Source organism: Bradyrhizobium barranii subsp. apii, assembly GCF_011516635.5.
Taxonomy (GTDB): Bacteria; Pseudomonadota; Alphaproteobacteria; order Rhizobiales; family Xanthobacteraceae; genus Bradyrhizobium; species Bradyrhizobium barranii.
On the sequence record NZ_CP096255.1, the window covers coordinates 1,897,540 to 1,953,735 of the forward strand.

The following is a 56,196-nucleotide window of genomic DNA, read 5'->3' on the forward strand; positions in this document are numbered from 1 at the left end:
TCCGCGCGCATCGCGCGGCTCGCCTCCGGCGGCCGCTATGGTTTCGCGCAATCGGTGTTCCAGCTCGGCGGCAGCTTCGGCACGTCGATGGGGCCGTTGCTGGCGGCGCTGATCGTGGTGCCGTTCGGGCAGGGCAGCATCGCATGGTTCTCCTCGATCGCGTTCCTCGCGATCCTCATCCTCTGGCGCATCGGCCGCTGGTACGAGCCGCAGATCAAGGCGAAGAAGACGGCGACGGTTCAGGCCCATCCCGACGCGCCGAGCTCGCGCCGCGTCGCGGTCGCGCTTGCCGTGCTGGTGGCGCTCTTGTTCTCGAAGCAGCTCGACGTCTCGAGCCTGTCGAGCTACTACATCTTCTATCTGATCGATCGCTTCGGCGTGTCGACGCAGGCGGCGCAGATCTATCTCTTCATCTTCCTCGCCGCGAATGCGGTCGGCGCGTTCTTCGGCGGTCCGCTGGGCGATCGCTTCGGCCGCAAGATCGTGATCTGGATCTCGATCCTCGGCGCGCTGCCGTTCACGCTGGCGCTGCCTTATGCCGGGCTCTATGCGAGCGCGGTGCTGTCGGTGATCATCGGCCTGATCATCTCCTCGACGACGTCGTCGATCATCGTGTTCGCGCAGGAACTGGTGCCGCACCGCTTCGGCATGATCTCGGGCGTGTTCTTCGGCGTTGCCTTCGGCATCGGCGGTCTGGGTGCCGCCGTGCTCGGCAAGCTCGCCGATCACACCTCGATCGAGTTCGTCTACCAGGTCTGTGCCTGGCTGCCGGCGATCGGCCTGCTTGCGGTGTTCCTGCCCAAGCTGCCGCGGCACCTGCGTTAATAAATCCTTTTCGCTGCATTGCGGCTTCATCAATCGTTAGCAATTGGCGCGTCGGGGCGCCGCTTTTTTGCAACGCTTCTGCCGCATGCGCGCGAGTGGTGAGAAAAAATCAACCTTAAAAATTAGGGTTAAGTGGCGCTTAAACATTTGGTGCCATCGTCCTCCCGTGAGTTTCCAGAACGTGGGGCGTCAGCATTTTGCCTCACCGGCCATAAGGACGAAGCCAAATGCGTAGCGTTAAGTCTCTCCTTGCCGCAGGTGCGGCGACCCTCATCTCGTCGATGGCGTTCGCCGCCGATATGCCGATCGCCGCTCCGCCTCCCATGTACGCGCCGCCGGCTCCGCCCGCCGACTTCGGCGGCTGGTATCTCCGCGGTGACATCGGCATGACCAACCAGAGCGCCAAGCGGATCGACAGCGCGACCGCGCAGACGTTCCCGACCCAGACCGTGGGCCTCGGCTTCGATAGCTCGCCGCTGTTCGACCTCGGCGTCGGTTATCGCTTCAACAACTGGTTCCGCACCGACGTGATCGGCCAGTATCGCGGCAAGGCCAATCTGCACGGTTCGGACAACGTCACGCTCAGCGCGACCGACTTCGAAGCCAACAACTACTCCGGCAGCAAGTCCGAGTGGGTCGTCATGGCCAACGCCTATGTCGATCTCGGCTCCTGGTGGTGCATCACCCCGTTCATCGGCGCCGGTGTCGGCGGTTCCTACAACAAGCTCAGCGGCTTCCGTGACGACGGCACCCGGATCAATCCCGGCGGGCTCTCCAACAGCGTGACCTACTTCGCCGACAACGGTAAGTGGAATTTCGCCTGGGCCGCCCATGCCGGTCTCGCCTACAAGGTCAGCCCCGGCCTCACCGTCGAACTCGCCTACAGCTACATGGATCTCGGCGACGCCAATCCCGGCAACTTCCGCGCCTACGACAACAGCATCTCGGGTCCGTCGACGATCAAGGTCAAGGACATCACCTCGCATGACGTGAAGCTCGGCGTGCGTTGGGATCTGAGCAGCCCGCCGGCCTACATGCCGCCGCCGCTCGTCACCAAGGGCTGATTGTCAGCTCCATCGCTTAACGTCTCTTAACGGCGCGGGATCATCCCGCGCCGTTTTGCTTTGCGTATTTTTCATGGCGAGCGGCGACGAAAGCATCCGACGCAACCATTGGTTAAGGTTAACAGGCGATGATCATCGCAACAGTTCGAGTTCGATGGAGCGTTGTGATGCGTGGGCTGATGTTGTTGGCGGCGGTGATGTTGGGGACGGTGTCTGCTGCGCACGCGGCCGATCTCTCCGATCTTCCCATCTTGCGCGGCAGCTTCACCGACGGCCTGTCGAAGTCATCCCATAATTGGGACGGCTTCTATGTCGGCGGCCAGTTCGGCTTTGCCACGACCGACATCGACTTCAGTCACGCCCCGAAGTCGATGACCGATTTCATGCTTCGCAACAGCATCCTGCAGGCGCCGGTCGGCGGTTGGTCGCTGCTGCCGAAAAACCACGTGCAGTCGACGGGGTTCGGCGCCTATGTGGGCAAGAACTGGCAGCTCTACGACGCCGTGATGGGCGTCGAAGCCAATTACAGCTACATGAGCAGCATATCGAGCACGGCCAGCGACTCCATGGGCCGAATACTTCCCGGCGAAACGGGTCCCGCGGGCCATACCTACACTTACGACACCTCGCTCGGTGGCGGTGCTTCATTGAAGCTCAAGGATTATGCGACTTTCCGGGGTCGGGTCGGCTGGGACGGCGGCGACTTCATGCCGTATGGTTTCGCCGGGCTGGCGGTCGGGCGCGCTGAAGTCTCGCGATTTGCGACCGTGAATTGGCAGAAATACGACGACTTCGACGAGGCTGTGGTCAGCGGCGGCGTGACTACGACGGTTCATCGCCATCTTCCCGCCGGTTCAGCCACACTGTCCAGCACCGAGCAGCGCACCAACAGCTTTATGTACGGATGGACGGCCGGCATCGGCGTCGAATACGCGATCTGCGGCAACTTCCTCATTCGCGGTGAATGGGAGCATGTCGGCTTCTCAAACGTGAAGGACATTACTGTCGGCCTGAACAACTTCCGCGTCGGCGCCGGCTACCAGTTCTAGACGCGCCGATGCAGCCGGTTGACAGGGCGGCGGCGTCCTGATGCTCTGTCGCTAGACGCGGAGCGGCAGCGATGAAGATCTACGGCGATACCAACTCCGGAAATTGTCTGAAGGTGAAGTGGGTCTGCGACAAGCTCGCGCTGCCCTACCACTGGATCGAGATCGACACCCGCAAGGGCGAGACGCGCACGCCGCAATTCCTGAAAATGAACGGCGCGGGCCAGGTGCCGACCGTCGCCTTCGACGACGGCCGCACGCTGGCGCAGTCCAATGCCATCATCCGCTATCTCGCCCGCGACAGCGCGCTCGTTCCGCGCGATGCCTTCACTGCGGCCAAGATGGACGAATGGCTGTTCTGGGAACAGTACAGCCACGAGCCCTATATCGCGGTGTGCCGCTTCCAGCTGGTCTATCTCGGCAAGGATGCGTCCGAGCTCGATCCTGACAAGGTCAAGCGCGGCTATGCGGCGCTCGACCGCATGGAGCAGCATCTTGCGGCAAGCCGCTTCTTCGCCGGCGAAGAGGTTTCGCTCGCCGACGTCTCGCTGCTCGCCTATACCCGCCTCGCGCATGAAGGTGGCTTCGATCTCGGCCGCCATGCCGCCATCCGCCGCTGGATCGGCGAGGCCGAAGCCTGGCTCGGCCTTCCACCGGCGCGCTGAGAGTCGCGCTGATTCTTGGAGTTTCCCGACATGAACGAGAAGTCCGTCTCCATCCGTCCCGCGCGCCGCGAGGACGTTGCGGCGATCGTCGCCATGCTTGCCGACGATTATCTCGGGCGCGCCCGCGAGCGCGTGGAGGATCCCTTGCCTGAGTCCTATTACGAGGCGTTCGAGCGGGTCGCGCGCGATCAAAATCTCACGCTCGTGGTGGCAGAGAGCGAGGGCAGGGTGGTCGGCTGCCTGCAACTTGCGATCTTGCCGGGCATCAGCACGCAAGGCGGCATCCGCGGCTTGCTCGAAGATGTCCGCGTTGCTTCCGATTGTCGCAGCCGCGGCATCGGCGAGCAGCTGGTGTAATGGGCGGTCGCGGAAGCGAAAGCGCGCGGCTGCAATCTGGTCGAACTGCTGACGCATCAGACGCGAACAGACGCGCAGCGCTTCTACAAGCGGCTCGGCTTCGCTGCGAGTCACGTCGGCATGACTGTCCGCTTTTGACGCAGCTCGTCGCGAGCCTTGCGCGATCAGCAAATTCGGATCGCGCATTCGTTCATATTAAGAGCCGGTAAACTACCCAGCCGTCGTTCACGTTGAGCCGGGAACGAACGGTGCTACGGCAGCGTCAGACACCGGGCTCGGTCGGTTCGGGGATTTCGATGACAAGCTATTCCATGATCAAGGTCGGCAACGATTACGTCGTGCAGGCCAATGACAAATGCATTTTGAAAGTCGGCAGCCGCCGTCGTGCCGCGCAATTGATCAGCGATGCCACGGACTTGCTGAACGCGCTTGCCGTGGTCGAATCCCCCAAGATTGCGCCGGAAGCGCCTTCACTCCAGCGTGAGACGCCGGAACTTCCTTGACGACTCTTCCCGTTTCCCGTATCAGCCGCGGCGGGACACCTCCCCCCAACGGGAGGCTTACTATCTGGAAGGGTAGATTATGACTGTAGCGAAGCCCGCTTCGCGGCCGAACGTGCCGCATTTCTCCTCCGGCCCCTGCGCCAAGCGCCCCGGCTGGAACGCCCAAAATCTCAAGGACGCAGCGCTCGGCCGTTCGCATCGCGCGAAGGTCGGCAAGACCAAGCTCAAGCTCGCGATCGATCTGACGCGCGAAGTGCTTGAGGTGCCCGCCGATTATCGCATCGGCATCGTGCCGGCGTCCGACACCGGCGCGGTCGAGATGGCGCTGTGGTCGCTGCTCGGTGCACGGCCCGTCACCACGCTCGCCTGGGAATCGTTCGGCGAGGGCTGGGTCAGCGACATCGTCAAGGAATTGAAGCTCAAGGACGTCACCAAGCTCAACGCTGCCTACGGTGAGATCCCCGATCTCTCGAAGGTCGATCCCAACAGCGACGTCGTCTTCACCTGGAACGGCACCACGTCAGGTGTGCGCGTGCCGAACGCCGACTGGATCAGCGCGACCCGCGAAGGCCTGACCATTTGCGACGCGACGTCTGCCGCGTTCGCGCAACCGCTCGACTGGGCCAAGCTCGACGTCGTCACCTTCTCCTGGCAGAAGGCGCTCGGCGGTGAAGCCGCGCACGGCATGCTGATCCTGTCGCCCCGCGCGGTGGAGCGGCTCGAGACCTACAAGCCGGCCTGGCCGCTGCCGAAGATCTTCCGCATGACCAAGGGCGGCAAGATCAACGAAGGCATCTTCGTCGGCGAGACGATCAACACGCCGTCGATGCTGTGCGTCGAGGATTATCTCGATGCGCTGAACTGGGCCAAGTCGATCGGCGGCCTCAAGGCGCTGATCGCGCGTGCCGACGCCAACACCAAGGTGCTCGCCGACTGGAAGGCGAAGACGCCCTGGATCGACTTCCTGGCCAAGGACGCCGCGATCCGCTCCAACACCTCGGTGTGCCTGAAGTTCACCGATCCCGCGATCACCTCGCTCTCCGAGGACGCGCAGGCCGACTTCTCCAAGAAGCTGGTCGCGCTGGTCGAGAAGGAAGGCGCGGGCTACGACTTCGCCTACTACCGCGATGCACCGGCCGGCCTGCGCATCTGGTGCGGTGCCACGGTCGAAGCCAGGGACGTCGAGCTCTTGACCCAGTGGATCGACTGGGCGTTTGCCGAGACCAAGGCGCAGCTCGCCAAGGCGGCTTAGTTTTTTCACCTCTCCCCGTTCTTACGGGGAGAGGTCGGATCGCGCCTGGCGATGCGAAGCATCGTCCAGCAGCAATCCGGGTGAGGGGCTCTCTCCGCTTGCACCTTCGCCTGTGGCTGCCGCTCACCCCAACCCTCGCCCCGTAAGAACGGGGAGAGCGGGAAGACAAAGCTTCTTCACTCAATTCCGGCCGTCGCAGGCCGATCCTCCCGTTAGGGAAGGCGAAGGATCATCCCCATGACCAAACCCAAAGTTCTCATTTCCGACGCGCTCTCTCCCGCTGCCGTGCAGATCTTCAAGGATCGCGGCATCGAGGTCGACTTCCAGCCCAACCTCGGCAAGGACAAGGACAAGCTTGCCGAGATCATCGGCAATTACGACGGTCTCGCCATCCGCTCCGCGACCAAGGCGACCGCAAAAATCCTCGAGAAGGCGACCAACCTCAAGGTGATCGGCCGCGCCGGCATCGGCGTCGACAATGTCGAGATTCCCGCCGCCACGGCCAAGGGCATCATCGTGATGAACACGCCGTTCGGCAATTCGATCACGACCGCCGAGCACGCCATCACGCTGATGCTGGCGCTCGCCCGCGAGATCCCGCAGGCCGACGCTTCGACCCAGGCCGGCAAGTGGGAGAAGAACCGCTTCATGGGCGTGGAGATCACCGGCAAGGTGCTCGGCGTCGTCGGTTGCGGCAACATCGGCTCGATCGTCGCCGACCGCGCGCTCGGCCTGCGCATGAAGGTCGTCGCCTTCGATCCGTTCCTGTCGCCGGAGCGCGCCAAGGACATCGGTGTCGAGAAGGTCGAGCTCGACGACCTCTTGAAGCGCGCCGATTTCATCACGCTGCACACCCCGCTCACAGAGAAGACGAAGAACATCATCGACGCATCCGCGATCGCCAAGATGAAGAAGGGCGTGCGCCTGATCAACTGCGCCCGCGGTGGCCTGGTCGACGAGCAGGCGGTGGTCGATGCGCTGAATTCGAAGCACATTGCGGGCGCCGCGTTCGACGTCTTCGTCGAGGAGCCGGCGAACGCGAACGTGCTGTTCGGCCATCCCAACGTGATCTGCACGCCGCATCTCGGCGCCTCCACCACGGAAGCGCAGGAGAATGTCGCGCTCCAGGTCGCCGAGCAGATGTCGGATTACCTGCTCACCGGCGCGATCTCGAACGCCGTCAACTTCCCGTCGATCACGGCGGAAGAAGCGCCGAAGCTGAAGCCGTTCATCTCGCTCGCCGAGAAGCTCGGCTCGTTCGCCGGCCAGCTCACCGAATCCGGTATCCTCAAGGTGCAGATCACCTATGAGGGCCACGTCGCCGAGATGAAGATCAAGGCGATCACCTCGGCCGTGCTGTCGGGCCTGCTGCGGCCGATGCTGGGCGAGGTCAACGTGGTGTCCGCTCCCGTCGTCGCCAAGGAGCGCGGCATGGTGGTGGACGAGATCGTGCGCGCCGCCCAGAGCGACTATGAGAGCCTGATTACCGTCACGGTGGCGACGGAGCGCCAGGAGCGCTCGGTCTCCGGCACCGTGTATCATGACGGCAAGCCGCGCCTCGTCGACGTCAAGGGCATCCGCGTCGACGCCGAGTTCGGCAAGTCGATGATCTACGTGACCAACGAGGACAAGCCGGGCTTCATCGGCAAGTTCGCGAGCCTGCTGGGTGACGCCAAGATCAACATCGCGACCTTCCATCTCGGCCGCGTCGCGCCGGGCTCCGATGCCATCGCGCTGATCGAGGTCGACGGCGTCGTGCCACCCGATCTGCTCGCCAAGGTGCAGGCCCTGCCGCAGGTCAAGCAGGTCAAGGCACTGACGTTTTAATCGCGCTCTCACCACTTGCCGTCATGGCCGGGCTTGACCCGGCCATCCACGCCTTGCCTTGCGCGCGGAAAGACGTGGATGCCCGGGACAAGCCCGGGCATGACGAGTGGATAGAGCGGTGCGCGCGCCACGGAATGACGACCGTCATATATTCCGACCTGCGGAACAACCACGCCGCCCTCCCGAGAGGGCGGCGTTTTTGTTGATATTGCGGCCCGCTTTATTTCTCCCAAGCCAGTCGAACTTTGTGTACCAATGGCGTCCAAGAACGCCTCGTACCAACGCCTCCGTACCAATGTTCGAAAGGGAGAAAACAATGCGTGAAGCCGTCATCGTTTCCTATGCGCGCACGGGCCTGGCCAAATCCGGCCGTGGCGGGTTCAACATCACGCCGCCGATGTCGCTCGCGGCCCACGCCATCCAGCACGCGGTCGACCGCGCCGGCGTCGAGAAGGACTATGTCGAGGATTGCTATCTCGGCAATTGCGCCCATGGCGCGCCGAACATCGGCCGTCAGGCCGCGCTGCTCGCCGGCCTGCCGACCACCACGGCCGGCGTTTCCGTGAACCGCTTCTGCTCGTCGGGCCTGCAGACCATCGCGATGGCCGCCAACTCGATCCGCTCCGACGGCGCCGACTGCATCGTTGCCGGCGGCGTCGAGAGCATCTCGATCCCGGGCGGCGGCTCGCCGAAGGAATCGATCGATCCGGAGCTGCTCAAGGTCGCGCCCGATATCTTCATGGCGATGATCGACACCGCCGACATCGTCGCCGAGCGCTACAAACTCAGCCGCGAATATCAGGACGAGTTCTCGCTGGAATCGCAGCGCCGCATGGCCGCGGCCCAGCAGGCGAACAAGTTCAAGGACGAGATCGTCCCGATGAAGACCAAAATGAAGGTCGTCGACAAGGCGACCAAGGCCGAGAGCATCGTCGATTACGTCGTCGATCGCGATGAATGCAATCGCCCTGAAACCACGCTGGAAGGATTGGCAAAACTCGAGCCGGTGAAGGGTCCCGGCAAGTTCGTCACCGCCGGCAATGCCAGCCAGCTCTCCGACGGCGCCGCCGCGGTGGTGCTGATGGAAGCCAAGGATGCCGAGAAGCGCGGCCTCAAGCCGCTCGGCCGGTTCGTCGCCTGGGCAACGGCCGGCTGCGAGCCCGACGAGATGGGCATCGGCCCGGTGTTCGCGATCCCGAAGCTGCTGAAGCGCACCGGCCTGAAGATCGACGACATCGATCTGTGGGAGCTCAACGAGGCCTTCGCCAGCCAGTGCCTCTACTCGCGCGACAAGCTCGGCATCGATCCCGCCAAGTACAACGTCAATGGCGGCTCGATCGCGATCGGTCATCCCTTCGGCATGACCGGCGCGCGTCTCACCGGCCACATCCTCCAGGAAGGTGCGCGCCGCAAGGCCAAGTGGGGCGTCGTGACCATGTGCATCGGCGGCGGCCAGGGCGGCGCCGGCCTGTTCGAGATCTACAGCTGATCCAGGCCACGTGAATGAAAAAGGCACGGCGCCGCAAGCGCCGTGCCTTTTTCGTTGCAGCAATCGCCTCAAGCTCGAGGTCAGCAGGTTCCTGGACACGGTGCGCGGCATGATCGCGCGCCGCTCGCGACAGCAAGACGCATCTTGGACTAGGCAGCCGACATATTCTTCACGGTCGTCTCGGCTTGCTCGGCGAGCCAGTTCACGAACAATTCGACGCTGCGATCGCCGATCAGATCGGCTGGCCACTGGGCAACCTGAATTTTTGTGCACTCGACTGTGGGGTAATTGGCGAGTGCGGACACGAGGCGTCCAGACGAAACCGCATCTGCGATCAGAAGCGAGCGCCCCAGTGTCACGCCGGCCCCCTCGGCCGCAGCCGACATGCACATTCCCATGTCGTCCAGCGTCAGGCTGCCGGCGGCAGCGCCCGATTTCGGCAATCCCAGGCGTCTGAACCAGGAGGGCCAGCCCCAGTCGCCGGTCGCGTTGTCGCCTTTGTGGATGAGCGGCAGGGCCAGCAGGCCGTCGGGGTCGGTCAAGGGACGCCGCCGGGGCAACAGGTGCGGCGCGCAGACGGGAAAGATCCGCTCCCAAAACAGCGGCAATTGCGTCGACGTCCGCCGTGCGTCTTCGCTCGCGTTCCAGACAATTCGCACGTCGAGCGGCCGCCTTGAGCTGTCCCCTGTCTCCAGTGGTTTGAGATCAACGTTGATCGACGGATGTCGCGCCGTAAAGTCCGGCAGACGGCGGACGAGCCACCATGTTGCCAACGCCGAGCTCGCGCCCACGCGCAACGTCGTTCGGTTCGAGCGCCGCCGCACCTGAGCATCCAGCGCACCAAGCGCGTCGAGTGCTGCCGCAAGCTCCTGCCTGAGCTGCGCGCCGGCGGGTGTTATCCCGATCCCCGGGTTCTGCCGTTGCAACAATGCGACCCCGAAATGGTCCTCCAGCTTTCGGATCTGATGGCTGACCGCACTCTGTGTGACGCCCAGCTCCGCCGCGGCGCGTGTGAATGAACCATGGCGGGTGACGGCGTCGAACGCGACGAGGGGTGCGAAGGGTGGCAAGCGGCGTGGCATCTCGGTCTCCTCAAGCCATGATACAGATTCATGAGCTTTTGAGGAACCATCATTCGACCAGAGCCTGTTGCCCGGCCATCCATGCTCGATGGAGGCCGCAACGATCATGCTCGACAAACCCCAGCAGAATGATGATGAAACGCGGAGCGCCAGTTGGCGTGCCGACGACGGCCATCGCGGCAATCGCATGTCCCTGGAAACGGCGACGCTGCTTGCAGCGTGCTTGAGCGGCTTTCTGTTTCAAGTCGACCTGACCGCTCTGGCAGCTGCCTTGCCCGACATTGGCCGCGACCTCGGCGCCGCTTCCGCGCGAGCGGCCTGGGCCATCGACGTCTATAGCCTTGCCTTGATCTTCTGTCTGCCGATTGCAGGTAGCCTTGCCGACAGATACGGACGCGTTCAAATGTTCACTTGGGGTGCAGGGCTGTTTGGCCTGGCTTCTCTGCTGTGTGCGTGCGCGACCACGTTCGACGTTCTGCTGACATTCCGCACATTGCAAGGTATCGCCGGTGCTTGCATCACCAGCACCTCGTCCGCCCTCCTTGCCGGTGCCTACGAGGGGCCTCGCCGTGCGCGGGCGTTTGGACTTTGGGGCACGATCGTCGGTGCCTCGATGGTCGCTGGCCCGCCGCTCGGATCGTTGCTGGCCGATACGATCGGGTGGCGTTGGATTTTTTGGGTCAACTTGCCGCTTTGCGCACTCTTGGTTGTTCTGGTGCTGTGCAGAATTGGCAATGGGCTCGACCAGCAGCGTTCGAGCGCCAAGGTGGATTGGCTCGGTGCCGGCCTTCTTGCGATCACGTCGGCGACGCTCGCGTTTATGTTGCTGGAAGCGCCCGCGCTCGGCGGCATCGCGTCGGCGACGTTCCTGGCGGGCCTCGCCGCTTCGGGGATTGCGCTGCTTTTGTTCGTTTGGGTGGAACGCCGGCACCCCAACCCGGCGTTCGATCTCAAGCTGTTCGGATCCCGGCAGTTCATCGCGATGTGCCTCGTCCCGATCGCGGGATCGACCGGATTCTGGTCGCTGCTCGTCTACGTGCCGCAATTGGCGCGCGGACCATTGGGTCTCAGCCCGCTCGGGGCGGGTTGGCTCCTGGTCGCGCTCACATTGCCGATGATGGTGTTGCCGCGCTATGGCGCGGCCTTGACGACCCGCATCCCGTCACGGTCGTTCTTCTGTGGTGGTCTCGCGCTTATCGGGATGGCTGACCTGGCGCTTGGTGCGATCTCCGGCGCACATGCGGGGCCGGGCACGTTAGCAATGACCGTCATCGCGTTGCTGCTCAGCGGATCGGGCTGTGCCGTGATCAACGCTCAGATCACCGCCGCCGCCGTGTCGGCGGTTCCAGGCGATCGTGCGGCGACCGCATCGGCAATTTGCGTCACGATGCGCCAAATCGGTTTCAGCTTCGGGATCGCGCTTCTGGGCGCGGCCCTGCAGCTCAGCCCGAACGGCGACTATCTCGCCGCCTTCATCGTTGCAGGCGCATCGACCCTTGTCCTGACCGCCATCGTCTATTGGCTCATGGACGGGAAACAGGCTGCATAGCGGCGCGCCCCGTGCCCTTTTTGCTTGGGCTTTTCCAGAGAGCGAGATGAGTTTGGGTTGAACAGTAAGGGACGCGCCGCTCTCTCGCTCCCTCACGCCGCTCTTACGGGGAGAGGGTGGGGTGAGGGGCTGTCTCCACAGGCTTGATTTGAGTTGAGGGTATGAAGGGTTCGGCGGCATCAGAGATGTCGGGTGGACCGCCCATCGTGGCTGCACGTTACCCTGCCCCTCACCCGGATCGCGCCGGACGATGCTGCGCATCGCCGGGGGCGATCCGACCTCTCCCCGCAGAAGGGCGGGGAGAGGTTGAAGGCAACTTAAGCCCCCACCGCCACCGGTGCGAACACCACCTCGATCAGCGTGCCGGAATTGCCCGCGCTCTTGATGTTGAACCTAGCACGGTTGGCTTCGACAAGAGCCTTGGTCAGTGACAGGCTCAGCGCCGAACTGTCCGCGGCATCGCCGGGCGGTGGCGTGCGGAACGGCTCCATCGCGGCGGCGACCTCGCGCTCGCTCAGGCCGTGGCCGGTGTCGCGGATGCGCAACGCGATTTCGCCGCGGTCGGTGAGCGCGGTCGAGACGATGACCTGGCCGCCGGCGCTGGCGAGCCGGATCGAGTTCGAGATCAGGTTCATGGTGATCTGCCGCATCGCGCGCGCGTCCACGCTCACCTGCGGCAACGCATGCCCGAGCGAGGTACGGATGATGATGCGCTCGCGGTTGGCCTGCGGCTGCATCACCGTGACGCAGGCTTCGACGAGATCGTTGAGGTTGAGGTTGGCGAAATTGAGATCGAGCTTGCCGGTCTCGATCCGCGACAGCTCCAGGAGATCGTCGATGATGGTGATGACGCGCTCGCCGGAGGCGCGGATGTCCTTCATGTATTCGCCGTAGCGCTCGTTGCCGAGCGTGCCGAAGCGTTCGGAGATCATCACCTCGGCGAAGCCGATGATGGCGTTGAGCGGCGTGCGGATCTCGTGGCTGATCCGCGCCAGCATGTCGGCCTTGGCATTCGCCGCGCCGTCGGCGAGACGGCGGGCGTTCTTGAGCTCGCTCTCGCCCTTCTTGTTCTGCGAGAGGTCGCGGAACACGGCGAAGAAGTTCGGGCCGTCGGGCCTGGTGCGGCCCATGATCATGGCGAGCGGAATGACGCCGCCCTTCTTCTCGCGCCCCAGCACCTCGCGGCCGAGGTCGAGCAGGCTCGCGATGTCCTGACTCTTGAGGCTTTCGAGATAGTCGACCACGATTTGCTGGCTCTCCGGCGCGAACAGCGTCACCAGGTTCCGCTGCATCAGCGTTTCGCCGTCATAGCCGAACAGCGCTTCCGCGCTGCGATTGCAGGCGTGGATGTTGCCTTCGGCATCGAACATGACGATGCCCTCGGCGGTGGTGTCGAGGATCGCGGCGAGATCCTGGGCGTCGGCATCGCCGGCCTCGGGCTCGAGCTCGGGCGCGTAGGGGAAGGATTCTGCGACGACGGGTTCGACGACGACAGGCGGCGCGACGGCAGGCGCGGCAACGACTGTTGCGGCTTGCGGCAGCGCACAGATCAGCGCATGCGCGCTCGCGCCGTCCCAGTCGATCGTGTGCAGATGCGCCTCGGTGGTCGGAAGCGGCTCCTGGCCGTTCGCCACCGTCGCGCTGATCGTCACCGGCGTGCCAGCTTGCGACGTGCTGCTCGCCGCCGACACGCCCGGTTCGACATAGAGCGCATCGAGCCCGCCGGCATCCTCCAGCGCGCCCAGGCTGGAATAGCCCATGCGCGCGAGGAAGGCGGGGTTGGCGTAGAGCAGCCGGTCGAGCCGGTAGATCAAAATGCCCGTCGGCAGCAAATCGAGCAGTGCGCGGTCGCGCACGCTGTGGCCCTGCGCGGGCGGCGCGGGTTCGGTCAGCCATTCGGCCGGCGCGTGCGGCGCCTCGGGCTCCGGCATCGGCGGTTCGGGCGTGGTTTCCGCCGTCGACGGCTCGGCCGTGACGGCAGCGATGGTCTCGCGTTCGCGTTCGAGGCGCTCGGACAATTGCCGGGCGAGCTCGTTGAACGCGCTGTTCTCGACCGGCGTCAGCGTCGGCGATCGCGCATCGCCGGGCGGGCGGAACGGCACGACATTGGGAGGCGTTTCCACTGGTGTTTCCAGATCGGTTGGGTGTGAATTCGCGTCGGCTACGGGTTCGGGCAGTTCGGGTTCAGGTGTCGGCTCAGGCTCGGGCTCGGGTGCGGGCGGCTCGCTCGGCGGAGGCGACGCTTCCGCCACGGGCTCCGGCTCGGGATCGACGACGTCGGCGGAGAGGCCGTGCTGTGCGGGGGGCGCGGCGAACAGCTCAAAGCGCCTGAGCGCATCGAGCCGGTTCAGTCCGTCGAGATCGCGACAGACGCCAAAGCCCCTGAAGCCCGCGAAATTGCGTTCGCGGTCGTAGACCGGCAGGCCCGCGAGTTCGACCGGCAGATGCTCGCCGCCATCGGCCGGCCAGTTCACGGTGATCCCGGCCCAGGTGTCGTGGCTTGCAAGCGCCTGCGCCACGCGGCCATCAGGATCGAGCGAAAACTCGTCGGCGATCTCGCGCCAGGGGCGGCCGAAGCCGGCGGCGGTGTGCGCACCGATCAGGTGGATGAACTCGTCTGAGCCGAGCACAAAGCGCCCCTCCGCATCCACCTGCCACAGGAAGCGCAGCGGATGCTGACGCGGTGCGGACGGCTCCGCTGGCGGCGGTTCGACCATGTGTGAGGTGATCGGCGCGGCCTGCGGCGACACAATGGCCTCTCGCGGGTTTTCAACCGGAGTTTTGGGCGCGGCGTCGATCGCTTCGCTGACAGTTTCCTGGACAGGCGCTTCGGCCGCCTCCGGGATCGTGACGACCTCCGGCATCGCGTCGCTCGCGGCGTGCGCGATCGTCTCTGATGGCGGGGCGGTCTCGGTCGGAGCCGGCGTTTCGACCGGCTCGGCGAAGGCATCGAACAGCGCGATTCCGGATGCAGCCTGGTTCGACAGCGCAGGCTGCGCATGGTCCGGCACTGCGGCCGGAGGGACCGGCGGAGCGTCGGGCGCGGGCTCAGCGGCTTGTTCGCGCGCACTATTCTCTTCGAGGTCGGGCGCCGCCGGCCGGGCGGCCGGCTCGATCAGCGCGACCAGGCCGACATCGGCGCCGACGCCGACCCGTTGCAGCACCATCTGGCCGATGCCGATCGGCGTCTCGGCACGGCCCTTCGCCAGCGCATCGCTGCGGGCCTGGTCGAGGCCGGCATCGCCGAGATCGCGGAAGCCGAGCAGGGAGCGGGCGGCTTCGCTGGCGCCGACGAACAGGCCGTCGGGCGCGAACGCCGCCATCGGCACCTTGGCGCCCTCGACGAGACGATGCAGGCGTTCGACCAGCGGCATGGAGCGCAGCATCGGATCCATCGCGGTGACGAGCACGCCGGAGCTTCCGTCGGCGAAGTCGAGACGGGCGCAGGCGCAGGTCATCAGCATGCCCAAGCGGGCGCCGAAGCCGTGCAGCCGTTCCAGCCTGATCGCGCCGTTCGGCGCCAGCCGGCGCGCGAGCCGGGCGACCTGGCGGCGATGGCTGTCGGCCGGGCCGAAGGTCCTGTCCGCAAGCGCTGTGGCATTAGCCGCGCCGAACAGCTTTGCACCGACCGGATTGGCCCAGAGCACGCGCGTGCCGTCGATCGACCAGAGCCAGGCGGGCAGCGGGGAGGTCGCGTGCACGGCCAGCCGGGGATCGCCCACGCCTCGCAACTGGAAATCCGAACTCGTCATCCGACCGGCTTCAGGTCTCGCTTGGTAGCATCAGGGTGCAAGGCTGCCGGAATGACAGCCTTAAGAAAGGGTTAGTATCGCGCGCAGGCGCAGGCAGGTCCACGGCTCCGGTCTACACGGCCAAGCCTAAAGCCGCGATAACCTTAATGTAGCCGCCCCAGCAAGCCGCAGCCCGGCGGCATCCGCAGGATTCGCGGGCGGGGCAGCCCAGCGAAATGCGCCAGATCGTCAGCGGCATCACAGGTGCCCATCCTCCCCTGGAGGGGGAGGATGGGTTCGCATGCAGCGAAGCGCAATGCGAACCGAGGTGGGGGTGACAGTCTCTCAATGGAGGCGGTGCCCGAGTGGAGAGATCACCCCACCCCGCTCGCGCTGCGCGCGATCGACCCCCGAGCGAGCTCCGCTCGTCTCGACCCCTCCGGGGGAGGGCAAAGGCGCCGCCGTCACCAAATTTCCGGCACCAGACTACCTCAACCCAGGGTTCCATCAGGCGGAACCATCACCCTGACCGCGATTAAATTTTCGCAACGCAGCCCGGATCACGTTTGCGTTGCACAATGTTGACATCTTAGGCAGCGATAGTGATGGGCGCTGGGCGAGCCATCCTTTTGTATCGCGTTCCAGTGTTCGTTCCCGCTGAATTTGAGGCCTAGGTCGGGGCCGGCGGGCGCGCCAGAAGGCTCACTCCATTTTTTCTTTATCGTGAGGGACATCATGACAGGTGCGACTGATCCGTTTTCTGCCTCGATCATTCCGTTCGAGGTTCCCGAGCAGATGCGTGCGTTCGCCGAAAAGGGCGTGTCGCAGGCCCGCGAGAGCTACGCCAAGTTCAAGGACGCGGCCGAGACCCACAACGGCACCGTTGAGGCCGTGTTCACCTCCGCCAACAAGGGCGCGAGCGAGTACACCGCCAAGCTGGTGGAGTTCATGAAGGCCAACACCAGCGCCCAGCTGGACTTCGCCCAGCAGCTGTTCGGCCTCAAGTCGCCGGCGGAAGCGCTGGAGCTGTGGACCGGCCACACCCGCACCCAGCTCGAGACCTTCCAGTCCCAGGCCAAGGAGCTGGCCGAGCTGACCCAGCGCGTCGCCGCCGAGACCGTCGAGCCGATCAAGGCCTCTGCCTCGAAGTTCTACAAGCCCGCCGCCTGATTAGGCCGGCTGGTTTAAATTAAGAAACCCGGGCCTAGAGCCCGGGTTTTGCTTTGGAAATAACCTCGTCGGAAGCGCGATTCTCGGGTTTTGCGGCCTTGCCAAAAACGCCCGTTGCACCTAGTTTCCGCCCCGTCCAGCCCCCCTTAGGTCGACGGCCCGTCCAGGCGCCCAAGGCGGCTCGCAAGGATGCAGTTGTAGCTCAGTTGGTTAGAGCGCCTGTCTGTGGAACAGGAGGTCGGTGGTTCGAGCCCACCCAACTGTACCACCGTTGCGGATAAGTCCGCTTTCCCAGCAACTTACTGATAAGCCTGATGTATTTGCGCCGCCTAAAATACAAAAGGCGCTACAAATGGCATTGCGGATGGTTGAGTTAGTTCGAGCGAAGGGTGGCGGCTTTATCGCTCGAAAAGGTATCCCGGCCGATGTGCGCGACGACTATGAGCGCTTGTATGGGGTGCGCTGGGAAGCTCAGCTTCGGATACCGAGCGGGACGCCAATCCCCTTTGCGAAGTCACAGCACGGCGAGTGGTTAGCTGAGATTGAGACCCGTATCGCTGCATTACGGGCGCATAGGAATGGCGAAGGCCAGCCTCTCGGCTTAACGCTATAGCACTCGCTGGGCGCTGGTACGTTCGGTTCGTGAAGCAGCACGAGGCCAATCCCGATCCAGCAAAATACTGGCGGGAGTTCGGTGACCATCTCGTGTGGAATGTCATCTACCCCGAGGCGCCCGACAGCTACCACGAAGACCCTTATATGGACAGCTTTGCAACCTGGTTGTAACTTTCCAAAGGTTGACGTTCGGAGGAACGGTGGACGGTGGCAGACACGCCCCTAAACGACGCTCCGAAGTTGAACGATAGCAAATCCGCATCGTTCTCCACTCGCCTGCGTCTTCGCCTTGGGAAACTCGGCGCGATCATTGCGTCCGTTGCTGCGGTTGGTGCTGTGGTCGGCGGGCTCGCGGGCTACTGGCACGCATGGGACATTTTGCACAGCCACGTCGGCAGAGATACGACCACGACCACGACTGCCGCGTCCACCGGTCTGATCGTCTCGAAGGGGCCTTCAGTAGCTGTATTGCCTGTTTCGAGCCCCATTGCCGCGCCGGGGCTTGGTTCGTTTGCCGACAGGGTAACCCAACAACTTGCATCCTCCCTCGGCAGGTTCAGCACTTTGCGAGTGATACCGCGCGCAACCGCTGCAAACTTTCTAAAGGAAGGTGATGATGCCATCAAAGCGGCCCGGAAGGCGCAAGTCGACTATCTTGTGAGCGGTGAGGTTCACCCATTGGGCGGCGGTGCTCGCGCGAATATCCACGTTTCGGACCTGCGCACTGGTACAGAGATTTGGTCGAAGTCCTTCGATGCGAATGCCGAAGGCGTGCAAACGGAAACGTCCGCGTACGAAATTGGCGACGCCGCCGCCGTGCAGATTGGTGGCTACCCCGGCGCAATTATGAACGCAGATTACTCGCAATCCCAGAACAAGCCGGTCTTCGAACTCAGTCCATATGAATGTATTGTTCATGCGGTAGTCGGGTCTGTACGTGGATTGTCATCCGCAATTCTGAAAGCGTTAGAGTGCTCCAAGCGACTTACCGAGCGACAGCCGAATAACGCATTCGCGTGGTCAGCACGCGCCACTGTTCTTTTTAACCAAAGAAGCATGGGGATCGGTCTACCGTCCGACCAAATTCAACACACCGATAAGCGTCTGTATTTGAACGAGGAAATCTTACGGGGCGCGACACGGGCCGTTGAGCTTGCACCCGACGATGCGTTCGCTCAAAGAACCTACGCTCTGGCGATGAGTACCAAATGTCAAATCCACCTGTACCGACAAGAATTGGAAAAGGCCCTCGCGCTCAATTCCAACGATGCGCGAACCCTCTCAGGAGGTATGTGGCTCGCCTTCATGGGGGATTGGGATGACGGGACCGCAATGGCCGAAAGGGCCATTCGCTTGGCGGGTCCCAATGCCTCGTTTGCTTGGTGGTTAGCGCCCGCAAAGCGACACTGGTGGAAAGGCGAATACCAACAGGCGCTTGAGGATTTCCGGCACGCCTACCTTGAGGGTTTTTGGCTCAGTCATCTCGATCAGGCGTACGCGCTGCCGTTTCTCGGTCGGTTCGACGAGGCCAAGGCGGAGGTCGGAAAGCTGCTGAAATTGCGCCCAGATTTCACCATTCGCGAGGCCGACAGTTATTATCGAATGTTCTGCTTTCAGCCCGAATACATCGAGAAGATGAACAGCGCGCTACGGCAGGCAGGGCTGCCAGAATAGAGAAGAAGCTCTGGGAGCCGGCGCACAGCAGGCAAGTGCCTTCCCTATTAGATGGTCGTGAAGCTTCAGTGCCAGTCGTGCTCCGGCTACGTCGAGCTTCTCAAGAATACAAAAAACACGCTACAAAAGCCGATCTTTGGCAAGCAAAAAAGCTAGGTTTATCAAAGACAAAGTTGAACGGCGGCAGTACCCACCCAACTGCACCAGCGGTGATAATGACTTAGCCCCTAAAGCCGCGAAGCCCCTGATCATCATATTTTTGGCTGGTCTCATTTCCCAAGAATGGGAGTGGTGAGTATTGCTCACCTCTGCGCCAATGGCCGCGAAAGCCCGTCCACCGCTCAATCGACCATTTGTAAGCGCGAATTTCTCCGCACCTTTTGCTTTTGAGAGTCCTGATGCATGAGGTGTCCACCAAAATAGGTGGACACCTTGTGATGAGCGACGATGATCAGAAACTGCGGGTCAGGCTTGTCGGCCGGAACGGTCGCCGGCGCTACGAGGCGGCATCGAAAGAGCGTCTTGTCGCGGCCTGCCTTGAGCCTGGGGTTTCGGTATCGAGGCTTGCACTCGAACATGGGGTCAACGCGAACCTCCTTCGGAAGTGGATCAAGAAGCACAGCGCGACCAGGTCGCTGCCGCCGTCCTCACGCCCGGCGTTCATCCCGGTTCAGCTTGAGGGGAAGTCCGAGCGGGACCTGTCGCGAAAAGACAGCGTGGCGACGGTTGATTTGCCGGCTTACGATGAAGTGCGTGGTTCGGAACCCAAAGGGACTCCAGCTTTTTGTTCTCCGGCCAAAGTGAGCGTGTCGCTGCCGAATGGCGTGAAGCTCGCGCTGGAATGCGGCGATGTGGATGCATTGACGGCGATCATCGGAGCGCTGGGCGATGTTTAGACTGGGCGATGACCTGCAGGTCTATCTGCACCGTGAGCCGATCGACTTCCGGGCTGGCATCAACAGCCTTGCGGTCCTGGTCCAGGAGACGATGGCGCTCGATCCATTCACTCCGGCGGTTTTTGCGTTCTGCAATCGCCGTTGCGACCGGATGAAGCTTCTGTTCTTCGATCGGTCCGGCTTTGTACTGGTCCTGAAGCGGCTGACCGAAGACAGGTTCCGATGGCCGCGCCGCCAGGAGGCGATCGTCACGCTGACGACGGAGCAATTGCACTGGATCCTTGACGGCATCGATATCGATGCGATGGTCCGCCATCCGGTGCGGCAATATCAGGTTGCCGGCTGAGCTCTCGAGTTGAGCGGTTGACGCGTCGGTACGGTTCAGATTCAAGAATTCGATGAATCGAACCGGCGATCCGAGTGTTGAAGTGCTGTTGGCACGCATTGCTGCGCTGCAGGCGGAGAACCATCAACTCGCCGACCGCGTCGCCAAGCTCGAGGAAGAACTGGCGCTGGCACGCCTGCATCGTTTTGCGCCGCGCAGCGAAAAGCATGTTGATCGTCTCTTCAATGAAGCCGAGCAGGCCTCCGATGAGGAGGACGCCGGCAGTGAAACGAACAATATCGCCGAACTTCCGGACACGGGCTTGCCACCCGTCGAAAACACAATGGGAAAGAAGCGCGGCCGCAAGCCGCTGCCGGGGAACCTACCTCGTGAGCGCGTCGAGTATGACCTGTCCGACGATCAGAAGGCGTGTCCTTGCTGCCGTGGCCAGATGCATCGCATGGGCGAGGCTGTCACCGAGCAACTTCATATCGAGGTGAAGGCGAAGGTTTTACAGAATGTGCGCTTCAAATATGCGTGCCGCCATTGCGATCGCACCGGGATCCACGCCCCTGTCGTGACCGCGCCGATGCCGCCGCAACCATTGCCGGGCAGCGTTGCCACGCCCTCGACGCTGGCGTTCGCGCTGGTTCACAAATATGTCGATGGCACGCCGCTCTACCGCCTGGCGCAGGCCTTCGAACGTGCAGGTGTTCCTGTCAGCCGCGGCGCTTTGGGCCACTGGGTGATTGGCTCGAGCGAGAAGCATCTGCATCGCATCTACGACGCCCTGAAGCTGCGGCTCAGATCACAACCTCTCATCCATGGCGACGAGACAACGGTTCAGGTCCTCAAGGAGAAGGACAAACGGGCCACCAGCACATCGTACATGTGGGCTTATCGCAGCGGCAAGGGCAGCCACGAGCCGATCGTTCTTCTGGATTATCAGCCGGGCCGCGGCCAAATCCACCCGCAAGCCTTCCTCGGCGATTACCGTGGCATTGTAATGAGTGACGGCTATACCGCATGGCGCACGCTGGAAGGGGCCACCCACATTGGATGCATGGCCCACTCCCGGCGGCGCTTTGTCGATGCCCTCAAAGCCAGGAAGAAGGGCGGCGGTCCGCCCGAGCAAGCGCTGCGGTTCTTTGAACAGCTCTACCGGGTTGAAAGGCGGGCGTGGGACGGAATACCGAAGAAGGGTGAAACACAGGCCTACTGCATTCGCCGCTTCCGCCAGCAACATAGTGTCCCCATCCTCAATGCTCTCAAAGTATGGCTCGATGACATGGCCCCGAAGGTCTTGCCTGACAGCAAGCTCGGCGACGCCGTATCCTACACCCGAAACCAATGGGAATATCTGACGCGCTACACCGGGGACGGCAGCATGCCGATTGACAACAATCTTCTGGAGCGCGACATCAGGGTTTTTGCAACTGGCAGGAAGAGTTGGTTGTTCAGCGATACCGTGGACGGAGCCAAGGCCAGTGCCGTCGTCTATAGCCTGATGCTGACCTGCCGCGCCTCACGTGTCGAGCCGTTAGCGTGGTTGCGCCACGTCCTCACCGAATTGCCTCAGCGCGCCGGCGACGCCGATATTACAGACCTGCTGCCCTTCAACTTCCACAAAGCCGCCACTGCCTGAACGGCTCGGTATCGCCCGATACCAGGGCAATCCATCAAAACCGCCGGCGTGCGAAGAAAATCGCGCTTACGACCATTTAGGATTTTTACAAGCCGCGACTACCAAGACACTTGTGTGTAGTCGGCCACTCCGCTTGCGTTCTTTTCTGATGGCATGCGACCATGGGTAGATAGGGGGACCCGCATGCCTCGCGCGAAGACAACGAAAAAGAATGCCGCGAAGACAACGAAGACCGCACCCAAGCGATCCTACCTTAAGCAAACGGACGTTCCGAATGCGTCTCTTGCTGACGCGCTCCGCATTCCGAAAGCAATTGACGAGAACTTCGGTGGAAGGGCCACGGCCCCACTACAGGTCGCGCTAGCCCTCAAGGTCGATCCAGGCGGTTCGCAATTGCGAGTACTATCGGGAGCTAGCATGGCTTTCGGGCTTATTGAGGGTGGTGCTCAGGCCCAAACCATTTCCTTGACGCCTCTCGCGAGAAGCATCCTGCGTCCGACATCCGAAGAGCAAGACGCCGCAGCTCGGCGCGAGGCGGTCCTTCGCCCACGCGTCTTCAAGGAATTCCTTGAGAGGTATGATAAGCACGCGTTCCCGCGCGCAGACATTGCCGTTAACGTGCTGGAAGAGCTTGGTGTCCCTCGAGAGAAGTGCACCGAAGTGCTCGACCGCCTGCAGGAAAGTGCAAACGCAGCTGGTTTCCTACAGGTTGGCAAGGACAAGACCTATGTTTTTCTTGGCGACGTAGCAATAGCTACACCAGCGAACCAGGAACAGCCGGGCGCGCTTGATGATGCTGGGCCCCAACAACAAGATGAGCCAGCAGAGCCAGCTGCGCCGGCGCCACCAACGGCGGTGTTGCCACCTTCGCTTTCCACCCTTGCGCCTCTCACGACGCCCAACAGCGACGTTTCGCACAACGCAACTATGGTTGCGGCGGTGGCCGACGATGCACGAAGGCGGAAGGTGTTCGTCACCCACGGCAAGGACAAGACTTTTGTCGATCCCATCAAGCGCATGTTGGAGTATGGCGAGCTTGAGCCTATCGTGTCGGTAGAACGCACCTCCGTCTCCAAACCAGTGCCGGATAAGGTGATGGACGATATGCGCATGTCCGGTGCCGCGATCATCCACGTCGATGCAGAGCGGATACTTAAAGACGATGACAGCAACGAGCACGTCATCATCAACCCGAACGTCCTCATCGAGATCGGCGCTGCCATGGCCTTCTATGGTCGCCGCTTCGTCCTGTTGGTGCGCGACGGCGTGAAGCTACCTTCGAACCTGCAGGGTCTCTTCGAGGTCCGATATAAGGGTGACACCCTCGACGCGGATGCCACGATGCAGCTCCTTGAAGCCATGCGCGAGATGAAGACGCTACCACTGCCTACTAAAGTGGGGCTTTAGATGATCGGGGCGCACAAGCGTGCCTAGCGATGACCCTAACGACAACGCCGGAGCATTCATTGCTGCGTTCGATAGCATCCGGACCACAGACGTCTCCGCTAGCCGCACCAACACATTCACATCTGAGGACGACTTTAATGGTCTTTCAGTTGAACTCCTCATTGAAGTCGGTTCGTTCATCTGCGTGGCAGCTAACCTATTGCCACATGGAGGACGTTGGAGCCGAAATGAAGCTGTTCTCGGTGGCCACGTCGTGCGCCTCTACAAGCTTATTTCGGCGCTCTTGGATCAGATCTGCCAACGTCGGCGAGAGATAACATTCATTATTGGTCGTCTCACGTTTGAATGCATCGTCAATTTGCGGTTCCTGCTAAAACATGCGGATGACCCAACCGTCTTCCATTCCTACGTTGCTTATTCGATGCGGAACGAGCGAAGGCTTCAGGATAAGATCGAAGAGCGCATTGCAGCTCGCGAAGGCAAAATTCTTCCTGTCGAAACCAGAATGCTCAATTCGATTGCAAAGGTAGCGAACGCTTCTGGTGTGTGTATTGAGGACGCTTCGGCATCTCGCCCCAAGGAGTGGGCTGATAAGAATATATTTGAACGAGCCGAAGCTGTTGGGCTGGGAGAGAGCTATCTTGGCGCGTTCCGCGGCCCATCCGCGTCGGTTCATGGCAATTGGATGGACCTCCTCGAATTTCAGTTAGACACGCATCACGACGAAGGAACCTTCGCTCCAAGCTTTGAATGGCGCAATCCAAGGCCTCAAATCGCGCAGACTATCGCTCATCTCGCTACAGAAGCCGTGCGGGACTACTTCAGACATTTGGGGGAGGGGCCACTTGAGTTTATCGACGAGAGATTCGATGAACTATCAAGTCGTATCTTGGAGGCGATGAAGGCGCATGAGGCATATCTTGTGAGGTCAGGTGCTCTCTAGAGTTGCGGTGACAGTGCACATACTGGCGCAATAACAAAAAGCCGCTTGGCGACCGGCGCTTCGTCACGCGTCTGGGATTGCTGCTCCCTTCCAAGCAGCAGCGCATCGTGCGCTCCCTCGCAAAGGCGGTCGACTAACTCAACGGTGGACAAAATGACCAAACCAGTACTCAAGCTAATGCAGATTGCAAGCCCGATACGTCGCCATCGTAGCCAACGCGCAATCTTGATCGGCCTCGGCCTCAACCGTATTGGACGCGTTTCTGAGCTTCCAGACACGCGCGAGACGCGCGGCATGATAGAAAAGGTCAGGCACCTCGTCCGAATTATCGAACCTACGCCTGGCGAAGCGCGTCCGATTTCAAAGCTTCGTTTCGAGGCGCTAGCGGCCTATATCCGCGACCCGCATACCGTGGTGATTTTCGAGGAGCTCGAATGGTACGCGACAGCCGACGAACGGGTGATCGGTATGGTCGTGCGTGATCGCATAGACGACGATTTTGGGTGCATGGTGCTTGGGCGCGACGAACGTCTGCGCTACCGCGCAATCGATGTCGATGCTTCCCATCCGACGCGGGACGCCGCCCGCGTTGAACTATTCGCAAGAATGCAGCACCAGCATTCGCTCGATGACGCGGAATTCCATCAAGGCGATGCGTCTGAGCCTGCCATGGATTTCTTGACGCCAATGGCCGGGGAGAGCCAGCTCAATCCGACATTCAAAGTTCTAATGTGGGAGCGCCGCTGGTCACCTGCGCGCGAGCTGATCGAGGCGATGATGCGCTACTATGAGGACGCGGATGGCAACTTCGTGCAGCAGTTTCAGACAGCCGCATTCGACGCCCGCATTTGGGAGCTTATCTCTATGCCGTCTTCACGGAGCTCGGCTACGCGCCGGCCTCCGACGAAGCCGTTCCGGATTTCATATTCTCAAGCCCGAGGGGAGCCTTTGGCGTAGAGGCGACTTCCGCAAACCCGACGCAAGGCGGGGAACCGAGAGCGCTTCCCGATAATAAGGAAGAATTGCGGGCTTATATTGAGAACTATATTCCGATTAAGCTAGCCCGACGTCTCAAAGACAAGCTCACACGCAATCCACCCTACTGGCAAGAGCCAGGTATGCAGGGCCTGCCGTTTCTCATCGCCGTTCAGGATTTTCATTCGCCGGGATCAATGCGGCTGATCAACTCAGCCATGACGGAGTATGTCTTCGGCGTGCGCCATACGCTGCGCGAAGGCGGAGTTCATGTGGAATGGATCGGGGAGCATGTGTGGGGCAATGTTCGTGAGCCGTCGGGCTTCTTTCATTTCGAGAACGCGGAGAATGTCAGCGCTGTCATCGTCAATTCGCAGGGGACGCTTCCGAAGTTCAATCGCATCGGCTATCTCGCAGGATTCGGCGACCGAGGTGTTCGCATGATCCGGACCGGGCTTCGCCGGGGCGAACTCGATGGTGGAAACCCGATGCCGCGTCCCTTTCGCCAGGTCGTGCACGCGACGGGCTATTCCGAAGCTTGGGTCGAAGGCATGGTAGTGCTCCACAATCCCCGTGCGCTCCGCCCGCTGAACCCCAGTCTGATCCCGGGCGCGGCGCACGAATTTCTGCAGGAGGATGGGCGAATCATATCGCTACTGCCCCCCTTCCACCCCCATTTCTCGATGACATCGATCACGGTGCCCAAATAGGCACGTCCATAGGTTACGCTTGGTGAGCGCTAGGCTCGCGTCTGAGTATGCAGTTGCGGGATTGACGGGGTGCTGTTGAATTAGATCAACGGCGCGGTGTCGCCAAAGCTACCTCACCACGGCCACGATCACCACCGACACCGGCAACGTCACCGCCGCCAGCAGCGTCCCCAGCGCCACCGCGCCCGACACCGGATTCACCAATCGCTGATACTGGGCCGCGAAGATGTACGCGTTCGCGCCGGTCGGCATCGCCGCGAACGCTCGATCGCGCCGGCTGCGGTCGGCGGTGGGTTTAACAGTTTGACCAGCACGAACGCGACCATCGGGCGTCGCCAGAAGCTTGAGCGCGCCCATCACTGCGATGCTGCTCGCCTTTGAACTCGAAGCGGAAGAAATGCGCAGAATGATCGGCTGCGTCAAGATTTCTGGCTTGGTTTGCTCATCCTCGGCGATGTAGCCTGATTGCGCATTGCGATCTGCGTCGATGGCCGTACTCATCCCAATGACCTCGGCCGCATCATGTCTAGCCTTCCCGAGGAAATTCGAGCGCAACAATCGTTGGAGATCTCATGTCGAACTCCGATCTCGCGTTGTCGATTGCGCTCGGTGTCGGTCTTGCGGCCGCGACGGGCTTCCGGGTGTTCCTGCCGATGCTGGTTGCCAGCGTGGCCGCTTATTCGGGTTCGCTTCCTTTGGGCGACGGTTTCGCGTGGCTTGGAACACCTGCTGCAATGCTCATGCTTGGCGTGGCCGCGCTCCTGGAGGTTGGTGCGTATTTCATTCCCGGCGTGGATAATGTGCTCGATGTCATCGCCGCGCCTGTCGCGGTGATCGCCGGAGCCATCCTGTCAGCGGCGACCATGGCAGACCTTCCGCCGATGATGAAATGGACGGCCGCCATCGTCGCGGGCGGCGGCGCGGCCGGCATCGTGCATGGCGTCACCGCGGCCGTGCGGGCCAAATCGACGGTCCTGACGGCTGGCCTCGGCAACTCAACCGTTGCGACCGCCGAACTGGGCGGTGCACTCCTCGTATCGCTTCTTGCCCTGGCTGCGCCGGTTGCCGCCTTCGTGCTCGTCGTTCTGATGCTCTGGCTGGCGATACGTTTGATCCTGCGCTTGCGGAGGTCAGCTCCTCGCACGGATCAACCGGGATGACCGCGTGACTGCTCGTGCGGCTACCTCGCCCCCGCCACGATCACCACCACCACCGGCAACGTCACCGCCGCCAGCAGCGTCCCCAGCGCGACCGCGCCCGACACCGGGTTCACCAGCCGCTGATACTGGGCCGCGAAGATGTACGCGTTCGCGCCGGTCGGCATCGCCGCGAACAGCACGATCACGCCGGCTGCGACCGGAGGCAGACCGAGCAGTTTTGCCAGCACGAACGCCACCGCCGGCATCGCCAGCAGCTTGAGCGCGCTCATCGCGGCGACGCTCAGCATCTCGCCTTTGACCTCAAACCGAAACAGGTTGATGCCGAGCGCGATCAGCGCTGCCGGCGATCCGGCCTGTGCAAGCAGCTCGATCGTCCTGTCGACGACGGGATTGAGACCGAGGCCGGTAAAGCGCCAGACCACGCCAAAGCCGATCGCCAGCATCAGCGGATTGCGCGCGAGATCCGCGAGCACGGGGCGGATGACCGACAGGACCGAGCCTGTCCGCTTGCGGCTGACAAGCTCCATCTGCAGGATGCCGCAGAGCCAGAGCAGCGGCGTGTTCACCGACAGGATCAGCGACATCGGGCCTGCGGCCTCGTTGCCGAGCGCCGAGAGCACCAGCGGAATGCCGAGCATCACGATGTTGCCGTAGACCGAGCCGATCGCGAACACGACGCCGTCCTCGCGGTCCTCGCGCCGTTCGCGCAAGCATGCCGAGATCGCCAGCGCCGCGATCCAGGTGATGGCGAGCGCGCCGTAATAGGCGCCCCACATCCTGTAGGGGCTGACATCGGGGAATTCCGACACGACGATGGTGCGAAACAGCAGCGCCGGGATCGCGATGCTGAAGGCGAATTCGGAGATGCCCTTGTGCGCGGTCTCGGAGACGAAGCGAAACAGCACCGACGCGTAGCCGGCCGCGATCAGGGCGAACACCGGCGCGACGATCAACACTGTGGCCATGCGCCCCTCATCTCACGGGGACATCACACGACCACCCCACGTTCTCGATCATGCCATCATGCCGCTGTTTTGCCCGACGAGTCAAATCGATTTCGTAAAATCCGTAAATGGCCGCCGTGGCCTGGCTACTGTGCATGGGGTTGTTTTCGCGTTTTTTTGTTGGACCGAAGCTGAAGCCGCGCGCGGACCCGATCTCGCCAGCCCTGCCAAAGGCTTAGCCTGATATTGCGACATCGTGCCCGGGAAGGGACCGCGCCGGGCCGACCGGCCTGTTGCCCGGAGCGCACAGGTGGCCGTTTTCGCTTCCGCCTCGTTGCCAACGAACGCCCGTTCACCCACTATTCCCTCTGACTCGACATGTGGGGGGATCGATGCCGGCGTTCCGATTTAAAAAATCCTTGGCTGCTGCGATCTCGGGCATTGCGCTCGCCGTCCTGGTCCATCCCGGCGCCGGCTTCGCCTACACGCAGGAGGAGCAGCAGGCCTGCTCGCCGGACGCGATGCGGCTGTGCGGCGAGTTCGTTCCGAACGTTGATGCCATCACCGCCTGCATGATCCAGAAGAAATCGCAGCTCTCGCCGCAGTGCAAAGTGTTCTTCCGCCAGGGACCCGAGCCCGGCGAGGCCCGCGCCGGCAAGCCGACGGCCAAGAAGAGCACCAAGCCTTCGCAGAAGGTGGCCAAGAAGAAGAAATCCAGCGAAAGCTGAGCGCGGGGCTAGCGTTCTTTCTTTGAAGCTCGTCGCGTCAGGGCAACAGCGCGAAGCGTCTTCGCGTCGGTGTCCCCTGCATGTGTGTTGCCGGCATCAGCTGCGCGCCAGCCTCCGGACTCCTTTTGTTCGCCTCGCCGTGCGGACGCCTGCGACAATTACCAGCGTTCGACGGAAAAGAGTCGCGAGAGGGTTTGCGCGGCGAGGTTGCATTCCGTTTTTTCCGGCGTTGCTGCCGAAAAGCGTGGGATTGCCGGCGTGAAGGGCGTTTCGTTGCGATTGGTATGCTGGTCGCGCGAAGCAGTGTGACTCAAAAGCCAACACGTCTTGTTATTTCGTGGCCCCGAGGCAACTGCCGGTAAATTTTTCTTTCCCGAATCAGCGCGGTGATTCATTTTCGTGATCTGGGGTCAATCTGGAGGCCAGAGGTATGAACGTAATTGTTTTTGCATCGCGTAAAGGCGGCTCGGGCAAGAGTACCCTGGCCGCACATCTCGCCGCGCAGATCAAGGCGAGCAAGGTGATGCTCGTGGACGCGGATCCGCAGGGCTCGCTCACGCTGTGGCACAAGCTGCGCGGCACCAACGAGCCGCCGATCAAGGCTGCGGTGAACTCGGTCAGCGGCATCGTCTCCGCTGCCAAGCGCGACGGTTATGAATGGGTGTTGATCGACACGCCGCCGAATCTCTCGGCCGTCGTCGACGACGCGATCAAGAACGCGACCATGGTGGTCATTCCGGCACGTCCCGGCGTGTTCGACGTCAACGCGGTGCAGGAAACCATCCAGATGTGCCGCGCGGCGCGCAAGCCCTACGCGGTCGTGCTCAACGGCGCACCGGCGCGCCGCGACGAGTCCGAAAGCCCGATCGTTACCATCGCCCGCGAGGCGCTGGCGAAATTCCGCGCGCCGGTGTGGGGCGGCCAGATCACCAACCGTTCGGATTTGCTGATGGCGCTCAGCCACGGCGAAGGCGCGCGCGAGTATCAGGCCGAGAGTCGTGCGGCCCAGGAAATCGCAAGGCTGTGGGCGGCGATCGAGCGTTCAGTGAAGGCTATTCGCGGCACGGCGTCGGCATCTGGCGCAATGCACAAGCAGGCGGCATAATTTTCATAAATCATTCCCCGGACGGAAAGCGCGCGGAAGTCCGCGCGTTTTGCGTTTTGGCCCGGTGGAGATGCCTTACGCCACCATCAGCATGTAGAACACGATGACCGGCGACAGCGTCAGGATCACCGACCAGATGCCGGCGGCCCAGAGAATGTCCTCGGTGGTAAAGCTCTGCTGTCCGGCGTCGTAATGCGACGCCACTTCATTCCGGATATTCACAACACGCCCCCGCGATTTCTTCGCTTATGGGCGCCAGTGATAGCCGCGATGTTTTAAGAATCCGGATCGCAATTTCGGGCGCATTCGAACACAGGTGCTACCACGGATTAACCATGCCGGCGCGGTGCACGCGTTCGCGCGGGGGTAACTACGGGGCACGTTCTTACCCTCCCCCTCCAGGGGAGGGTGAAGGACTCGCGCCGCCGCTAAACCCACTCACTGTATTTCCTTCTGATCTCGTCGATGTAGTCCGCGCGCGATTTCACCTCATCCGCGGTCAATCCGATGTCGCGCCGCAGCCAGTCGGATAACTCGGGGATGTCCCGGGTTCTGTTGAATTTCTGAAGAGGTCGGCGTTGCCCACCTTGAGCCGGTAGGCTCGGGGTGCTGATTCCACAAAGGAGAGCAACGCCATGACGAGAGATATCACACCGGCTGGTTGGCCGGCGACCGGGGCTGTGGAGAAATCATTTGCGGAAGTGCGAGCGAGCTTCGATCGGTTCTGCCTTGCGGCAGGAATCGAGGCGCTCGGCACGATGATGGAGGCGGATGTGACAGCGGCCTGCGGGCCGCGCCACGGTCGTGATGCGGCGCGGCGGGCGCACCGTTGGGGCCGAACGCGGGGGCGGATCGGTTTCCACGGCGGCAAGATCGAGGTCGATCGCCCGCGGGTCCGGGGCATGGACGGCCGCGAGGTCACGATCCCGAGCTGGGAAACGGCGGCGCAGGAGGACTGGCTCGGTCGCTGGGCGATGAACCTGATGCTGATCAATGTGTCGACGCGCCGGTTCGGCCGCGCCGTCCGGCTGCCCGAGGGTGACGTGCCGGCACCGCCCGGATCGGGGATTTCGAAGTCGGCGGCCTCGCGGAGGTTCGTGGCTCTGTCGGCGGCGCGGCTGGCCGACTTCATGGCTGCCGATCTGTCCGCGCTCGACCTTCTGGTGGTCCAAATCGACGGGCTGCATCTCGACGACGATCTCGTGCTGGTGGCCGCGATCGGGGTTGACGGCGAAGGCAACAAGCATCCGCTGGCGCTGGTGGAAGGGGCGACCGAGAATGCAGCAACGGTTCAGGCCCTGCTGGACAACCTGGTCTCGCGCGGGCTCGACCCGACGGTGCCAAGACTGTTCATCGCCGACGGCGCGAAGGCGTTGTCGAAGGCGATCCGCCGCACCTTCGGTTCGGCCGCTGCGATCCAGCGCTGCCAGATCCACAAGGCGCGCAACATCATGGAACGCCTGCCGAAAGAGCATCATGCGGCCACCCGCCGGGTGCTGCGCCAGGCCTGGGAGCTCGATGACGCCGACAAGGCTGAAAAATTGATCCGCAATCTCGCGCGTCGACTCGACCAGCAATGGCCCGGCGTTGCGGCCAGTATCCTCGAAGGCCTCGACGAAATCCTGACTGTCGTCCGGTTGAAGTTGCCGAAGGAGCTTCGCCGATCGCTCGCCTGTACCAATATCGCCGAGAACATGATGGGCACCATTCGCCGCGTCACGCGCAACGTTAAACGCTGGCGGGATGCCGGTATGGCCTTGCGATGGGTCGCGGCCGGTATGATCGAGGCCAACAAGGGCTTCCGACGATTGAAGGCGCATAAGCAATTGTCGGTTCTGCGTGCGGCCCTTCAAGCTCACCACGATCGCATGACAATCAAGTCCGTTGCCCACGTCACGAGGGCTGCGTAATATTCATTCCGGCAACGTCGACCCGACGTAGTTCAACAGCGATCGGGACATCCCCGATAACCTCGCATATGAAACGCGTTCCCATGCCGCCTTCAGCGCATCGCGCCACTGACGAATGTCCATAGGTCGATCTCTTTCCGGATTGAGATGGTGTCGAGCGGACACGACGCTGCCTTCCCTCTCCCGCACGGGGAGAAGGGGGTGGCGGCGTGCGTGTGAAGAGAGGAAGCGGAGGCGCTACGCGGCGACTTTCATCCGCCGCTCGATCTCGCGGTCGATCTGGGCTGCGAGCTCGCTGCTCACTTCCACCATCGGCAGGCGCACTTCGGGGCTGTCGATCAGGCCGCACCGCCACAGCCAGTACTTCGCCGGCGCTGGGCTCGGCTCGGTGAACAACAGGCGCGTCAGCTCGGCGACCTCGTGCCAGCGCGCCTGCGCCGCGTCGTGGTTGCCTCGCTTCACCTCGGCATACACGGCCGCAAACGTCGCGGTCTCGACATGGGCGGATAGCACGATGCCGCCGTCGGCGCGGTCGGTGAGCGCCTCAAGGTAGTTCGCATCCTCGCCGGTGAGCACGCGAAAGCCCTTCGGCCTGTCGCGCAGGAGCGCGATGGATTGCTCGCGGTTCGCGCCGCAATCCTTCAGCCCGACGATGTTCCGATGTTCGGCAAGCCGCAGCAGCGTCTGGTTGGTGATGTTGACCGAGGTGCGATAGGGGATGTTGTAGAGCGCGATCGGCCACGCCGCGTGATCGGCAAGGGCTTCGAAATGAGCCAGCAGCCCGCGCTGCGAGGGCCGCACATAATAGGGGCTCGCGATCAGATAACCGTCGATCGGCCAGTCCGCGGTCTCGTCGAGGCGTTCCTTCAGCCGCGAAGTGTCCGCGCCTGACAGTCCGAGGCAGATCGGAATGCTGCGGCGCCCCCCCGCCATCTCGTCGCGCACGATGGCGACGAGGCGCTCGAGCTCGGCCGCGCGCAGCGTCATGCCTTCGCCGGAGGTCGCCCCCAGGATGAAGCCGTCGACGGCCTGCCCGCCATAGTGTCGCGTCAGCCGCCGCAGCGACCTCTCGTCGAGAGCGCCGTCGCGAAACGGGGTCACCAGCGGCAGCCAGAGTCCGTGCAAATGATCTTGTAGACCGGTCATGTTCCATCTCCTTCTCGGGAAAAAAACCTGAGACGGAGGGCACATGAAAAAACCCCGTCCAGGCGGCGGGGTTTCGGGATTTGCTTGCGATGACGAAGCTGTGTTAGCGCGCGCAAAAATCCGAGGTCCCCGGATGGGGGCCTTTTTTCGAGGCGACTGCCTTGAACGAGATTGCGCACGACTTCGTGATCATTCGCAAATGATGCGGGGTGTACGTGGAACTGTCAATACACGCGGAACGTGAAACCAGAATGGGACAGAAAAAAAGCCGGGCTCAAGCGAGCCCGGCTTAAGGTATTGGCCACGTGAGGCCGACACAATCACCTTCCAAGAGGGATTATTGAACTCCCGCGCCACTGGAGGAGGGGGACAAATGCGCAACGCGAAGGCTCAGCGTGGAAACATTATGGGCTCGACGAGCGCCATGCAGCAACCGTCCAGGTCGCATGTCAGACATGCGGAAATCAGGAAGGCCAGCGCTGCGCCTTGCTCACCACGAAGTCGCGGAACACCTGCACGCGCGCGACTGTCTTCAACTCCTCGGGATAGACGAAATAAGTGTCGAGCTGGATCGAATCCGATTCTCCGAACAGCTGCACCAGGCGGCTCTGTTCCTCGATCAGATAGTCCGGCAGCGCCGCGATGCCGAGGCCCTGCTGACAGGCGCGGACAAGGCCGAGGATGTTGTTCACTCTGAAATAGGCCTCGCGCGGACCAGAGCCGTTGCGGCCGGCTTCGACCAGCCAGTTGCGGTTCTGAAGATGCGGCGCGAAGTTGCCGTCGGAGAGCGTGATGATGCGGTGGGAGTCGAGCTCCTCGAGCGTGCGCGGCGTGCCGAAGCGCTTGATGTAATCCGGCGAGCAATAGGCGTGGAAGCCCATCGCGAACAACTTGCGCTGGATGAGATCCGGCTGCGTCGGCTTGCGAGTGCGGATCGCGACGTCCGCCTCGCGCATCGACAGGTCGAGCTCCTCGTCGGTGACGATCAGCGAGATCCGGATCTCCGGATAGAGCGCAGTGAACTCGCCGAGCCGCGGGATCAGCCAGTTGATGCCGACGCCGGGCGTGGTGGTGATCTTGAGGTCGCCGCTCGGCCGCTCGCGGCTGTCGGTCAGCTTGGCGCGCGCCGCCTGCAGCTGCATGAACACGTCATGCGCGGTGCGGAAGAGCAGGTCGCCCTGCTCGGTGAGGATCAGGCCGCGGGCATGGCGGTGGAACAGTGAGACCGAGAGCTCCTGCTCCAGTGCCGAGACCTGGCGGGACACCGCCGATTGCGACAGGCCGAGCTGCTCGCCCGCATGCGTGAAGCTGCCCGCTTCCGCCGCCGCGTGAAACACCTTCAGCTTGTCCCAATCCATATCCGTAAATCCGTCGCGTGTTCGAGGCATGATCTTTATTCCGCTGCAGCGCGCTCGCTGGCGCGCAGGGCCAGGAAACGTTCGGCTTCGAGAGCTGCCATGCAGCCGAGGCCGGCAGCCGTCACGGCCTGACGATAGGTCTCGTCGGCAACGTCGCCGGCGGCGAACAGGCCGGGCACCGAGGTGGCGGTCGAGTTCGGGGCGACCTCGACATAGCCCGACCGTTTCAGCTTGACCTGGTCCTTCACGAGCTCGGTCGCCGGCGCATGGCCGATGGCGATGAAGACACCGTCGGTCTTCACGTCCGTGAGCGCGCCGGTCTTGACGTTCTTCAGTCGCACATGGGTGACCTTGTTCGGGTTCTCGGTGCCGCAGATCTCGTCGACCGCGGAGTCCCAGACCACCTTGATCTTCGGGTGCTTGAACAGACGCTCCTGCAGGATGCGTTCGGCGCGGAAGTGATCGCGGCGATGCACGATGGTGACCTGCGAGGCATGGTTGGTGAGGTAAAGGGCTTCCTCGACCGCGGTATTGCCGCCGCCGACCACCACGACGTCCTTGTTGCGGTAGAAGAAGCCGTCGCAGGTGGCGCAGGCCGACACGCCACCGCCCTGGAATTTCGTTTCCGACGGGAGCCCGAGCCAGCGCGCCTGCGCGCCGGTGGCGAGGATGACGGCGTCGGCGAGATAGACGTCGCCGCTGTCGCAGGTGAGGCGGAACGGCCGCTGCATAGTCTCCAGCTTGGTGACCAGGTCGGAGACGATCTTGGTGCCGACATGGACCGCCTGCTTCTCCATCTGCTCCATCAGCCAGGGGCCCTGGATCACGTCGGCGAAGCCCGGATAGTTCTCGACGTCGGTGGTGATGGTGAGCTGGCCGCCCGCCTGGATCCCCTGGATCAGGATCGGCTCGAGCATCGCGCGCGCTGCGTAGATCGCCGCCGTGTAGCCGGCGGGGCCGGAGCCAATAATGACGACCTTTGCATGAACAGTGGCAGACATTTTGACGGACGCCTTTCACGGGGGATCTGCAGCGCGGGTGCGGAACGTGCCGGGAGGCGTCGCGGAAGCGCTGAAATATCAGAGCTAATCTAAGCCTTCTGGTGAGCTATGCAAGAATTGCATTCCCTGTCGGCGGATTTTTCCAACAGGGAACAAAAGTCGATTGCACTGCACGCGCAATAAAATTGCGCAATTGCTGCGGACTGGCTATGAGGATTGCGTCAAATCCACCAATACAGCCGCAAAGGCCAGGAGTTCCAATCACGTGTCGCGGAACCTAGACGAGATCGACCTGAAAATTCTCACCGAGGTCCAGGCCGACGGTCGAATCACGAATGTCGAGCTGGCCAAGCGCGTCGGCATCTCGCCACCACCTTGCCTCCGCCGCGTCCGCGCGCTGGAGGAGGAGGGCTATATCCACGGCTATCGTGGCCTGCTCGACGCCCGCAAGCTCGGCTTCGACGTCACCGTATTCGCCGCGGTGCACCTGTCCAGCCAGGCCGAGGCCGATTTGCGCGCCTTCGAGGAGTTCGTCCGCGCCGAGCCCCTGGTGCGGGAATGCTGGATGCTGTCGGGCGAGGTCGATTTCATCCTGAAATGCGTCGCGCCGGACATGGCCACCTTCCAGGATTTCGTGACGCACCTCACCGCCGCACCCCATGTGCGTAACGTGCGCACGTCGCTGGTGCTGCATAATTCGAAATACGAGGCGGCCGTGCCGCTTGATGTGAAGGGGAGAAGGTAAGCCTTCTCCCTCTCCCGGTTCTTGCGGGGAGAGGCACACGGCCCTCGCAATACCCCGAAACAAAAAGGCCGCGCAGGGCGCGGCCTTTTCAAAACATCATCGCGCCTGGCGGCAAATCCTTACCGCCACTCTACCTTGGTGATCTCATACGCCTTGGCGCCGCCGGGGGCGTTGACCTCGACGGTTGAACCCTTCTTCTTGCCGATCAGCGCGCGCGCGAGCGGCGAGGTGATGGAGATGCGGCCCTTCTTGGCGTCGGCCTCGACCTCGCCGACGATCTGCCACACCGTCTTCTTCTCGGTGTCCTCGTCGACCAGCGTCACAGTGGCGCCGAACTTGATGGTGTCGCCGGACAGCTTGGAAATATCGATGATGTCGGCGCGCGCGAGCTTGTCCTCGAGCTCGGCGATGCGGCCCTCATTGTGGGACTGCTCTTCCTTCGCGGCATGATATTCCGCGTTCTCCGACAGGTCGCCGTGCGAGCGCGCTTCCGCAATATGCTCGATGATGCGCGGACGGTCCTCGGACTGGCGCTTCTTCAATTCTTCCCCGAGCGCGGCAAAGCCGCCCGCTGTCATCGGAACCTTTTCCATCTCTTCTCTCGTCCTTCGGCCGCGCGCCCCGGCAAGACACAGGGCGCGGCAACCTTGATTCGTCAGTACTTCCGGGGCTGAGTATACGGCCACCGGAACGGTTATGTGGGTCTGGCGCCGGAACAGAACAACCACAACGGCCGGACAGTTCCTCCGGCCATTGTGGCTTCATTGCCAGTCACTTAGCGGAAGCGTCGCCGTTGCTAGCGATCAGGTTTCCGAAAAGTAGCTCTGCAGGGTACGAACCTCAAGGTCCCCGCCCAGATAGGCGCGGATGCCCTGCGCGGCCGCCACGGCCCCGGAAAGAGTGGTGTAATACGGCACTTTATGCAAGAGGGCCGCGCGCCGCAGCGAGCGGCTGTCGGCGAGCGCCTGCGGGCCCTCGGTAGTGTTGAGGACGAGCTGGACGTCGCCATTGGTGATGGCATCGACGATGTGCGGCCGTCCCTCAAGCACCTTGTTGACCCTCTCGGTCGGGATGCCCTGATCGGTCAGGAAGCGCGCCGTGCCCGATGTCGCCAGCACCTTGAAGCCGAGCGAATGCAATTCGCGAACGGCCTCGGCGATGCGCGTCTTGTCGCTCTCGCGAACCGAGATGAACACCGTGCCCTTGCGCGGCACCCGCGTGCCGCCGCCGAGCTGACTCTTGGCAAAGGCTATCGCGAAGGAGCTGTCGATGCCCATGACCTCGCCGGTCGAGCGCATCTCGGGGCCGAGCACCGTGTCGACGCCGGGGAAGCGGGCGAACGGAAACACCGATTCCTTCACGCCGACATGCTTGAAGTCCGCCTTCTTCAGCTTGAAGTCGGCGAGCTTCTCGCCGGCCATGATGCGCGCTGCGATCTTGGCGACCGGCGTGCCGACCACCTTGGCGACGAAGGGCACCGTGCGCGAGGCGCGCGGGTTGACTTCGAGCACGTAGATCTCGCCGTCCTTGATCGCGTACTGCACATTCATCAGGCCGACGACGTCGAGGCCGAGCGCCAGCTCACGCGTCTGCCGCTCCAGCTCCTCGATCATCCTGGCATCGAGCGAGTGCGGCGGCAGCGAGCAGGCGCTGTCGCCGGAATGGATGCCGGCTTCCTCGATGTGCTCCATGATGCCGACGATGAAGGTGTCCTTGCCGTCGCAAAGGCAGTCGACGTCGATCTCCGTGGCATCGGACAGATAGCGGTCGAACAGCAGCGGGTTCTTGCCGAGCACGGTGTTGATCTGCCCGGTCTTGTCGTTCGGGTAGCGCGCCTTGACGTCGGCCGGCACCAGCTCCGGCAGCGTGCCGAGCAAATAGTCGCTGAGCTGGTTCTCCTCGCGGATGATCTGCATCGCGCGGCCGCCGAGCACGTAGGACGGGCGCACCACCAGCGGCAGGCCGAGATCGGTTGCGACCAGGCGCGCCTGCTCGACCGAATAGGCGATGCCGTTCTTCGGCTGCTTCAGCCGGAGCTTGTCGAGCACGCGCTTGAAGCGATCGCGGTCTTCGGCAAGGTCGATGGCGTCGGGCGAGGTGCCGAGGATCGGCACTTCGGCAGCTTCCAGCGCGCGCGCCAGCTTCAGCGGGGTCTGGCCGCCGAACTGCACGATCACGCCGTGCAGCGTGCCGTTCGTGCGCTCCTTCGCGATGATCTCCAGCACGTCCTCGGCGGTGAGCGGCTCGAAATAGAGCCGGTCGGCGGTGTCGTAGTCGGTCGACACCGTCTCGGGGTTGCAGTTGACCATGATGGATTCGTAGCCGGCGTCATGCAGTGCGAAGCAGGCGTGACAGCAGCAATAGTCGAACTCGATGCCCTGGCCGATCCGATTGGGCCCGCCGCCGAGGATGATGACCTTCTTCTTGTCCGACGGCGAACTCTCGTCCGCGGGCGCGCCCGCAAACAGCGCCTCATAGGTCGAATACATGTAGGCGGTGGGCGAGGCGAACTCGGCCGCGCAAGTGTCGATGCGCTTGTAGACAGGGCGGATGTCGAGCGCGTGGCGCTTCGCTGTCACCTCGGCCTCCGTCGACGCCACCAGCACGGCAAGCCGCGCATCGGAGAAGCCCATGGCCTTGAGCGTGCGCATGCCGAAGGCGTTGCCCGGCAGGCCGTTCTTCCGGACCTTCTCCTCCATGTCGACGATGCCGCGCATCTCGCTGAGGAACCACGGATCGATCTTGCAGGAGTTGAAGATGTCCTCGTTCGACCAGCCGAGCCGCATGGCCTGGGCGACCTGGAGCAGCCGGTTCGGCGTCGGCGTGCCGAGCGCGGCGCGGATCGCGTTCTTGTCGTCGTGCTGGCCCAGCCCCTCGATCTCGATCTCGTCGAGCCCGGTCAGGCCGGTCTCGAGTCCGCGCAGCGCCTTCTGCAGGCTCTCCTGGAAGGTACGGCCGATCGCCATCACTTCGCCGACCGACTTCATCGACGTGGTTAGCGTGGTCGATGCGCCCGGGAATTTCTCGAAGGCGAAGCGCGGAATCTTGGTAACGACGTAGTCGATGGTCGGCTCGAACGAGGCCGGCGTCGCGCCGCCGGTGATGTCGTTGGCGATCTCGTCCAGCGTGTAGCCGACCGCGAGCTTGGCTGCGACCTTGGCGATCGGGAAGCCGGTGGCCTTGGAGGCCAGTGCGGACGACCGCGACACGCGCGGATTCATCTCGATCACGACCATGCGGCCGTCTTCGGGATTGACGCCGAACTGCACGTTGGAGCCGCCGGTCTCGACGCCGATCTCGCGCAGCACCGCCAGCGAGGCGTCGCGCATGATCTGGTATTCCTTGTCGGTCAGCGTCAGCGCCGGCGCGACCGTGATGGAGTCGCCCGTGTGCACGCCCATCGGATCGAGGTTCTCGATCGAGCAGACGATGATGCAATTGTCTTTCTTGTCGCGCACGACCTCCATCTCGTACTCTTTCCAGCCGAGCACGGATTCTTCGATCAGCACTTCGTTGGTCGGAGACGCGTCGAGCCCGCGCTCGATGATGTCGAGGAACTCTTCCTTGTTGTAGGCGATACCGCCGCCGGTGCCGCCCATCGTGAAGGACGGGCGGATGATTGCGGGCAGGCCGATCTCGGACAGCGCCATCAGCGCCTGGCCGAGCGCATATTCCTGGTAGCGCTTGCGGCGGTCGCTTTCGCCGAGCACCCATTGCCGTTCGTGTTCCTCGAGGGCGGCACCCGACAGTTTCTCGCGTTCGGCCCGGTGCTTGTCGCGGAAGGACTTCTTCAACTCCGACGCGTTGGCGAGCCGCGACTTTGGCGTCTCAAGCCCGATCTTGGTCATGGCCTCGCGGAACAGCTGGCGGTCTTCCGCCTTGTCGATGGCGTCAGCGGTCGCGCCGATCATCTCGACGTCGAACTTTTCCAGCGTGCCCTGCCGGCGCAGCGACAGCGCGCAGTTCAGCGCGGTCTGTCCGCCCATGGTCGGCAGCAGCGCGAAGCCGCCGGGAATGACGTGACGTTCCTTCTCGATGATCTTGGCGACGATCTCGGGCGTGATCGGCTCGATGTAGGTGGCGTCGGCCAATTCCGGGTCGGTCATGATGGTGGCCGGGTTGGAATTGACGAGGACGATGCGATAGCCCTCTTCCTTCAACGTCTTCACCGCTTGCGTGCCCGAATAGTCGAACTCGCAGGCCTGGCCGATCACGATGGGACCGGCGCCGATGATCAGGATGGTGGTGATGTCTGTACGTTTGGGCATCAACTCTCGCCGAAGTGGAATTTGGGCACAAAAAAAGGGCGCGCTTGCCGCGCGTCCCCTTGAGCCGAGAGCGCGGGGTCTCCCCTCGCGCGCGGGTGGGTCTTAGACCAGTTTTCGGGGCGGCGAAACCCCGAAAAACGCCCATCAACCGGCAATTTTGACGGGTTTTGGACGTGCGTGCCAGCCACGGGCGAGATGCACCAGCAGCGAGGCTGCAACGCTCGATCCGCCGATCCAGCCAAGGTCGGTTGGCGAGAGGGTGGCCAGCACCGCGCCACCCAGGGCCCCGCCGATGGCGAAGCCGAGATACATGGCGGAGGCGTTGAGCGAGAGTGCGATCATCGAGGCCTGCGGCTCGATCCGGATGATGCTGGCGATCTGAGCCGGATAGAACGCCCAGCCCGAGATGCCCCAGAGGAAGATTGCGCCCAGCACCGCATAATGCGCCTGTCCCGGCATCAACTTCAGGACCAGCGAATGCAGGATCAGGGCGCTCGCCATGCCGGCGAGCCCGAGGCCTGCGGTCGCGAGCGTCCCGAGCCGGTCGGCCAGGACGCCGCCCAGCATATTCCCGATGGCGGCGGCGCCGCCGAACACCAGCAGCGCGAGGCTGATCTGCGCGGCGTCGAAGCCGAGGCCGTGCAACGGGACCGCGAAATAGGTGAACACGGTGAAGCCGCCGACCGCCCATAAGATCGTGATCAGAAGCGCGATCACGACATTGCTGTGACGCGCCACCGCCAGCCGTTCGCTGAGCGAGGCGGTGTTGCGCGGCAGGCCGCGGGGCAGGCCAAGAAGCAGGCCGGCAAGCGCAACCGCGCCGATCAGGGCCACCATGGCAAAGGTCGCGCGCCAGCCGAGCAGGCTGCCGACGAGATTGCCGAGCGGGACGCCGATCACGGTTGCAACCGTGAGGCCCGAGGTCACCAGCGCCACCGCGCGGCCGCGCCGTTCGGGCGCGGCGACCGCCACCGATACGGCGAGCGCCGTCGGCATGCACAGTCCGGAGCCCAGCGCCATCAGCATGCGGGAGGCCAGCAGCAGGGCGTAGCTGGAAGCCACCGTCGCAACGAGATTTCCGGCGATGAAGGTCGATAGCGCCAGGGCCAGCACGGTGCGGCGGTCGATATTGTTCAGCGTCACCGCCAGGATCGGCGAACCCACCGCATAGGTGAGGGCGTAGGCGGTGACCAATTGGCCGGCGGCCGGGACGGAAATCGAAAGATCGGCGGCGATCGACGGCAAAAGCCCTGCAATGACAAAGCCTTCGGTACCAATCGCGAAGGCCGCGAGAGCCAGCCAGAACACGCTCATTGGACAATATCCCTATGTTCAACGTTTATTGAACTATTGAATGCGATGGTCGAGAAGTCAATTGGTTCAAGAACTATTGAACATCACGGTCAGTTTGCTATGATTCCGAACCATGAGCCGCACACCCCTTCATCCCACCCGCGAGCAGATCGAGCTGCCGATGGTTCTGGATTGCCTGAGCGATCCGATCCGGTTGGCCATCGTCTATCAGCTCGCCCAGCAGGAACGTGTCAGCAGCGAACTCTGCTGTGGCGACTTCAGTGGCCTTTCCGGCAAATCCAACCTCGCCTACCATTTCGCCAAGCTGCGCGAATGCGGCCTGATGCTGACGCGCGTGGCGGGCACCAACCGCTTCATGCGGCTCCGCCGCGAAGATCTGGACGCGCGCTTTCCGGGGCTGCTCGATGCTGTCCTCAGCTCCGCAGCCAAGGATGCCGACCGGCTACAGCTGCTGTCGGAGTGCGAAACGGCCGAAGTGGATTGAATTTGAGAGTTTTCGAGAATTTGCTTTGGGCGGTCCGTCGAAGCGTGCCCGTCTTCGCCCTTCGGGCTTCGCCGAGGCAGCCTTCGCACGATACGGCTTGCCTAGCCGAAGCTGGCGGAGCCAGCGAAGGCTGGAGACCCGGCCTGGATTTGAACCAGGATGAAGAGCGTTGCACCGCCCTCGCGTAGACGCTTCCGCCACCGGGCCGCGACGATCTTTACCTATCGGCGTGTGACAAGCCACCTCGGGCAGTCATTATGCTTAACGGACCAGAGGCGCCCGCGCGATGAAGGTCATGCGCCAGCGATTATGGCCGATATTGGTGTGGGCGCGCTGGACAGCGAAGCCGGCCGCGGTCAGCTTGGCGACGATCTCGTCCTCGCCATAGCGCTGAAGCCCGATGCGCGTGCGCAGATGACGGTAATCTGACAGCGCGGTGCTGATCAGCCCGATCAGCGCGTCCTTCAGGAAGCCGTGACGCAGGCCGAAGCTGAGCAGCGCCATCACATCCCTGAACATGCCGACATTGGGCTGCAAGATATCTCCGAGCACGAGCTTGCCGGACGGGGTCAGCAATCGCCGGATGTTCACAAGCGCGGCATCGAGCTCGTCCGGCGTCATGTATTGCGCGACCGAGTTCATCACCGCGAGGTCGATCGACTGGTCCTGCATTTTGCGGACGTCGTCGAGGGAGCGGACGCGGATCTTGGTGTTCGGGGCAAATCGCGCGATCAGCCGGCCACGCACGCCGGGGGCGGGCTCGGCGAGAATCAGCTTGCCGCAGGCCGCGGCCACCTGGCTCGCCGACAGCGCCTCGCCGCAGGCATAGTCGAGCACGGTCGCCTCGGGCGATGAGATGTAGCCGATGATGTCCCGCGCGATGATCTGGAAGTGCAAGTCGCGATGCAGCTTGCTGACATAGATCGTATGCGTGGAGTCGTAATAATCGATCCAATCGTCCATGGTATTTCGTAGGTCCCGGCCAAACGGTTCCTGTCAAGGAACCGGCGCTGCCCGCCTTGCGTTAGGGGTGCGACGGCGCGCCGTCAATGTCCGCGTCCTAACAGGAAGGTTTCCCGTGAGCAAAGCCCCCACCAAGGTCTCGCCCGATCTCGATACCCCCACCGATCTGTCGCCCGATGGGGTCAAGAAGGTCTCTGAGGCGCTCAACGTACTTCTGGCTGATGCGTTCGCGCTCTATCTGAAGACCAAGAATTTCCACTGGCACATCAGCGGCCGGCATTTCCGCGACTACCATCTGCTGCTCGACGAGCAGTCCGACCAGATCTTCGCCACCACCGACCAGCTCGCCGAACGCGTCCGCAAGATCGGCGGCACCACGCTGAAGTCGATCGGCCAGGTCGCCAAGCTCCAGACAATCAAGGACAACAACGAGGACTACGTCCCGCCGCGCGAGATGCTGCGCGAGCTGATGCAGGACAACAAGCACGTCGCGAGCGCGATGCGTAAGGCGCACGAGGTCTGCGACGACGCCGGCGATGTCGCCAGCGCCAGCATCCTCGAAAACTTCATCGACGAGACCGAGCGCCGGACGTGGTTCCTGTTCGAGGCCACCCGCCAGGAAGGCGGCAACGAGGCGTAGGGAATTGCGGAGGGTGGGCAAAGGCGCGCTTCTTGCGCGCCGTGCCCACCATCTAACCTTGCGACTTGAACTGATTGGTGGGCACGCTCCGCTTTGCCCACCCTACGGCGTCGCGCTTATGGCCGGCTCCACAGCCTCATCAACGCCCCGTTCTTGCCCGTCACCGGATCGGCCGGCGGCAGCGCGACCTCGGGAATCGTCTTCAGTGCCCTGGCATGGTTCTCCGGCGTTGCCCGCGTCACCACCATCTTCGCTCCCGGCGGATAGGCGCCGATGATGCAGAAATCGTCGCTCGCGCTGATGCACTGATGCCCCGTGCCGGCCGGCAGGATCGCGATGTCGCCCGCCTTGATCTCCAGCTCCTGGCCATGATCGCCGCCGAAGCGGACGCGGGCACTTCCGCGCGCGACGCCGAGCACCTCATGCACCGTCGCGTGATAGTGCAGATAGTCGTAGACGCCGTTGCGCCACGTGCCGCCCCAGCTATTCGCTTCGAACAGGTTTTCGATGGTCTCCTCGGGACGCCTGTAATCGAGCTTCACCGCACCCTGATAGACCAGGAAGGGAAGGATGTTGTTCGGCACGAGCCCGTCATCTTTGAACACGATGGCGCGTGGCTCGGCATTGTCGCGGACAACTGACATGGCAGGGCTCCTGCGTGAGCGTAGCAGGAATCAACGAGGGGCGTGAGACGACGTTCCTTGCGTCCAGGCGAACCGCAGCGTCGAGCCCGGAATGACAAGAGCCCGGGTCAAGGCCCGGGCTCGATGTCGTCAAGGCAACTGCAGGAGAGCCAGCGTTACGCGCTCTTCTTCTGTCGCATCAGGTCCGCGAAGCGCTGGAACAGATAGTGCGAGTCGCGCGGGCCCGGCGAGGCCTCGGGGTGGTACTGCACCGAGAACACCGGCTTGCCGTCGAGCTGGATGCCGCAATTGGAGCCGTCGAACAGCGAGATGTGGGTCTGCGTCGCGCCCTTCGGCAGCGTCGCCTCGTCCACTGCAAAACCGTGGTTCATCGAGGTGATCTCGACCTTGCCGGTGGTCTCGTCCTTCACGGGATGATTGGCGCCGTGATGGCCCTGATGCATCTTCTTGGTCTTGGCGCCGACGGCGAGGCCGAGCATCTGGTGGCCGAGGCAGATGCCGAAGGTCGGCGTGCCCGACTTGATCACGTCCCGGATCACCGGCACCGCGTATTTGCCCGTCGCGGCTGGATCGCCGGGGCCGTTGGACAGGAACACGCCGTCCGGCTTCATCGCCAGAATGTCTTCAGATGAGGTCGTCGCCGGCACCACCGTCACCTTGCAGCCGACGCCGGCGAGCAGGCGCAGGATGTTGCGCTTGATGCCGTAGTCGATGGCGACGACGTTGAACTCAGGCTTGTCCTGGCGGCCAAAACCCTTGTCCCACAGCCAGGGCGTCTCGTCCCAGGTGAAGCGCTGGCCCGAGGTGACCATCGGCACGAGGTCCATGCCCTCGAGGCCCGGCCATTCGCGCGCTTCTTCCTTCATGCCATGCAGGTCGAACTCGCCGTTCCTGGCATGCGCGATCACGGCGTTGGGCATGCCCTTGCTGCGGATCAGCGCGGTCAATGCGCGGGTGTCGATGCCGGACAGGCCGATGATGCCGCGGGCCTTGAGCCAGGCGTCGAGATGCTTGGTGGCGCGGTAGTTCGAGGGATCGGTGATCGCGGTGCGCAGGATCACGCCGCGCGCGCCGGGCGTCGCGGCCATGTTCACCGTCTCGATGTCTTCCTCGTTGGTACCGACATTGCCGATATGCGGGAAGGTGAAGGTGATGAGCTGGCCGGCATAGGAGGGATCGGTGAGGATCTCCTCATAGCCGGTCATCGCGGTGTTGAAGCAGACCTCTCCGACGGCATGGCCTTCGGCGCCGAGACCGAAGCCTTCGAGCACCGTGCCATCGGCGAGCACGAGGAGCGCGGTCGGTTTATGGTCCGGCCAGGCGGTATCGTTGTCATGTTGTGTCATGAGCCCGGTTCATAGTCCGGGCCGGCGCCGCCGTCAAAGCGGACGAGCGCCGATTCACATGCGTTTTTGCATATTTGACAGGTCCCCTCAGGCACTTAAGCTTGGCAGAATAATTTCCGCCAATTTCCCGGGCTTGCGAGGCAATAATGGACCAGACCACCCCGCTTCTGCTGGTTCCGGGGTTGGCCTCCTCGGCCCGGATCTACGCCCCGGTGGTGCCGGCACTCTGGCGGTTCGGCCCGGTGATGATTGCCAATCATATCCGCGACGACAGCATGGCGGCGATCGCCCGGCGCGTGCTGAGCGAGGCCCCGCCGCGCTTCGCGCTCGCCGGCCACTCCATGGGCGGCTATATCGCGCTCGAGATCATGCGCCAGGCGCCCGAGCGGGTTTTGAAGCTCGCGCTGATCAACACCCAGGCCCGGCCCGATACACCTGAAGCGACCGCGCGCCGCTGCGCCCTGATGGAACGGGCGAGGCGCGGCGAGCTGAGCGCGGCGCGTGAGGAGATGTTTCCGGAGCTGGTGCATCCCTCGCGACGCGACGATGCCGGCATTCGAAAGCTCGTGCACGAGCAGGGCGAGGACGTCGGGGTCGAAGGCTATCTGCGGCAGCAGACCGCGATCATTGCGCGGGTGGATTCACGGCCGACGCTGGCGACGATCAAATGCCCGACGCTGGTGCTGACAGGCGATCAGGACAACACGATTCCGAACGCGTTCTCCAAGGAGATGGCGGAGGGCATAGCGGGCGCGAGGCTGGTGATCCTGGCCAATTGCGGACATCTGCCGCAGCCGGAGCAGCCCGAGGCGACGACGCGAGCGCTGGTCGAATGGCTGGGAGCCCCGGTTGTCTCGGGGCCGCGAACGGCCTAGATCAGGCGTCGGATATTCGAAGGGATTACGATCATGCTGCGCGACGACATCAACAACGCGGTCAAGGAGGCCATGAAGGCCAAGGACGAGCGCAAGCTGTCCACCCTGCGCATGGTCAATTCGACCATCAAGAACGCCGACATCGAGGCGCGCGGCAACGGCAAGCCGCCGCTGTCGGACGCCGACCTGCTCGGCGTCTTTCAGAAGATGATCAAGCAGCGCCAGGAGTCGGTCGAGCTCTACGACAAGGGCGGCCGTGCCGAGCTCGCTGCCCAGGAGCGCGAGGAGATCGCGGTGATCTCGGCCTATCTGCCGAAGCAGATGTCGGACGACGAAGTGAAGAAGGCGATCGCGGATGCGATCGCGGAGACGGGCGCTGCCGGCATGAAGGACATGGGCAAGGTGATCGCGGTGTTGCGCGCGAAGTACGCCGGCCAGATGGATTTCGGCAAGGCCAGTGGCCTGGTGAAGGCCGCGCTGACGGGCTAGCTTCCTCCCTCTCCCCTTGCGGGAGAGAGTGCCTCGCGAAGCGAGGCGGGTGAGGGGTCTCTCTCCGCGGGCGACCCTCTCGCAGTAGTTTCCGCGGAGAGAAACCCCTCATCCGGCGCTTCGCGCCACCTTCTCCCGCAAGGGGAGAAGGGGCACCTTTGATGGCGCTGCAATCCGGTCTACTCTCTCCCGCAGAAACAATCGGGGGCAACCGATGACCGGCGCCATCAAACCGTTTCGCATCGCCATCAGCGACGACATTCTCACCGACCTCAAATCCCGCCTCGCCCGCACGCGCTGGCCGGAGGCGGAGCTGGTCGAGGACTGGAGCCAGGGCGCGCCGCTGAAATGGATTCAGGAGATCTGCGCCTACTGGGCCAACAGCTATGACTGGCGCGCCCGCGAGGCAAAGCTCAACCGCTTCGACCAGTTCACCACCGAGATCGACGGGCTCGACATCCACTTCCTGCATGCGCGCTCGAAGGAGCCATCGGCGCTGCCGCTGATCATCACCCATGGCTGGCCAGGGTCGATTGTCGAATTCCAGAAGGTGATCGCGCCGCTGGTCGATCCTGCCGCGCATGGCGGTAATCCTGCGGATGCGTTTCACGTGATCTGCCCGTCGCTGCCGGGCTTTGGCTTCTCCGCCAAGCCAAAGACCACCGGTTGGGGCGTCGACCGCATCGCCGCGACCTGGGCGAAGCTGATGGATCGGCTCGGCTACGCGCGTTACGGCGCGCAGGGTGGCGACTGGGGCTCGGCGGTGACGACATCGCTGGGCGCGCAGGACGCCGAGCATTGCGCCGGCATTCACATCACGCTCGCCTTCAACGCGGCACCGAAGGTCGAGGGCGAGCCGACGGCAGAAGAGAAGCGCGCGCTCGCCGGCCTGAAGCATTATGTCGATCTCGATTCCGGGTATTCCAAGCAGCAATCGACGCGGCCGCAGACGCTCGGCTATGGCCTGACGGATTCGCCGAGCGGGCAGGCGGCCTGGATTTTGGAAAAATTCTGGGCCTGGACTGATTGCAACGGCGATCCCGAAAACATTTTTGACAAGGACGAGCTGCTCGACAACGTCATGCTCTATTGGGCGACGGAGACGGCGACCTCCTCCGCACGGCTCTACTGGGAGAGTTTTGGCAAGCGCCGCACCACGCCCAAGGTCAACGTGTCGACCGGCGTCGCTGTGTTCCCCAAGGAGATCATCACGCCGGTCAGGCGCTGGATGGAGCCGAACTTTCCTAACATCACGCACTGGAGCGAGATGGGGAAGGGCGGGCATTTCGCCGCATTCGAGCAGCCGGAGCTGTATGTTGGCGACGTCAGGAAATTCTTCCAGACGGTGCGCCGTTAGGGGATGCCTCCGCATCGTCATGCCCGGGCTTGTCCCGGGCTCCCACGCGCTTAAACTCAGGTCGAAACAAGAACGTGGATGGCCGGGACACGCCCGGCCGTGACGACGCTGCCGGGAAACGACCATGCTGACCGAAGCCGCAACCTACGACGAGCTCTATCGTAACTTCCGCTGGGACGTCCCGGCGCGCTTCAACATGGCGGAAGCGTGCTGCGACCGCCATGCCGACGGCACGGGCCGCCTCGCGCTGCTCTATGTCGACGAGAACGGCGCAACCACGCGCACCTCGTTCGACGAGGTCGCGGAGATGTCGCGCCGTTTCGCCAATGTGCTGAAAGCCGATGGGCTCGTGCGCGGCGACCGCGTCGCGGTGTTCCTGTCGCAGTCGCTGGAGCTGCCGATCGCGCATATGGCCGCGTTCCGCTCCGGGCTGATCTCGATCCCGCTGTTCTCGCTGTTCGGCGAGGACGCGCTGGAATTCCGCCTGTCGAATTCGCAAGCAAGAGCCATCATCACTGATGAGGCGGGCTGGGAGAAGCTCACGAAGGTCCGCGATCGGCTGCCCTATCTGCAGGACATCTATGTCACGAGCGGCGCCGTCCACGCCGGCGCAAAACCGTTCTGGCCGGCGATCGAAACCGCGTCCGAGGACTTTGCGACCGTCGACACCTCCGCCGATGACCCCGCCCTGATCATCTACACGTCAGGCACGACAGGCAATCCGAAGGGCGCGCTGCATGCGCATCGCGTCGTGCTCGGCCACTTGCCGAATGTCGAGATGTGCCACAACTTCTTGCCGCGCCCCGGCGATCTCATGTGGACGCCGGCGGACTGGGCGTGGATCGGCGGCCTCGTCAACGGCCTGTTCGCGTTCTGGTATCACGGCATCCCCCTGGTCGGTCACCGCGCGCGAAAGTTTGAGCCGCAGGCGGCAATGGAGATGATGGCCGACCTCGGTGTCCGCAACGTCTTCCTGCCGCCGACCGCGCTGAAGCTGATGCGGCAGGCCGGCGTGAAGCATCCAGGCGTCAAGCTGCGCAGCATTTTCACCGGCGGTGAATCGCTCGGCGGCGAGCTGCTCGGCTGGGTGCGCGAGACGTTTGGCATCGATGCGCATGAGGTGTTCGGCCAAACCGAGTGCAATCTCGTGATCGGCAGCAACTCCAACCTGTTTCCGATCCGCCCGGGGTCGATGGGCAAGGCGACGCCGGGCTTCGACGTCCGCATCGTCAACGACAAGGGCGAGGAGCTGCCCACGGGGCAGCGCGGCATCATCGGCGTGCGCCAGCCATGCCCGTGTACGATGCTTGAATACTGGCGCAATCCGGACGCGACGGCGAAGAAATATGCCGGCGAATTCCTGCTGACCGGCGATCTCGGTACGCGGGATGAGGACGGCTATTTCTGGTATGTCAGCCGCGAGGATGACGTCATCACCACCGCCGGCTATCGCGTCGGCCCGTCCGAGATCGAGCACACGCTGATGAAGCATCCGTCGGTGGCGATGGCGGCGGTGGTCGGCATCCCCGATCCGATCCGCACCGAATCGATCAAGGCCTGGATCGTGCTGCGTCCCGGCTTCGCGGCAAGCGACACGCTCGCGCGCGAAATCCAGGAGTTCGTGAAGGTGCAACTCGCCGCGCACGAATATCCGCGCTTCGTCGAGTTCGCGGAGACACTGCCGATGACGGCGACGGGCAAGGTGCTGCGGCGCGAGCTGCGGGCGCGGGGTTAGGCTCTTTCAGACAATGGCAAAGACGTCTCAAGCTGCGGGGCTTCACCGCGCCTCACTTCCGAAGCTGCACGATCTCGATGCGGCGCTGGAGCTGATGTATTACGGCTGGCGCGGGATGACGCTGGAGGCCGACGAATATCTTGCGAAGCAGGGCCTGTCGCGCCCACACCATCGCATCCTCTACGTGGTGGCGCGCCGGCCCGATATCGCGATCGGCTCGCTGATCGAGATCCTCGGCATCTCCAAGCAGGCCCTGAATCGGCCGCTCAATCTGCTGCTGGAGCGGAAGCTCCTGACATCGAAGCGGGCGCCCGAGCAGCATCGCTCCAAGCTGTTGCGCCTGACGGAGGCCGGGCGACGTATCGAGCAAAAAGCATCGGACCACGAGCGCAAGGTCCTGCGCGAAGCGTTTGATCGTGCCGGGGCGTCGGGTGCGGCGGCATGGATGGCCGTCATGGGGGCGATCGCCGACAACAACTGACGGTTTCTCAAGTCAATATAGTTGACATGAGGCGCGAGCTTTGCCACTTTCCCGGCAACGAGCCAGGGGAGGGCTCCGCAATGAGCGGACGGAAAATGGATCGCGCAGCCGCCGAGCGCTTTGTCGCGGCATGGTGCGCGAGCTGGTGCCGGGTCGATATCGACGCGGTCGTCGCGCATTTCGCCGACGACGCGCAGATGCGCAGCCCTCTGGCACTATCACTGACCGGTTCTCCGGTCGTCACCGGCGCCGAGAACATCCGCGCTTATTGGCGCGAGGCCTATGGCCACATCGAAAGCGCCGACCTCAAGATCCTGAGCTGGAGCTGGGACGAGGCGATCGCGCGCCTGACGGTGTGGTGGCAGCTCGGCGACACGCGCGCCAGCGAGTTCATGGATTTCGACGATGCGGGCCGTGTGGTGCGCAGCGAAGCCTTCTACGGAAAATGATCATGCACCTTTCGGATTTCGTCCTGCTCCTCAACACGCTCTGGTTCGGCGGCGCGTTCATCCAGTTCAGCGTCGCCCAGGGCAACACGCTGAAGATACTCCTGCCGCGCGAAGAGCGCAGCAATCCGATCGCGCCAACGCTGGCGGCCAGCGTGGCGTTCCTGGGCGGAATGAATCTGCCGATCGGGCTTTTGTCGTTCTATCTTCTGGCCGCCCGTCCGGCTTTCTTCCAGCCGATCGAGGCGCAGCTCGCGCTGTTCCTGTTCTTTGCCGCCTGCCACTTCAGCCAGTTCGCCTATAACCTTCCGGTCCTGATGCGCGGAGGGCGCGTCGGGGTGGCCTACTGGCCCGTGCTGAAAGGTCCGATGCTCAGGATCTTCGTCATCGACGCGGCTCTGTTCGTAGCCAATCTCGGCGTAGCGCTCCGGCTGGCGTTCTCCTCCTGATTTCAGCGCGGCGGCGCCGACAGGGCGGACCGCAGCATCGCGGCAAGATCCTTCCGCCGGAACGGTTTTGTCAGGATGCGGGCGTCGCCGACTCCGTCGGGCGCCTTGACGGGATTTTGGGTGTAGCCCGAGGTGAAGAGCACCTTGAGCCCGGGCCGCAAGCCGGTCGCTTGCCTGGCAAGCTCCGGTCCGAACATGCCGCCGGGCATCACGACGTCGGTGAGCAGCAGGTCGATGTCGCCGGGGTGGCGCAACAATTCGAGAGCCGCGGGACCGTTCGACGCAGCGATGACGCGATAGCCGAGCGTCTTCAGCTCGCTCTCGACATAGGCCCGAACCATGTCGTCGTCCTCGACGACAAGAATGGTCTCGCTTCCGTCGGGGGCGGCGATCCGTTCCGCGGGTGACGGATGCTCGTTCGGTGGTGTCGCGAGGCGGGGAAAGAACAGCCTGACGACGCTGCCTTGTCCCGGTTCGGACTGCATCTGCACGACGCCGCCGGATTGCCGCACGAAGCCGTAGACCATGCTCAGGCCGAGGCCGGTGCCCTTGCCGACCTCCTTGGTGGTGAAGAACGGCTCGAACGCCCGGCTCGCCACCTCGGCAGTCATGCCGCTGCCGGTGTCGGTCACGGCCACCATGACGTAGTCGCCCGGCCGCGGCTCGCCGTTGACGTCCAGGTCGGATTCACCGAGCGAGGTGTTGCGCGCCTCGATCGTCAGCTTGCCGCCGAGCGGCATGACGTCGCGCGCGTTGAGCACGAGATTGAGCAGCGCAGTTGTCAGCTCGCCGGGATCGACGCTGGTCAGCCACACATCCGGTTCGAGCGCGAAGGTGCATTCGATGTGCTCGCCCAGGGGCCGGCGCAACAGCTGCTCCATCTCGTGAATCTTCGCGGCGATGTCGATGTCTCGCGGCCTCAGGGGCTGTTTGCGCGCGAAGGCGAGCAGGCTCCGCGTCAGGTCGGAGCCGCGCTCGGCGGCGGTCGCGATGTCGTTGGCGATCCGGTGCAATTCCTTGTTGCCCGCCAGTCTGTCGGCAAGATGCTCCGAATTGCCGAGAATGACGGTCAAGAGGTTGTTGAAATCGTGCGCCACGCCGCCGGTGAGCTGGCCCATGGCTTCCATCTTCTGGGATTGGCTGAGCTTGTGGCTGAGGTCGGCGATGGCGGCGCGTTGCTGTTCGAGCGACTCGGCGGTGTCGTTGAGCAGGGTCATCAATCCGCCCAGCTCGCCGCCCGGGTGGGGAGGCGGAATTCGCGCGCTGAGATCTCCGAGCCCAAGTTTCTTCGCCATGGTGGCGAGACGTCCGACCTGGCGCCCGACGCTCACGGTCGCAAGGATCCAGACGGCCGCGAGCAGCAGCAGCGAGGCCACCGCGAGTATCGCCACATCCTCGTAGAGCCGGCGATTCGCCGCGGCGACCAGTCCGTCCTTGGACCGTCCGACCATGATGTAGAGGCCGGCATCGCGGGTCGAAGGCGAGCGCGCGGCGACAGCCCAGACCTGCGTCCGGCCGTCGCGATCGGTCACCTCCTGATACGCCTTCCGGTCGGGCATTGCGGCGAAGCGGAGCAGGTCGGATCCCGCGATCGACGTGCCGACCGGCTCGGTCCAGCCTCCGCGGGAGGGGGCGACCAGAACCGTTCCCTTGCTGTCGAGGAGCAGGATCTCCTTCTGGCCGAGCAGCCGCTTGTCGTGAAACTCCGCGAATTTGCGCAGGTTGAAGGAGGCGAGCAGGACCAGCTTCAGGGCGCCCGTCTCCGATCGCACCGGATAGGCGATCTGGAGCACCGATAGTCCGGTCAGCCGGCCGAAGACCGGCTCGAGCGCGATGCCGCGCGACGCCAGGGCCTGCTTGAAATAGGCGCGATCCCGGAGGTCGAGGGTGCGGTTGGTCCGCAGCGAATCGCAGAACAGGCTACCGTCGGGATCGATGGTCAATATCCCGGTGAACTGTGGGTATTCCTCGCGCACTTCCGACAGGAACGCCGAGCACGCGGCCTTGTCGCGCGTGTCGAGGTCGCGTGCACGGGCGAGACCATAGTGAAGCTGGGCGGTGCCCTGGATCTTCTCGTCCAGGTCGCTTGCAATGTCGTCGGCTGTCGCGGTCAGATTGGCCAGGGCTGCGTTGATTTCGCTGCTGCGATTTTGCACGAAACGTAAGCCGACGAGGATGGCCGGCACCAGCATGGCCGCAATGACGAGTATCAGTAGCCGGGTACGCAAGCTCATCGGTCGGGCGGTCCAATTTGGTCGTCGCGCGTGCTGGTTCGAAGATGCAATCTGCGGCACCACCCTCCGCTCAGTCCATAGGCATCGCCCCGAAAAAGCCCCCGCGGGGAAAATTTCGGCCGCGCACGTCACTAATGAGTCCCCCGGAAAGTTCGCCCGCGAGGCTCTGTTGGGCGGGTGTCGGGCCTCCCGGGATACCGTCATCGCGCGATCAACGCGCGCGTGCGCGCAGGTCACGAGGGCGCTAATATCGGGATCGCGCGCGACGGAGATCGTGCCGGTGATGAGGAGAGGGAGCCGCATGTCGATCTCGGGCAAAGTCGATCCGGTGGTGCGTCCCGTGGCGGCGACCGACATCGCCGAGGCGCTGGTCGAGGGTTTGCGCGATTTCCAGGCGCTGCCGCTCTACGGGCTCTGCTTCGGCGCGCTCTACGCAGGTGGCGGCATCGCCATCATGCTCTGTCTCACCGCCTTCGGCATGGTCTATCTCGTCTATCCCCTTGCGGCCGGCTTTGCGCTGATCGGGCGTTCGTGGCGATCGGTCTGTACGAGGTTAGCCGCCGCCGCGAGCGCGGCGAGCCGGTCTCCTTCGGCGCGATCTGGTCGGCGATACGCGCGCGCAGCGAGATCGGCTGGATGGCCTTCGTCACGCTGTTCATGTTCGTGATCTGGATGTACCAGGTGCGGCTGCTCATCGCGCTGCTGCTCGGCCTGCACGCCTCGTTCTCGAGCTTGCAGGAATTCATGACGGTGGTGCTGACGACGAATGAGGGCCTGCTGTTCCTCGTCATCGGCAACGCGGTCGGTGCCGCGCTGTCGCTGATTCTGTTCTCGCTGACGGTGGTGTCGTTTCCGCTGCTGCTCGACCGCGAGGTCGATTTCGTCACCGCCATGGTGACGAGCGTACGCGCGGTGGTGACCAGCCCGCTGCCGATGATCTCGTGGGCCGCGGTGATCGTGATGCTGCTGATCGTCTCGGCGCTGCCGTACTTTCTCGGACTGGTCGTGACGCTGCTCGTGCTCGGACATGCGACATGGCACCTTTACCGGCGGTTGGTGGTGCCGGTGACGTAAGGGGAAGCCGGACGCAACGGAAGCGAGCTATTCGCCCGTTGCCAGGCGGCGAGCGCCGGATGAGGTCAGCTCGAGTTCGCCGAGCCGCCTGATCGCATAACCCAAATTGGCAAGACGTTCGCCGTGCGCGTGCGGAATGTCGTCTTGACCCTTGCCGACCAGGGTCAAGGACGCAAACTCATCGGCGGTGAGCGCAGGGGTGCTGTCTGTCATCAGGCAACCTCGTCGGTCCATACCTTGAAATTGAGCAGGGTATTCGGACCGAAGGTCTGGACGATCGGGACGTCTGCGGCATCGCGCCCCTGCGCGATCAGCACGCGACCGATCCGCGGCGTATTGTTGCGCGGATCGAACATGTGCCAGCTTCCACCGACGAAAGCCTCGAACCAGGCGGCGAAATCTCCAGCAGGCCACGGCTGTGGGGTGCCGATGTCGCTGAGATAGCCGGTGCAGTAACGCGCCGGAATGTTCATACTGCGGCAGAACGCGATGGCGAGATGGGCATAGTCACGGCACACACCCTTGCCTTCGTCGTAGGCTTCCCGGGCCGTCTTGGTCGCGCGTGCGTGCTCATGGCCGAACGTGATGTGGCGATGAACAAAATCGCAGATGGCCTGGACCCGCGCCCAGCCCGGCGGCGTCTGTTCGAACAACTTCCATGCGATATCCGACAGGCGATCGGTCTCGCAGTAGCGACTGCCGAGCAAATAGACGAGCGTGTCGGCCGGCAGCGCTTCGACGGCGTGCTGAAACGCGTTCGGAAACACCGGGTCGGGCAGGCCGCTATCGCGAACGATGCCATCGCCGGCAAGACGAAAGGCGCCGGCCGGCGCAACGATGCGGCTGCACCGAAGAGGTCGCGATAGGGATGGATCGCCACCGAAGGTCGGGTGGTCAGCAGGTCGGGCACGATGATATCGGAGGCGCGCGTGAAGTGCGTGCCCAGCACCATGATCATAGGCGTCGGCTGCGGGAACTCGTACAGCATCTCGAACCCGACGCGGAGCTTCATGCGAACTTCTTTCCCTTGGCCAAGCTCCCAACATGGCTACGAAGCGATCGAACACAAGGCATTCACGGCCTTATTCGATCGAGAGCGGCATTTGGCGCTTCAAAAGCGCGGCGCGGGCGAGAAAACGATAGCTAATTGCGGCGATTGCGCGCACGGTGCGCCAATGTCGGAAAGTGCGGTCGTCTCTGCGCACACGCTGCGTCACGACGATCCGCGCGCGATTTGAAACGACTGATTCTTCGCACCGGCGGAGCCTTCTCATCGCGACGTCGTAACGGCGATCGTCGCGCCTATTGCCACTTCCCGCGGGCGAGCCGGACGCAGCAGGCGTGCCGCGGACGCCTGAAAGATTCCACCGCGGTTCGATACGAGATCGAACGCCAACCGAAAGCACATGATGCAAACTCTCTCCCCACGGCACGTCAAGACAGACGAAGCGCTCCGGCTCGGCGTGGAGTCAGGCTGGTACGCGATCAAGGTCAGCGGGACCTTCGTCTCGGGCCCGCACGACTCGGAAGGGGATTGCCGTCGCAAGATC

Annotated in this window: 50 protein-coding genes, 2 tRNA genes and 4 pseudogenes (2 of these 56 cut by a window edge); 37 read left to right on the forward strand and 19 right to left on the reverse strand. The window is 63.3% G+C overall.

Annotation, left to right across the window (positions count from 1 at the left end):
- From HAP41_RS09030 to serA, 8 genes and pseudogenes are all read left to right on the forward strand, one after another.
- A protein-coding gene (locus HAP41_RS09030; RefSeq protein ID WP_166103411.1) for an MFS transporter crosses the window boundary here: on the forward strand, positions 1–825 show its 3' portion. 426 nt of this gene lie to the left of the window's left edge; 825 of the gene's 1,251 nt are visible here — the last part of the coding sequence; the start codon falls outside the window, past its left edge; it ends in the stop codon at positions 823–825.
- A gap of 227 nt (positions 826–1,052) precedes the next feature.
- On the forward strand, positions 1,053–1,889 hold the full coding sequence (locus HAP41_RS09035) for an outer membrane protein (RefSeq protein WP_166103408.1): 837 nt from the start codon (positions 1,053–1,055) through the stop codon (positions 1,887–1,889).
- Positions 1,890–2,056: 167 nt separating this feature from the next.
- Positions 2,057–2,938 (forward strand): outer membrane protein, encoded by an 882-nt coding sequence (locus tag HAP41_RS09040; protein ID WP_175618154.1) that lies wholly within the window; start codon positions 2,057–2,059, stop codon positions 2,936–2,938.
- Positions 2,939–3,009: 71 nt separating this feature from the next.
- Positions 3,010–3,600, forward strand: a complete 591-nt coding sequence (locus HAP41_RS09045) for a glutathione S-transferase family protein (RefSeq protein ID WP_166103405.1) — start codon at positions 3,010–3,012, stop codon at positions 3,598–3,600.
- Positions 3,601–3,630: 30 nt separating this feature from the next.
- Positions 3,631–4,095: pseudogene (locus tag HAP41_RS09050) on the forward strand (N-acetyltransferase family protein).
- Between the two features lie 173 nt (positions 4,096–4,268).
- On the forward strand, positions 4,269–4,460 hold the full coding sequence (locus HAP41_RS09055) for a hypothetical protein (RefSeq protein ID WP_014492058.1): 192 nt from the start codon (positions 4,269–4,271) through the stop codon (positions 4,458–4,460).
- A 79-nt stretch (positions 4,461–4,539) separates the two neighbouring features.
- Positions 4,540–5,712, forward strand: coding sequence for a phosphoserine transaminase (locus HAP41_RS09060; RefSeq protein WP_166103400.1), 1,173 nt, complete (start codon positions 4,540–4,542; stop codon positions 5,710–5,712).
- Positions 5,713–5,949: 237 nt separating this feature from the next.
- The gene (gene serA / locus HAP41_RS09065) at positions 5,950–7,539 is read left to right on the forward strand and encodes a phosphoglycerate dehydrogenase (protein ID WP_166103392.1); all 1,590 of its coding nucleotides are present in this window, start codon (positions 5,950–5,952) and stop codon (positions 7,537–7,539) included.
- Positions 7,540–7,547: 8 nt separating this feature from the next.
- On the opposite strand, the gene HAP41_RS09070 is transcribed toward serA, so the two are convergent.
- Entirely contained in the window at positions 7,548–7,712 is a 165-nt protein-coding gene (locus HAP41_RS09070; RefSeq protein ID WP_166051347.1) for a hypothetical protein, read from the reverse strand.
- 143 nt (positions 7,713–7,855) lie between these two features.
- Here HAP41_RS09070 and HAP41_RS09075 point away from each other — a divergent pair, with 143 nt between their 5' ends.
- Positions 7,856–9,028 carry a thiolase family protein gene (locus HAP41_RS09075; RefSeq protein ID WP_166103388.1) on the forward strand — a complete coding sequence of 391 codons (1,173 nt, stop codon included), beginning with the start codon at positions 7,856–7,858 and terminating at the stop codon, positions 9,026–9,028.
- A gap of 149 nt (positions 9,029–9,177) precedes the next feature.
- Here the strand turns inward: HAP41_RS09075 and HAP41_RS09080 are convergent, their stop codons facing one another.
- A complete protein-coding gene (locus HAP41_RS09080) occupies positions 9,178–10,110 on the reverse strand; it encodes a LysR substrate-binding domain-containing protein (protein WP_063985519.1) in 933 nt (310 codons plus the stop codon).
- Between the two features lie 106 nt (positions 10,111–10,216).
- Between HAP41_RS09080 and HAP41_RS09085 the strand changes: the two genes are divergently transcribed.
- A complete protein-coding gene (locus HAP41_RS09085) occupies positions 10,217–11,659 on the forward strand; it encodes an MFS transporter (protein ID WP_166103384.1) in 1,443 nt (480 codons plus the stop codon).
- Between the two features lie 317 nt (positions 11,660–11,976).
- Here the strand turns inward: HAP41_RS09085 and HAP41_RS09090 are convergent, their stop codons facing one another.
- Positions 11,977–15,411, reverse strand: coding sequence for a PAS domain-containing protein (locus HAP41_RS09090; RefSeq protein WP_166103380.1), 3,435 nt, complete (start codon positions 15,409–15,411; stop codon positions 11,977–11,979).
- Positions 15,412–16,125: 714 nt separating this feature from the next.
- Between HAP41_RS09090 and HAP41_RS09095 the strand changes: the two genes are divergently transcribed.
- From HAP41_RS09095 to HAP41_RS09145, 11 genes and pseudogenes are all read left to right on the forward strand, one after another.
- On the forward strand, positions 16,126–16,560 hold the full coding sequence (locus HAP41_RS09095; RefSeq protein ID WP_063985516.1) for a phasin: 435 nt from the start codon (positions 16,126–16,128) through the stop codon (positions 16,558–16,560).
- 191 nt (positions 16,561–16,751) lie between these two features.
- Positions 16,752–16,828: transfer RNA gene (locus HAP41_RS09100), tRNA-His, on the forward strand.
- A gap of 374 nt (positions 16,829–17,202) precedes the next feature.
- Positions 17,203–17,346 carry a hypothetical protein gene (locus HAP41_RS09105; RefSeq protein WP_166103377.1) on the forward strand — a complete coding sequence of 48 codons (144 nt, stop codon included), beginning with the start codon at positions 17,203–17,205 and terminating at the stop codon, positions 17,344–17,346.
- A gap of 36 nt (positions 17,347–17,382) precedes the next feature.
- On the forward strand, positions 17,383–18,849 hold the full coding sequence (locus HAP41_RS09110; protein ID WP_166103372.1) for a tetratricopeptide repeat protein: 1,467 nt from the start codon (positions 17,383–17,385) through the stop codon (positions 18,847–18,849).
- A 437-nt stretch (positions 18,850–19,286) separates the two neighbouring features.
- The gene (tnpA, locus tag HAP41_RS09115) at positions 19,287–19,745 is read left to right on the forward strand and encodes an IS66-like element accessory protein TnpA (RefSeq protein ID WP_166073826.1); all 459 of its coding nucleotides are present in this window, start codon (positions 19,287–19,289) and stop codon (positions 19,743–19,745) included.
- Positions 19,738–20,091, forward strand: a complete 354-nt coding sequence (tnpB, locus tag HAP41_RS09120; RefSeq protein WP_166073804.1) for an IS66 family insertion sequence element accessory protein TnpB — start codon at positions 19,738–19,740, stop codon at positions 20,089–20,091. The genes tnpA and tnpB overlap by 8 nt, the downstream gene beginning before the upstream one ends.
- A 52-nt stretch (positions 20,092–20,143) precedes the next feature.
- Positions 20,144–21,715, forward strand: coding sequence for an IS66 family transposase (gene tnpC / locus HAP41_RS09125; protein WP_166103369.1), 1,572 nt, complete (start codon positions 20,144–20,146; stop codon positions 21,713–21,715).
- A 183-nt stretch (positions 21,716–21,898) separates the two neighbouring features.
- Positions 21,899–23,122 carry a TIR domain-containing protein gene (locus HAP41_RS09130; protein ID WP_166103365.1) on the forward strand — a complete coding sequence of 408 codons (1,224 nt, stop codon included), beginning with the start codon at positions 21,899–21,901 and terminating at the stop codon, positions 23,120–23,122.
- Between the two features lie 19 nt (positions 23,123–23,141).
- The gene (locus HAP41_RS09135; RefSeq protein WP_166103362.1) at positions 23,142–24,065 is read left to right on the forward strand and encodes a DUF5677 domain-containing protein; all 924 of its coding nucleotides are present in this window, start codon (positions 23,142–23,144) and stop codon (positions 24,063–24,065) included.
- A 153-nt stretch (positions 24,066–24,218) separates the two neighbouring features.
- Positions 24,219–24,398, forward strand: a pseudogene (rpmD, locus tag HAP41_RS09140) (50S ribosomal protein L30); the annotation flags it as partial.
- Positions 24,399–25,183: 785 nt separating this feature from the next.
- Positions 25,184–25,750, forward strand: a complete 567-nt coding sequence (locus HAP41_RS09145) for a hypothetical protein (protein ID WP_175618153.1) — start codon at positions 25,184–25,186, stop codon at positions 25,748–25,750.
- A gap of 108 nt (positions 25,751–25,858) precedes the next feature.
- Here HAP41_RS09145 and HAP41_RS09150 read toward each other — a convergent pair whose 3' ends face one another.
- Complete coding sequence (locus tag HAP41_RS09150) at positions 25,859–26,251, reverse strand: hypothetical protein (protein WP_224580908.1); 393 nt, start codon at positions 26,249–26,251, stop codon at positions 25,859–25,861.
- Positions 26,252–26,322: 71 nt separating this feature from the next.
- Here HAP41_RS09150 and HAP41_RS09155 point away from each other — a divergent pair, with 71 nt between their 5' ends.
- Complete coding sequence (locus HAP41_RS09155; RefSeq protein WP_063985511.1) at positions 26,323–26,910, forward strand: DUF4126 domain-containing protein; 588 nt, start codon at positions 26,323–26,325, stop codon at positions 26,908–26,910.
- 20 nt (positions 26,911–26,930) lie between these two features.
- On the opposite strand, the gene HAP41_RS09160 is transcribed toward HAP41_RS09155, so the two are convergent.
- On the reverse strand, positions 26,931–27,875 hold the full coding sequence (locus tag HAP41_RS09160) for an AEC family transporter (protein WP_038954686.1): 945 nt from the start codon (positions 27,873–27,875) through the stop codon (positions 26,931–26,933).
- 371 nt (positions 27,876–28,246) lie between these two features.
- Between HAP41_RS09160 and HAP41_RS09165 the strand changes: the two genes are divergently transcribed.
- Positions 28,247–28,582 (forward strand): hypothetical protein, encoded by a 336-nt coding sequence (locus HAP41_RS09165; protein ID WP_166103357.1) that lies wholly within the window; start codon positions 28,247–28,249, stop codon positions 28,580–28,582.
- 430 nt (positions 28,583–29,012) lie between these two features.
- On the forward strand, positions 29,013–29,687 hold the full coding sequence (locus HAP41_RS09170) for a ParA family protein (protein ID WP_166103355.1): 675 nt from the start codon (positions 29,013–29,015) through the stop codon (positions 29,685–29,687).
- 75 nt (positions 29,688–29,762) lie between these two features.
- Here HAP41_RS09170 and HAP41_RS09175 read toward each other — a convergent pair whose 3' ends face one another.
- On the reverse strand, positions 29,763–29,909 hold the full coding sequence (locus HAP41_RS09175) for a hypothetical protein (protein WP_166103352.1): 147 nt from the start codon (positions 29,907–29,909) through the stop codon (positions 29,763–29,765).
- Positions 29,910–30,322: 413 nt separating this feature from the next.
- On the opposite strand from HAP41_RS09175, the gene HAP41_RS09180 reads away from it, so the two are divergent.
- Positions 30,323–31,597, forward strand: a complete 1,275-nt coding sequence (locus HAP41_RS09180) for an IS256 family transposase (protein WP_166064748.1) — start codon at positions 30,323–30,325, stop codon at positions 31,595–31,597.
- Positions 31,598–31,834: 237 nt separating this feature from the next.
- Here HAP41_RS09180 and HAP41_RS09185 read toward each other — a convergent pair whose 3' ends face one another.
- The 3 genes from HAP41_RS09185 to trxB form a co-directional block, all read right to left on the reverse strand.
- A complete protein-coding gene (locus tag HAP41_RS09185; protein WP_166103349.1) occupies positions 31,835–32,743 on the reverse strand; it encodes a 4-hydroxy-tetrahydrodipicolinate synthase family protein in 909 nt (302 codons plus the stop codon).
- 464 nt (positions 32,744–33,207) lie between these two features.
- A complete protein-coding gene (locus HAP41_RS09190; RefSeq protein ID WP_027534296.1) occupies positions 33,208–34,131 on the reverse strand; it encodes a LysR family transcriptional regulator in 924 nt (307 codons plus the stop codon).
- Between the two features lie 5 nt (positions 34,132–34,136).
- Positions 34,137–35,102, reverse strand: a complete 966-nt coding sequence (gene trxB, locus HAP41_RS09195) for a thioredoxin-disulfide reductase (protein ID WP_166103345.1) — start codon at positions 35,100–35,102, stop codon at positions 34,137–34,139.
- Between the two features lie 265 nt (positions 35,103–35,367).
- Here trxB and HAP41_RS09200 point away from each other — a divergent pair, with 265 nt between their 5' ends.
- On the forward strand, positions 35,368–35,847 hold the full coding sequence (locus HAP41_RS09200; RefSeq protein WP_028150670.1) for an Lrp/AsnC family transcriptional regulator: 480 nt from the start codon (positions 35,368–35,370) through the stop codon (positions 35,845–35,847).
- A gap of 119 nt (positions 35,848–35,966) precedes the next feature.
- Here the strand turns inward: HAP41_RS09200 and greA are convergent, their stop codons facing one another.
- The 3 genes from greA to HAP41_RS09215 form a co-directional block, all read right to left on the reverse strand.
- Positions 35,967–36,440: a transcription elongation factor GreA gene (gene greA / locus HAP41_RS09205; RefSeq protein ID WP_007596674.1), complete on the reverse strand. Its 474-nt coding sequence runs from the start codon at positions 36,438–36,440 to the stop codon at positions 35,967–35,969.
- Between the two features lie 210 nt (positions 36,441–36,650).
- Entirely contained in the window at positions 36,651–40,115 is a 3,465-nt protein-coding gene (carB, locus tag HAP41_RS09210) for a carbamoyl-phosphate synthase large subunit (RefSeq protein ID WP_166103338.1), read from the reverse strand.
- Positions 40,116–40,259: 144 nt separating this feature from the next.
- On the reverse strand, positions 40,260–41,429 hold the full coding sequence (locus tag HAP41_RS09215) for an MFS transporter (RefSeq protein WP_166103334.1): 1,170 nt from the start codon (positions 41,427–41,429) through the stop codon (positions 40,260–40,262).
- A gap of 112 nt (positions 41,430–41,541) precedes the next feature.
- Between HAP41_RS09215 and HAP41_RS09220 the strand changes: the two genes are divergently transcribed.
- Positions 41,542–41,913, forward strand: coding sequence for an ArsR/SmtB family transcription factor (locus HAP41_RS09220; RefSeq protein WP_071909605.1), 372 nt, complete (start codon positions 41,542–41,544; stop codon positions 41,911–41,913).
- A 131-nt stretch (positions 41,914–42,044) separates the two neighbouring features.
- Here the strand turns inward: HAP41_RS09220 and HAP41_RS09225 are convergent.
- Both HAP41_RS09225 and HAP41_RS09230 read right to left on the reverse strand, forming a co-directional pair.
- Positions 42,045–42,120 (reverse strand) — tRNA-OTHER (locus HAP41_RS09225).
- Between the two features lie 54 nt (positions 42,121–42,174).
- Positions 42,175–42,876 (reverse strand): class I SAM-dependent methyltransferase, encoded by a 702-nt coding sequence (locus HAP41_RS09230; protein WP_166103331.1) that lies wholly within the window; start codon positions 42,874–42,876, stop codon positions 42,175–42,177.
- A gap of 115 nt (positions 42,877–42,991) precedes the next feature.
- On the opposite strand from HAP41_RS09230, the gene HAP41_RS09235 reads away from it, so the two are divergent.
- A complete protein-coding gene (locus HAP41_RS09235) occupies positions 42,992–43,516 on the forward strand; it encodes a Dps family protein (protein ID WP_063985503.1) in 525 nt (174 codons plus the stop codon).
- A 116-nt stretch (positions 43,517–43,632) separates the two neighbouring features.
- Here HAP41_RS09235 and HAP41_RS09240 read toward each other — a convergent pair whose 3' ends face one another.
- Positions 43,633–44,160, reverse strand: coding sequence for a cupin domain-containing protein (locus HAP41_RS09240; RefSeq protein ID WP_166103327.1), 528 nt, complete (start codon positions 44,158–44,160; stop codon positions 43,633–43,635).
- A 155-nt stretch (positions 44,161–44,315) separates the two neighbouring features.
- Positions 44,316–45,506 carry a glutamine-hydrolyzing carbamoyl-phosphate synthase small subunit gene (gene carA / locus HAP41_RS09245; RefSeq protein WP_063985501.1) on the reverse strand — a complete coding sequence of 397 codons (1,191 nt, stop codon included), beginning with the start codon at positions 45,504–45,506 and terminating at the stop codon, positions 44,316–44,318.
- A 146-nt stretch (positions 45,507–45,652) separates the two neighbouring features.
- On the opposite strand from carA, the gene HAP41_RS09250 reads away from it, so the two are divergent.
- From HAP41_RS09250 to HAP41_RS09280, 7 genes are all read left to right on the forward strand, one after another.
- Positions 45,653–46,381: an alpha/beta fold hydrolase gene (locus tag HAP41_RS09250; protein ID WP_166103324.1), complete on the forward strand. Its 729-nt coding sequence runs from the start codon at positions 45,653–45,655 to the stop codon at positions 46,379–46,381.
- A 33-nt stretch (positions 46,382–46,414) separates the two neighbouring features.
- Positions 46,415–46,870: a GatB/YqeY domain-containing protein gene (locus HAP41_RS09255; protein ID WP_028150679.1), complete on the forward strand. Its 456-nt coding sequence runs from the start codon at positions 46,415–46,417 to the stop codon at positions 46,868–46,870.
- A gap of 214 nt (positions 46,871–47,084) precedes the next feature.
- Positions 47,085–48,227 (forward strand): epoxide hydrolase family protein, encoded by a 1,143-nt coding sequence (locus HAP41_RS09260; protein WP_166103319.1) that lies wholly within the window; start codon positions 47,085–47,087, stop codon positions 48,225–48,227.
- 124 nt (positions 48,228–48,351) lie between these two features.
- Entirely contained in the window at positions 48,352–49,962 is a 1,611-nt protein-coding gene (locus HAP41_RS09265) for an acyl-CoA synthetase (protein WP_166103314.1), read from the forward strand.
- 13 nt (positions 49,963–49,975) lie between these two features.
- On the forward strand, positions 49,976–50,443 hold the full coding sequence (locus HAP41_RS09270) for a MarR family winged helix-turn-helix transcriptional regulator (RefSeq protein ID WP_028159428.1): 468 nt from the start codon (positions 49,976–49,978) through the stop codon (positions 50,441–50,443).
- Positions 50,444–50,523: 80 nt separating this feature from the next.
- Complete coding sequence (locus HAP41_RS09275) at positions 50,524–50,892, forward strand: YybH family protein (protein WP_166103310.1); 369 nt, start codon at positions 50,524–50,526, stop codon at positions 50,890–50,892.
- Between the two features lie 2 nt (positions 50,893–50,894).
- A complete protein-coding gene (locus HAP41_RS09280) occupies positions 50,895–51,338 on the forward strand; it encodes a hypothetical protein (protein ID WP_028159430.1) in 444 nt (147 codons plus the stop codon).
- Between the two features lie 2 nt (positions 51,339–51,340).
- Here HAP41_RS09280 and HAP41_RS09285 read toward each other — a convergent pair whose 3' ends face one another.
- Positions 51,341–53,572, reverse strand: a complete 2,232-nt coding sequence (locus tag HAP41_RS09285) for an ATP-binding protein (RefSeq protein WP_166103305.1) — start codon at positions 53,570–53,572, stop codon at positions 51,341–51,343.
- A gap of 301 nt (positions 53,573–53,873) precedes the next feature.
- On the opposite strand from HAP41_RS09285, the pseudogene HAP41_RS09290 reads away from it, so the two are divergent.
- A pseudogene (locus HAP41_RS09290) lies at positions 53,874–54,646 on the forward strand (DUF2189 domain-containing protein).
- 27 nt (positions 54,647–54,673) lie between these two features.
- Here the strand turns inward: HAP41_RS09290 and HAP41_RS09295 are convergent.
- Together HAP41_RS09295 and HAP41_RS09300 are read right to left on the reverse strand one after the other, a co-directional pair.
- Positions 54,674–54,859: a hypothetical protein gene (locus HAP41_RS09295; protein WP_166103302.1), complete on the reverse strand. Its 186-nt coding sequence runs from the start codon at positions 54,857–54,859 to the stop codon at positions 54,674–54,676.
- A pseudogene (locus tag HAP41_RS09300) lies at positions 54,859–55,658 on the reverse strand (transglutaminase-like domain-containing protein). Before HAP41_RS09300 ends, HAP41_RS09295 begins: the two are co-directional and overlap by 1 nt.
- Positions 55,659–56,052: 394 nt before the next feature.
- Here HAP41_RS09300 and HAP41_RS09305 point away from each other — a divergent pair.
- Positions 56,053–56,196, forward strand: partial view of a hypothetical protein gene (locus HAP41_RS09305; protein ID WP_063985493.1) — the 5' portion only. Its footprint extends 36 nt past the window's final position; only the first 144 of its 180 coding nucleotides appear in the window; the start codon lies at positions 56,053–56,055; its stop codon lies off the right edge, out of view.

Bases quoted from the DNA above. Each gene is read 5' to 3' on its own strand.
- HAP41_RS09085 (WP_166103384.1), top strand. From the start codon at position 10,217: ATGCTCGACAAACCCCAGCAGAATGATGATGAAACGCGGAGCGCCAGT.
- carA (WP_063985501.1), bottom strand. From the start codon at position 45,506: ATGACACAACATGACAACGATACCGCCTGGCCGGACCATAAACCGACC.
- HAP41_RS09060 (WP_166103400.1), top strand. From the start codon at position 4,540: ATGACTGTAGCGAAGCCCGCTTCGCGGCCGAACGTGCCGCATTTCTCC.
- HAP41_RS09145 (WP_175618153.1), top strand. From the start codon at position 25,184: ATGCAGGGCCTGCCGTTTCTCATCGCCGTTCAGGATTTTCATTCGCCG.
- HAP41_RS09275 (WP_166103310.1), top strand. From the start codon at position 50,524: ATGAGCGGACGGAAAATGGATCGCGCAGCCGCCGAGCGCTTTGTCGCG.
- HAP41_RS09170 (WP_166103355.1), top strand. From the start codon at position 29,013: ATGAACGTAATTGTTTTTGCATCGCGTAAAGGCGGCTCGGGCAAGAGT.
- HAP41_RS09265 (WP_166103314.1), top strand. From the start codon at position 48,352: ATGCTGACCGAAGCCGCAACCTACGACGAGCTCTATCGTAACTTCCGC.
- HAP41_RS09155 (WP_063985511.1), top strand. From the start codon at position 26,323: ATGTCGAACTCCGATCTCGCGTTGTCGATTGCGCTCGGTGTCGGTCTT.
- HAP41_RS09250 (WP_166103324.1), top strand. From the start codon at position 45,653: ATGGACCAGACCACCCCGCTTCTGCTGGTTCCGGGGTTGGCCTCCTCG.
- carB (WP_166103338.1), bottom strand. From the start codon at position 40,115: ATGCCCAAACGTACAGACATCACCACCATCCTGATCATCGGCGCCGGT.
- HAP41_RS09190 (WP_027534296.1), bottom strand. From the start codon at position 34,131: ATGCCTCGAACACGCGACGGATTTACGGATATGGATTGGGACAAGCTG.
- tnpB (WP_166073804.1), top strand. From the start codon at position 19,738: ATGTTTAGACTGGGCGATGACCTGCAGGTCTATCTGCACCGTGAGCCG.
- HAP41_RS09055 (WP_014492058.1), top strand. From the start codon at position 4,269: ATGATCAAGGTCGGCAACGATTACGTCGTGCAGGCCAATGACAAATGC.
- HAP41_RS09160 (WP_038954686.1), bottom strand. From the start codon at position 27,875: ATGGCCACAGTGTTGATCGTCGCGCCGGTGTTCGCCCTGATCGCGGCC.
- HAP41_RS09240 (WP_166103327.1), bottom strand. From the start codon at position 44,160: ATGTCAGTTGTCCGCGACAATGCCGAGCCACGCGCCATCGTGTTCAAA.
- HAP41_RS09220 (WP_071909605.1), top strand. From the start codon at position 41,542: ATGAGCCGCACACCCCTTCATCCCACCCGCGAGCAGATCGAGCTGCCG.
- HAP41_RS09040 (WP_175618154.1), top strand. From the start codon at position 2,057: ATGCGTGGGCTGATGTTGTTGGCGGCGGTGATGTTGGGGACGGTGTCT.
- HAP41_RS09165 (WP_166103357.1), top strand. From the start codon at position 28,247: ATGCCGGCGTTCCGATTTAAAAAATCCTTGGCTGCTGCGATCTCGGGC.
- greA (WP_007596674.1), bottom strand. From the start codon at position 36,440: ATGGAAAAGGTTCCGATGACAGCGGGCGGCTTTGCCGCGCTCGGGGAA.
- HAP41_RS09180 (WP_166064748.1), top strand. From the start codon at position 30,323: ATGACGAGAGATATCACACCGGCTGGTTGGCCGGCGACCGGGGCTGTG.
- HAP41_RS09285 (WP_166103305.1), bottom strand. From the start codon at position 53,572: ATGAGCTTGCGTACCCGGCTACTGATACTCGTCATTGCGGCCATGCTG.
- HAP41_RS09185 (WP_166103349.1), bottom strand. From the start codon at position 32,743: ATGACCGGTCTACAAGATCATTTGCACGGACTCTGGCTGCCGCTGGTG.
- HAP41_RS09130 (WP_166103365.1), top strand. From the start codon at position 21,899: ATGCCTCGCGCGAAGACAACGAAAAAGAATGCCGCGAAGACAACGAAG.
- HAP41_RS09260 (WP_166103319.1), top strand. From the start codon at position 47,085: ATGACCGGCGCCATCAAACCGTTTCGCATCGCCATCAGCGACGACATT.
- trxB (WP_166103345.1), bottom strand. From the start codon at position 35,102: ATGTCTGCCACTGTTCATGCAAAGGTCGTCATTATTGGCTCCGGCCCC.
- serA (WP_166103392.1), top strand. From the start codon at position 5,950: ATGACCAAACCCAAAGTTCTCATTTCCGACGCGCTCTCTCCCGCTGCC.
- HAP41_RS09270 (WP_028159428.1), top strand. From the start codon at position 49,976: ATGGCAAAGACGTCTCAAGCTGCGGGGCTTCACCGCGCCTCACTTCCG.
- HAP41_RS09090 (WP_166103380.1), bottom strand. From the start codon at position 15,411: ATGACGAGTTCGGATTTCCAGTTGCGAGGCGTGGGCGATCCCCGGCTG.
- HAP41_RS09075 (WP_166103388.1), top strand. From the start codon at position 7,856: ATGCGTGAAGCCGTCATCGTTTCCTATGCGCGCACGGGCCTGGCCAAA.
- HAP41_RS09230 (WP_166103331.1), bottom strand. From the start codon at position 42,876: ATGGACGATTGGATCGATTATTACGACTCCACGCATACGATCTATGTC.
- HAP41_RS09080 (WP_063985519.1), bottom strand. From the start codon at position 10,110: ATGCCACGCCGCTTGCCACCCTTCGCACCCCTCGTCGCGTTCGACGCC.
- HAP41_RS09035 (WP_166103408.1), top strand. From the start codon at position 1,053: ATGCGTAGCGTTAAGTCTCTCCTTGCCGCAGGTGCGGCGACCCTCATC.
- HAP41_RS09045 (WP_166103405.1), top strand. From the start codon at position 3,010: ATGAAGATCTACGGCGATACCAACTCCGGAAATTGTCTGAAGGTGAAG.
- HAP41_RS09295 (WP_166103302.1), bottom strand. From the start codon at position 54,859: ATGACAGACAGCACCCCTGCGCTCACCGCCGATGAGTTTGCGTCCTTG.
- tnpC (WP_166103369.1), top strand. From the start codon at position 20,144: ATGAATCGAACCGGCGATCCGAGTGTTGAAGTGCTGTTGGCACGCATT.
- HAP41_RS09150 (WP_224580908.1), bottom strand. From the start codon at position 26,251: ATGAGTACGGCCATCGACGCAGATCGCAATGCGCAATCAGGCTACATC.
- HAP41_RS09255 (WP_028150679.1), top strand. From the start codon at position 46,415: ATGCTGCGCGACGACATCAACAACGCGGTCAAGGAGGCCATGAAGGCC.
- HAP41_RS09095 (WP_063985516.1), top strand. From the start codon at position 16,126: ATGACAGGTGCGACTGATCCGTTTTCTGCCTCGATCATTCCGTTCGAG.
- tnpA (WP_166073826.1), top strand. From the start codon at position 19,287: ATGAGCGACGATGATCAGAAACTGCGGGTCAGGCTTGTCGGCCGGAAC.
- HAP41_RS09280 (WP_028159430.1), top strand. From the start codon at position 50,895: ATGCACCTTTCGGATTTCGTCCTGCTCCTCAACACGCTCTGGTTCGGC.
- HAP41_RS09215 (WP_166103334.1), bottom strand. From the start codon at position 41,429: ATGAGCGTGTTCTGGCTGGCTCTCGCGGCCTTCGCGATTGGTACCGAA.